Genomic DNA, 43863 nt, shown 5'->3' on the forward strand with positions numbered 1-43863 from the left:
ACTAATTAAAGTTTCACTTTATTTATCACAGCTTATAACTTAAAAATAGGACTGGACTCTCCATATGTAAAATAATAAAAAAAGATCTGCTTGGCAGACCTTTTCCATTTAGACAACAAAAAAAAGGAGCATGAAAGCTCCTTTTTTTATCGTCTACGACGGTTACGTAAGAATGCTGGAATATCGATGTCATCTGAATCTGTATGACGATCATGCACAACCGGCTCTTCACGTTTCATTTCACGCTTAACTTCACGTTGTTTTGAAGGTTGAGCTACTGGTTGTTGTTGTTGTTGCGTGTGATTCGCAGTCGGACGGATAATTGGTTTTGGTGGCTGCGTCGAAGCACTATCATCAAAACCAGTTGCAATTACAGTGACAACGATATCATCTTTTAATCCTTCATTAATAACAGAACCGAAGATCATATTTACTTCTGGATCCGAAGCTGAAGCTACAATGTCTGCTGCTTCTTGTACTTCATATAAACTTAAGTTTGCGCCACCCGTAATGTTCATAATAACACCTTGAGCTCCATCAATAGATGTTTCTAGTAATGGACTAGAAATCGCTTTTTTCGCAGCTTCAGCTGCACGATTTTCACCATTACCAGAACCGATACCCATTAAAGCAGAACCTCTATTAGACATAATTGTTTTTACGTCTGCAAAGTCTAAGTTGATTAGACCTGGTGTAGCAATTAAATCAGAAATACCTTGAACACCTTGACGTAATACGTTATCTGCTTCACGGAACGCTTCTAACATTGGCGTATTTTTATCAACAATCTCTAATAAGCGATCATTTGGAATTACAATAAGTGTATCTACATTTTCTTTAAATGACGCAATACCAGATGCAGCTTGCGTTGCACGTTTACGTCCTTCAAATGTAAATGGACGTGTTACAACACCAACTGTTAACGCACCTAGTTCTTTTGCAACTTGAGCAACAACTGGAGCTGCACCAGTTCCAGTTCCGCCGCCCATACCAGCAGTTACGAAGACCATATCCGCACCACGAAGTGCTTCCTGAATCTGTTCTTTACTTTCTTCTGCAGCTTTTTTCCCTACTTCAGGGTTTGCGCCTGCACCAAGTCCACGCGTTAATTTTCCACCAATTTGCATTTTCGTTTCAGCTTTTGATAGATTTAATGCTTGTGCATCAGTATTCACAGCGATAAAGTCTACACCTTGTACACCGTGTTCAATCATACGGTTTACAGCATTGTTTCCGCCACCGCCGACACCGATAACTTTTATATTCGCTAATTGATCTTGAGTAGTATCAAACTCTAACATGTCGAAATCCCCCTAGAACCTCATTTTTCGTGTCCAATTTTAATCCCATAAATAACGGAATACACGTTTTACTTTTGACATCATGCGGTCATCATTTTGATTAGTATTGTTTTGATTACGAGTTTTTTGTTTCGCAGGTTGCTGTTGTACCGGCATTGGTGCTGGTACTGGTTCAAAATGTTCTTGCTTTTCCTGCACATTTTTTCCACGTAATTTAGCTTTTTGATAAGAATGTTTAATTAATCCAACTCCACTTGTATATTGGGGCTCACGAACACCAATATAATCAGGAGTTGCTATACGAACATTTTCATGTAAAATATCATATGCAAGATCAAGAACACCTGGCATAGAAGCTATCCCACCAGTTAGTACATATCCAGAAGCTACTTGCTTTACTCCTAACTTACGCACTTCATCTTGAACAAACATTAAAATTTCCTCTACACGAGCCTCTATTATATCCGATAATTCCAACTGAGAATATTGTTCTGTTTGATCGCTTCCCATAATAGGAACCGTAAACATCTCTTCTTCAGATGCTGTATCATAAAAAGCATGTCCATATTTCAGCTTAATTTGATCTGCATTTTCTGTTGAAGTTTTCAGCCCAATCGCTATATCCTTCGTTATATGCTCTCCACCTAATGGCAATACGCTCGTTGCTTGCAACTCTCCATCTTTAAAAATAGATAAGGTTGTAGATCCTCCACCCATATCAACAAGGGCTACTCCTCTATTTCTTTCATCCGAAGATAACGCAACTGTTGCTGCCCCTAAAGGTTGCAGACAAATATCAACAATTTCAAGACCTGCTTTTTCTACACAACGAAGTAGGTTATGTAGTAAAGTTCTCGAGCCTGTAATAAGTGTACCTTCCATTTCTAATCTTACACCGATCATCCCGCGTGGATCGTTAATCTCGTCAAGACCGTCTACAATGAACTGTCGAGGTACCACATCAATAAATTCACGTTCAGGAGCAATTGACACAACTTGCGCTGCATCTAGAACGCGTAAGACATCTTCATTCCCGATTTCACGATCTTCATTTGAAACAGCGACTACTCCGTGACACGGGAGCAACTGTACCTGGTTTGCATTGACACCTACTACAACTTGCTCAATGTGGATACCCACCATGCGCTCAGCTTGTTCAATTGCTTTTTTAATTGATCGAACAGTTTCATCTATATCAACTATCGATCCCTTCTTCAAACCATTTGATTTTACGTTTCCAACACCAATAATGTTTAAGCTATCATTAACCATTTCACCAATGATGACTTTAACATTGGATGTACCGATGTCAAGACTAACATATATTTCATTGCTGTTCATTCTTTGGCACCTCCTTCTTTATTTATACCATACAACTCAATATATGGAACAACAATCGCAACTTTACTATTTATAAGAAAAATATTCAACGTCTTTATACGTTTCCCTTTTTTAACCCTATATTTTTCTTATTTTTATTTAACATTCATTTAAGAATATCGCAGTAACCTATGAATAACTGCTTTATCTTGAAATAATTATATTTCAAGTGTAAAGATTACCGCCAAGTATAAGTCTACACTAAGATGTACTTGTAGAAAAGTGAAACTTGTACCAATCCTAGTATGAATCTAAGAAAATTTACATTTTTTTCATCAAATTAAGCATTCTTGCAAATTAGCATCCATATAAAGGAACGTTTGTTTCATTTCATACGTAATAACGCAGTAAAAAACGATCATTCTATTCTTTCTTTTCTTCAGCACCTAGTTCCTTCGTATATGCGCCCACTTCTAAGTCAATTAAAACCTTCTTACCAGGTTCAATTGTTTTTAAAATAAGTGGATAAGCTTCCATTCGCTTTGCGAAATTTTGAATAGTGGTGCTCACTTCATATCCTTCATTCATATATAAAGTAAGATGATCTTCATTTGCGTTCGTTGGTGTATAACGAATTTCAGAAATAGACCTTAAAATAGTCGGCGTTAATTTTTCTAGTTCTGCAATTAATTCCTTCATTTTTTCCTCTTTAAACGGTTCAAAAATTGGTGCTGCAACTGGAAGTTTTCCATTCGGAAGTACATCGAGTGTTTTCCCATTTTCTAATAACGGTTGTAATTTCCCATCTTTGTTTATATAGCCAATTGTTAAATATTCTTCGATATGAACATCAATTTTGTTTGGGAAACGTTTCTTTACATTTACCGCTTTAATTTCTTTTCGTTTCGTTAAGTTTTCTTCTGCTTTATGTGCCGTTACTCGGAAATAACTCGTATCATATGTCACACCTGATTCCTTCATAACTTGTTCATCTGTCATATAATGATTTCCAAACACACTTATCTTTTTTATATTACTAAGCGGAGACCGAAAATAAATTAAAAAGAGTACTAATAAAAATAAAATCGATATGTATAAAATTAACCGATGATTAACCGGTTTCTTATTCTTTTTCTTTTGATTCTTTAATTTTGGTACACGATCTTGTAGTTTAATCACTTTACTATTTTTCATGTACGATCCCCCTATGTAACATAAAGAACGGCATGTTCCTCATGCCGTTCTTATCTTCTTATTATAACATAAATGATAATGAGCGGAACGAATAACCGTTATCTTCCAATGATTTCTACTTCTGTATGCATATCAATACCAAATTTATCCTTAATTGTACGCTTTATCAATGCGATCAAGTCTAATACATCTTGCGCTGAAGCCACACCAGTATTAACAATAAAATTTCCATGCATTTCAGAAATTTGAGCTCCACCTATTTTATAGCCACGAAGCCCTGCTTTTTCTATTAAATTCCCTGCAAAATATGGGACTGGATTTCGAAATATACTTCCTGCACAAGGGTGATTCCAAGGCTGCGTTTCACGGCGATACTCTTTATTCTTTTGCATGCTTCTTACAATTTCCTCGCGTTCGCCTACCTCCAATTGGAATTCAGCTTCTAAAACAATACCAGGGCGTTTCATTTGCAATACAGATGTGCGATAAGAAAACCCCATTTCGGTATTCGTCAACCAATTAATTGTTCCATTTTCAAACAAAATAAGAGCTTTCGTTAATACACTCGATATGTCGGACTTATGAGCGCCTGCATTCATATACACTGCACCGCCAACACTTCCTGGAATACCACTTGCAAATTCCAAGCCAGCTAATCCCTGTCGACTAAGTAAAGTTGACAATTTAATGAGGGGATATCCAGCACCAACTCTTACTCTATGTTTTTCGACTTCTAAGTGGTCTAATCCTTCTCCTAAACGAATAACCACACCTTCTATACCTTGATCAGATACGAGAAGATTTGAACCACGACCAATTGCAGTCCACCCTGTCTTATGCTTCTTTACTAACTCTAGCGTCTTCTCAATACCAGCAACATGATTTGGCACAATTAAAATATCAGCTGGTCCGCCTATTTTCATAGTCGTGTAACGCGCTAACGGTTCATTAACTAACACACGGCCAACATTTGCTTCTAAAAGCTCTTTTACTAATTGTTCCATAGACAATCTCCCCCATATTAAGTCTCCTTATTACAGTAATATGCAGGGCGTTCACCTAATGTTATTTTTTAATAAGCTTGTTCATTACTTCATATAGCTTATTTGCTGCATCTGGAATACCAAGTTGCTTAGTAGCCAGTTTCATATTTTGTAATGTTTGTGTATCCAATAAAATCTCATCAATGTCACGAATAAGCGTTTCAGATGTTAAATCTTTTTCAAGTAGCATTTTAGCTGCGCCTTTATCAACAACTGATCGTGCATTTTTTTCTTGATGGTTATTTGTTACATACGGACTTGGAATTAATACACTTGGCTTTCCTAACGCTGTTAATTCTGCAAGCGTTGTAGCCCCTGCTCTTGAAACAACAAGATCTACGCCAGTCAGTACCTCTGGCATATTATGAATAAAAGGTTTAATAATAACATTATTCGGATTCCCTTTTTGTTTCACGGCTTCCATAACTTTATCATAATGTACTTCGCCTGTTACATATAATACTTCGTAACTTTTATTCCCAAATTGTTCAATCGCTTCTACAAAAGCATCGTTAATCGGTCTAGCCCCACGACTCCCACCAAAAATAAGCACGGATTTTTTAGAAAGGGATAGTCCTACCGAACGTTTTCCTTTCATGCCATTTTGGTCCATTACTTCTGATGCACGTGGATTACCTGTCATAACCACTTTTGACTGTGGGAAATGTTCTGCAGCTGCTTCAAAGCAAACTGCGACTTTATCGACATAACGACTTAAAAATTTATTCGTTACACCAGGTACACTATTTTGTTCATGTACAATAGTCGGAATACCTAATTTAGCTGCAGCATATACAACTGGCCCACATACGTATCCACCCGTACCAATCACAATATCAGGGTTAAAACGACGAATATATCGTTTACTATCTTGAACACCTTTTAGGAAACGCATCACTGTTTTTACATTATCAAGAGATATTTTTCGTTTAAATCCACTTATAACAATAGATTGGAACGGAATACCCGCTTTCGGTACGATGGTACTCTCTAATCCATTCTCTGTACCAATGTATAAAAACCTTGCTTCCGGATTTAGTTTTTTTATTTCTCTAATTAAAGCAAGAGCTGGATAAATATGTCCTCCAGTACCCCCACCACTTACTAATACTCGCACTACTGATTCCTCCACTTCCCTGTTCTTATTCAATCGTATTTATTTCTATATACATATTGTATTTTCACACACACACGAAAAACCCTGTCTTTTAAACAGGGTTTAATAGCGAGAATGGCGACTTATATTCAATAATACACCTACTGCCATTAACATTAAGGTCAAACTTGATCCACCATAACTTAAAAACGGCAAAGTAATACCCGTAACAGGCATCAGTCCTGTTACAACACCAACATTAATCATTACTTGAATCGCAATCATCGCCACAATACCTACTGCTAAAAACGTACCATATAAATCTGGCGCTCCTAATGCTATACGAATCCCACGCCATAATAATAGACTAAATAATAATAACACAAATGAACCACCAATAAAACCTAATTCCTCGGATAAGATTGCAAATATAAAGTCTGTTTGTGGTTCAGGTAAATAAAGAAATTTTTGTCTACTTTGTCCAAGTCCAAGCCCAAATAAACCACCAGGTCCAATTGCGAGTAACGATTGGATAATTTGAAATCCACTTCCGAGCGGATCCGACCACGGATCTAAATATGATGTGATGCGTTTCATTCGATATGGTGCTGATGCAATTAACCCTACAAATCCCGCTGCACCAAGCAAACCAAACATTGCAAAGTGAAAAACCCTTGCTCCCGAAATGAATATCATAATAATACATGTCCCAACCATTACCGTTCCCGTACCAAGATCTGGTTGTAACATAATCATCCCAAAAGCAAGAAATACAAAACTAAGAGCCGGTAGTAAACCTCGTTTAAACGATGTAATTAATTTTTGTCGTTCCGCTAAAAATTTTGCTAAGAAAATAATCATCGCGAATTTCATAAACTCTGACGGTTGGATAGAAAATGCTCCGATTCCAATCCAACTTCGCGCTCCCCCACGAACGAGACCTACTCCAGGAATAAGAACGAGAATAAGAAGAACGAAACAGACTAGTAAAATTACTTTTGAATACGTACGCCACACCCAATAATCAATTTTCATGAGAAAAAACATAGCTACTACCCCAAGACTTGCAAATAACAATTGTCTTTTTGCAAAAAAGAATGAATCCCCCATTTTATAAGAGGCCCAAACCGCACTCGCACTATAAACCATAATCATTCCGATTGTTAACAACGCAAGTGTAACGATGATGAGAATAAAATCAGGCGTTTTCTTCATTACCCATGAACACCACCTCTTTGGGCAGAACCTTTTGCCCTATGTAACAAAACATCAGTAGGTGTTAGCCTACTGATGTTTTGATTTACTTTATATAAGTTTATGCACAGCTTGTATAAAAATGTCTCCTCTTTCTTCAAATGTTTTAAATTGATCCCAGCTTGCACATGCTGGTGAAAGAAGAATAACATCACCATCGGTAGAATGAGCATAAGCCTTCACTACTGCATCATCTAAAGTATCGACACGTTCAATTACATCTAATCCTGCTTTTTCTGCCGCTCTTACTAATTTCGGTGCAGTTTGTCCAAATGTTACAATCGCTTTGACATGTTTAAAATATGGAATTAAATCATCAAATTCATTACCACGATCAAGTCCACCAGCCAATAATACAATCGGTTGTGTAAATGCAGATAATGCTTTTTCTGTCGCTAGCATATTCGTCGCTTTTGAATCATTATAAAATTTACGATTATTAATCGTTGTTACATATTCTAAGCGATGTTTTACACCTGTAAAACTTTTTAATACAGTAGTAATTGCTTCATTAGAAACACCTAGTAATTTAGCAATACTCATTGCTGCTAAAATATTTTCTAAATTGTGCTTACCAGGTAAAACAATATCGCTTACTTTAACTACTTTTTCGCCTTTAAAATAAAGAGCGTTATCTTTTATATACGCACCATCTTCAATTTCTTTCGTCGTCGAAAATAATACTTTCTGTCCTTTACTATATGCCGATAATGCCATTACATCTGCATCATCTGCGTTAATTACACTATAATCTGTTTCAGTTTGGTTTTTGAAAATATTCGCTTTCGCCAAACCATACTCTTTCTTCGTCCCGTGATAATCTAAATGCGCTTCAAATAAATTTAAAAAGGCTGCAATTTTTGGTTGGAACGATTCCACTCCCATCAATTGAAACGATGAAAGTTCCGTAACGACAACTTCATTTTCTTTCGCCAATTGTGCAACTTCACAAGCTACAGTACCTATATTCCCCGCAATAACTGGGTGCTTTTGTCCTTCTTTTAACATTTCAAACGTTAACATTGTCGTTGTTGTTTTGCCGTTAGATCCCGTAATCCCAACAAACGGTGCTGCTGAAATGCGATATGCTAATTCAACCTCAGTTACAATTGGAATTTGCTTTTCTTTCGCCGCCACTAAGAGTGGATTAGAATATGGAATTCCTGGGTTTTTTACGACAAGTGAAATGTTTCTCTCCAGTAATTCTAACGGATGCCCACCACATATAACATCCATTCCTTCCGCTTGTAACTCAGCCGCAAGCACATTACCCACTAATGGTTTCCCATCATTTACAATGACGTTTGCCCCTAATTTTTTTAATAAAGTAGCTGCTGCATAACCACTTTTAGCAATACCTAATACAAGAACATTTTTATTTTGATATTCAATTACAGTTTTCAATTACATCCACACCCCGATATAAATTCCTAGCACAGCTAATAAAAATCCTACAGACCAAAACGTTACAACAACGCGCCACTCTGACCAACCACATAATTCATAATGATGATGTAATGGACTCATTTTAAAGACACGCTTTCCTGTTGTTTTGAACGAAATAACTTGGATAATAACAGATAAAGTTTCTGCTACGAATACACCACCAATAATAACGAGTAACAATTCTTGTTTTAACAAAATCGCTACAGCTGCGATAGCACCACCTAAAGCTAGAGAACCTGTATCCCCCATAAATACTTTCGCTGGATTCGCATTGAATACTAAAAAGCCAAGTACAGCTCCTACAACTGCCATACAGAAAATCGCTACCCCAAATTGTTCTTGAGCTACAGCAATAATACTAAACGCTCCGAATGCAATAGCTGCTGTTCCAGATAATAAACCATCTAAACCATCTGTTAAATTAACCGCATTTGATCCACCAATAAGCATAAATAATACAAGAATAAAATATGCCCAGCCTAATTCAAATTTAACATCAGTTCCCGGAATCATGATATAAGTGTGAAATGCTTGCCCTTTTCCAATTAAAAAGAACGCAATAGCAATTACAAGCTGACCAATCAATTTTTGTTTTGATGTTAAACCAAGATTTCTTTTCTTTACTACTTTTATGTAGTCATCTAAAAATCCGATTAATCCGTATCCAAATGTAACTAATAATAGCAATGATACTTCTGCACCTAAATGGTTAAATTTAATCGCCATAATAAGCGTAGTCACCATCATAGATACATATATGACAATACCACCCATCGTTGGTGTTCCTGATTTCTTTTGGTGTGACTTCGGTCCTTCGTCACGAATACTCTGTCCGAACTTTAACTTTCGTAAAAATGGAATAAATAATGGCGAAAGGGCAACAGAAATTAAGAATGCTACCCCAGCCGTTACTAATAAACCTTGTTCAAGCACATGTAGTCCTCCTCTCATGCTGTTACACTTCGTTGTTTAAACGCTCCGTGATTGCTTCTTTAGCGACTTCACGATCATCAAAATGATGAACTTCTTTACCAATAATTTGATACGTTTCATGCCCTTTACCAGCAATAATAATAATATCTTCTGCTTTCACTTTCGAGATAGCGGAACGTATCGCTTCTTTTCGATCAACAATTACTTCATAATTATTCCCATTTGCATCATTTACCATATCATCTAAAATAGCCTTCGGATCTTCACTTCTTGGATTATCTGATGTATAAATTGCATGAGTTGCATATTCGGTTGCAACACTTGCCATTATTGGTCTTTTCGTTCTATCTCTATCACCGCCGCAACCAACGATACAATATACATCACCTTTTGCAAACTGTTTTGCTGTTTTTAGAACGTTCTCTAAGCTATCAGGTGTATGTGCATAGTCAACAATAACTGTGTAATTTTGTCCACCATCAACAACTTCAAAACGTCCAGGAACGCCAGCAAGTTCTTTAATTACATCAATAATTGTTTGTAAGCTCACTCCTGAAACAAGACCTGCTGCTGTAGCAGCTAACACGTTGTATACATTAAACTTACCAATTAATTTCATCGTAACATTTACAGTTTCATACGGTGTTACAAGTGTAAATGTTGTACCGCCACTCGTCATTACGATATCTCGTGCCATAATGTCGCTTGCAACATCTATACCGTATGTTACAACAGTAGCTGCTGTACTTCTCATATACTCTTCTGCTACTGGATCATCACTGTTTAATATAGCGTATTTTTCACGATTATGATGATAACTATTGCCAAGCTGTGCAAAAAGCAACCCTTTCGCATGTTTATATTCTTCCATCGTTTTATGATAGTCTAAATGATCTTGTGTTAAATTCGTAAATACTGCAACATCATAATCGCACCCGTGTACACGGCCAAGATCTAAAGCATGAGACGAAACTTCCATTACTGTACTATCCACACCTTGTTCAACCATTTTTGAAAATGTCTGTTGAAGTGTTAGTGCATCTGGTGTTGTATTTTTCACCTCAAATGTTTCATCACCGATTTTCATATTAATCGTTCCAATTAGCCCTGTTTTATGACCATGTGCGCGCATAATTTCATCCATAATATGCGATGTTGTTGTCTTTCCATTTGTACCTGTAATACCGATTAAATGTAACTTGTGTGTTGGTTGGCCATAAAAATAATCAGCTAAAACCGCTAGCGAACGAAAAGTATTTTTCACAAGTACAACTGGAACGTCAACATCAATTGGTCTTTCCGCAACAATAGCAGCCGCTCCTTGTGCGGCTGCTTGCTTAGCAAAGTCATGGCTATCAACCGTATATCCTTTCATACATATAAATAAGCTTCCCTCTTTCACTTTACGTGAATCCGCTTCAATAGATGTTATTTCTGGATTTTCTGTTGGAACAACTGGAAAATCATGCAAACATGATACAAGTGTATGCAACTTCATTTCACTAAACCCTCTCTACATTGTTTATTTATCTCTTATTTTAGCAAGTAACACGTTACCTCCTAGTTATATAAAAATAGGAGGTAAGTGCTACTAAAGTCTAATCAATAGATTTATTTATTAATGAGACACTTATCGTCTCAAATAAAGCAATTTTTCTATAAAGAACTCACTTCCACCAATTGTACCATAAAACACAATCAGTTACCTTTAATTCCCGAAGTAAATTCTAACTTTTGAACCCTCTTTCACTTTAGCTCCTGCTTCTGGTGATTGTTTAATTACTTTCCCACCATCACCACTTATATCAAGCTTCAAGTCTACAAGTTGCGTTTGTAAATCTTTCTTTTTCATACCAATTAAATTCGGAACTTCCACAGTTGGTGTATCGCCCCATTTATATTCTTTCTCAACTTGCTCTTTTCTCGGTTCCACTCCCATTACAGGAAGTGCGTCACGAAGAATATTCCCAACAATAGGTGCTGCTACAACTCCACCAAATTGAGTAACTCCTTTTGGATTATCCACTGCTACATAAACAACAATTTGCGGATCGTCAGCTGGAGCAAAACCGATAAATGATACAATATAGTTATTATCTAAATATTTTCCATCTTTCACCTTTTGAGCAGTTCCAGTTTTTCCACCTACACGATATCCATCAATATAAGCCCCTTTACCAGAACCTTTCGCTACAACATTCTCTAATGCGTAACGAACTTTCTCTGAAGTTTCCTTGGAAATAACTTCCCTTTTCGCAACAGGTGTCTTTTTGCTGACAACTTGATTATTCTTCGGATCAATAAATTCCTTCGCTATATATGGCTGATACAAAGTTCCACCATTTACAGCGGCCGCTACAGCTGCTACTTGTTGAATCGGTGTAACAGAAACACCTTGCCCAAACGAAGTCGTCGCTTGCTCGACTGGACCAACTTTATCTAAATTAAATAAAATCCCGCTACCTTCACCTTGTAAGTCAATTCCGGTCTTCTGTCCAAACCCGAAATTGCGAATGTATTTAAACAATCGATCTTTACCAAGACGATCACCGAGTTCAATAAATCCTGGGTTACAAGAGTTTTGAACTACCTCTAAAAACGTTTGGCTACCATGACCTCCCGCTTTCCAACACCGCAATCTAGCTCCACCAACTTCAGCTGCCCCATCATCATAAAATGTATCTTTCTCTAAGTCTACCAAATTTTCATTCAAGGCTGCAGCTAATGTAATAATCTTAAATGTTGACCCCGGCTCATACGTACTCCATACAGGTAAGTTTCTGTTATATACTTCCGGAGAAACACTTTGGAAATCTGCTGGATCAAAACTTGGCCGACTTGACATACCTAAAATCTCACCATTTTTCGGATTCATTGCAATTGCGATCATGCCATCTGGATTATACGTTGACTCCGCAATATTCATTTCTCTTTCCATAATTCTCGTAATGCGTGCATCAATCGTTAGTCCCAAATTCAAACCAGCTTCTGGCTTTTTGAAATCATCTCCAACGTTAGGCATTCTCTGTCCTTTAGCATCTGCAAAAAATCGCACATGACCTTTATCACCATTTAGCTCTTTATCATAATATTTCTCTAGTCCCATAAGCCCTTGATTATCACTGCCCGCAAATCCTAATACGTGTGATAAAAAATTACCGAATGGATAGTACCTGATAGAATCCTCAGCGATATACACACCCTTTAAACTTAATCCGCGTACTTCTTTCGCTTTGTCATGCGATATTTTCCTTCCGCCTTTATCAAGCCTTACAATCGACTCTTTTTTTGTAATCCGCGTATAAATATCATCTTTTTCCACACCTAATACTGCAGCTAACTTCTCTGCAGTCTCTGCTGGTTTTTCAATTTGCCTCGGCACAACAAAGACGGTCGGTGCACTTTTATTCGTAGCAAGCTCCACACCATTTCGATCTAAAATTTTCCCTCGCTCTGGTTCAAAAGTAATATTACGACTCCATGAATCCTTCGCACGATCTGTTAACATATTTCCAAGAAAAAATTGCACATATCCAAGACGAATATCGATGATGGTGAAAATGAGTATACCCGATATAAGTATAAAAATAAGTCGTTTCCTAACTGTTACATTTGATACACGCATATTGGAACAAGCCTCCCTTACGCCTAGCTTGTTCCAATATATGCTTGTACTTATTTAATTAGAACTTCTTCCCTATTACCATTATGGCTTTTCTGCTTCTTGCTGTGGCTCAAGTGGTGGTACGAGTGTTACACCTAGTTCTGTACCAGGTTGCAACAAGGTTCCTTCCGCCACACTTTGTTCCGTTACATATCCTGTACCAGAAGGTTTTAAGTTAAGCTTTAATGTTTTTGCTAAATTCATAACATCACGCAGTGCCCATCCCTGTATATTTGGCATTGTAGGCTTATCTCCTACTAAGAAGACTCGATCACCTTTTAATGTTTGTTCAGTTGCTTTTGGCACTTGCTGCTGTACTTTCCCTTCACCTAATACGATTGGACGAAGTTTTGCTTTATCAATTGCTTTTTTCGCTTCATCCATCGTTTTTCCGGTTACATCTGGAACGACAGTTTGTTGCTCTTTCACATATTTCTTCGGATCCTTTATTTCATTTGGTTTAATCTTTAAATACTCTAAACTATTTTTCGTTACATATTTAAAGATATCAGCTAAAGGTTTAGCCCCGTTTTCATCATCTTTTAATTTCGGCTGTTTAACGGCCACATACACAACAAGTTGTGGATCGTCCATCGGTGCCATACCTAAGAATGAGAATATATAATTCTCTCTTCCTGTCATATAGCCACCTTTCCCGTCAGGAATTTGTGCTGTACCTGTTTTACCCCCGACTGAATAGCCATCAATTTTATATGCAGTTCCTGTTCCTTTCGGTGATGTAACAACACGTTCTAGTAATTGTCTTACTTGCGCGGCTGTCTCTTTGGTAACAGGTTTTCCTACTTCTTCTGGTTTATGCTCTAGCTGTACTTTACCTGTTATTGGATCCACAATTTTATCAATTGTATAAGGTTTCATCATTTTCCCATCATTTGCAATCGCTGTTGCAGCTTGTACAAGTTGAATTGGTGTAACTGTAGAACCTTGTCCAAATGCTGTTGTTACTTGTTGTATTTGTTGATCAAATAAAATTGTATTTGACCCTTCACCAGTTAAATCAATGTTTGTTTTTTCATCTAATCCAAAATTATGAATATATTTTCGGAAACGCTCTGGACCAAGCTTTTGATCGCCTAAAATTGCAAACGCTACGTTTGAAGATCGCTCTACCCCTTCATCAAAAGTAATAGAACCCCATCCAGCCCCGCCGTTATGATCTTTTATTTTGCGATTACCAACTTGATATGTACCAGACTGATAAAAGTCTTGCCCATTGTATACACCTTCATTAATGGCCGCCGCTAATGTGAAAATCTTCATTGTCGATCCCGGTTCAAATGCATTTGCAATTGCGTCGTTATAAAAGTACTTCATCTGCCCCTGGTTCGGATCATAACTAGGTTTACTAGACATCGCTAATATTTTCCCTGTTTTTGGATCTGCGACAATTCCTATTAAACTTTCTGGTTCATAATGTTTACTCGCTTCTTTCATTGCGTCTTCTAAATAACTTTGAATACGTTGGTCAAGCGTTAAATATACGTTATCTCCATTTTTAGGTGCCTTTACATTCACTTTCCCACCGTCAAGTGATACACCTTTACGGTCCCCTGTATAAGCTACCTCTCCATTAGAAGCACCTAAGTATTTATCCAAACTCTTTTCTAAGCCAAATTGACCTACTGCGATTCCATCTTCATTCGGTTTCGCGTACCCAATAACGTAAGATGCGAAATCACCGTTTGGATAAACTCTCGCATTTTCAGTAATGAAAGAAATTCCCGGCAATTTCAATGCTTCTATTTGTTCTTTCTTTTCTTTCGTCAAGCCCTTACCTAACGTTCCAAATTCCACTTGACTTCTGCCTTCTTTATTTAAAGTAGCTAAAATTTCATCTTCATCTTTTTCGAGTACTCCTGCGATTTTTTTTGCAGTATCCTCTTTATCCTTAACAGCATTGGCTCCTTTTAACTCGGCTACAAGTTTATAAGAATTTGCATCTTGCGCTAGGACATGACCATTTTGGTCATAAATTGTTCCTCGATTCGCTTCGAGAACTCCTTTTTTACTATGTTTCTGTTCAGCAAGTTTTTTCAAATCATGATTGTCCACTGTTCCTGTTACTTGTATGTAAAAAAATCGGGCTAATAACAGCAAAAAGAGCAGGAGGAAAAATATCATAAAATAACCTGCTCCCTTATTGGTATGAAATTTGGTCATAGTTCTCTTCATCTTTTCTTCACACCTATTTGCCTTACTTTAGGCCTTTCACATTATTCGCATTAATTTCTAGCCCGTGTTTTTTTGCAACTTCAGCGATACGTTCATAACGACTTAACTTCTCTACTTCAGCCTGCAATTCTTGATTTTCCTTTTGTTTTTTCACAATTTGTTCTTCTATCGTCGCTGCTTCTACATTAACTTGATATAGACCCGCTTTATTCCCAATAAAAGCTACACAGGCATATAATAAAAATCCAATAAACGTTACGTACAATAGCTTTTCAATTCTTGTAATTTTCGTTTTAACTTTTGGCTTAACCATCTGCTGCGGCGGCGCTTGAATTTGTACCTCTTCTTGCGCCTGTTGTTTATACTTTACAGCTAAATTAGTCATACCTCTCTCTCCTTTTTATCGTTTTTCAGCGATTCTCAACTTCGCAGAACGCGCTCGATTATTTTCTTCTAATTCAATGTCAGAAGGTAAAATCGGTTTCCTTGTAATAAGCTTTAATTTCGGCTTAAATTCATCAGGAATAATCGGTAGTCCCTGTGGTAATTGCGGTGTTGTGCTATTTCGCTTAAACGTCGTTTTACAAATACGATCTTCTAAAGAATGGAATGTTATAACACTAACTCTTCCACCAGGCTTGACCATATCAATTGCAGATTCCAACGCTTCTTCAAATACTTTTAATTCATCATTTACAGCAATACGAATCGCTTGGAATACTCGCTTCGCAGGATGTCCACCTGTTCTACGTGCCGGAGCTGGAATACCTTCTTTAATTAATTCCACTAATTCTCCTGTCGTTTCAATAGCCTTATTCTCGCGATAAGCTTCAATTTTCCTTGTTATTTGCTTTGAAAATTTTTCTTCTCCGTATTGGAAGAAAATTCTTACGAGTTGTTCATATGACCAGCTGTTCACAACATCATATGCTGTTAATGGGGCATCTTGATCCATCCGCATATCTAACGGTGCATCATGATGATAACTAAAGCCACGCTCTGGTGTATCTAATTGTGGGGATGAAACACCTAAATCGAATAAAATCCCGTCTACTTCTGTAATACCTAATTCATGTAGTTTTTCAGATAAATAACGGAAGTTGCTCTTCACTGTTACAAATTGTTCACCATAAGAAGAAAATTTTTCCTTCGCATTTTGAATCGCTATTTCATCTTGATCAAATGCTATTAATTTTCCACCATCTGTTAGCTGAGATAATAAATAAGAACTATGTCCTCCTCCACCCAGTGTACAATCTACATATGTACCACTCGGCTTTATATCTAAGCCATCTACTGTTTCTTTTAAAAGTACTGTTACGTGTTTGAACATTGCTGCACCTACTCTTTTTCCAATTAATTATGTTAAATACATTTCTCACTCTACAAACAAAATTTACTACCAGAGGATGAAATGCTACTAAAGAACGACTCATTTAACTTCCAACAAGGTAGCACGCTATACAAATCGCTATTTTATTTTATTATATACTAAATTTTATCATTTTTTGCGGGAATTTAAACAAAAACCTGTCGAAAAAGATAATAATCCGTTTACATTTTGTGCTATTTTGTCATATATATATACCTGATACATAGCGATTCATTACATTAACATAAGATGGATAATTCAGAAAAATTTCACTTCACAGTTAATTCGACAGAATAAAAATAAAATCCTGCTCAGAAGAGCAAGATTCTATAGTTTTATTACATGATGTTTTCCGTCCCACGAAAAAGATTGTTCCATTACCCGGTCAATAAAATCAAGACCGAACCGATTTAAATAATAACACACATTCCACACACGTTCTTGCGGTGCCCCTAATGGACGAAGCGCAAATTGTAAACGGCGGAATTTATTCAGTTGAACTTCATGTTTCTTCTCAACATTTCTTTTCAACATTCTTTCTAACAGTTCAATTTGCTCATTAATTTTCAGTTCATTTTTCCCAGCAAACTCATTTAACCCTGGATCTATCTTTTTCACGAATTGTTGTAATGATGTATGAATATCCATTATTTCTTTTTTCGCTTCTATAAATCGCTCGTCTATCGGTTCCTCTATTTGATTAGAAAGCCAATTGTCACGCAGATTATCTATATTATTTAGAAATGGATCAATTTCTTGCAAATCTAAATCATATAAATCTGTCGCTATATCTCGCTCCATATAAGTAATCGTAAGACGCGGAACAACAGGTGGCATTTGGAAACCAGCCGTATGAAACACTTGTTGCAATTCACTCCAATAAGCTAACTCCCCCGGACCGCCAATAAACGCTAGCGTAGGAAACACATATTCTTGCATAAGAGGGCGCGTTACAACATTATTACTAAAACGTTCTGGACTTCTTTCCATCTCTTCCATCAATTCTTCATACGAAAATGAATGTACTCCATCTTTCCCAATAAACTTCCCTTGATTCTCTTCAAGCAATACTCGCTCATTATCAATTTCCATAAATATATGCACTGCATTTGTCTTCGTTTCAATAATCGGTTTAAATCCTAATCCCTTAATTACTTCCTGTTGATTACGAAGCCCTACTTGAATTTCTTTATATTTACTTATAATTTGTTGTAAAAACGGTACTTCTAATTTTCTTAATGCAGGATGATGTGAATCTACAAGAATTAAGCCAGAATTTGCGAACATTTTCGTAATAAGGCGAGCAAAGAAATCTACATATGTATGCGATTTACCTAAAGCATCATCAACAAATTGTAATACATCCTTTGTAAAATTCGTTTCCGGATATGTTTTAAAAATCTCTTCGACCCATTTTCTACAGTCTTCAATAGAAAGCTCAGACTCAGAAGCACTCGCCTTTTTCGGATAACGATCATGAAAAATGGTCTTTTTTATTTTTTTATTTTTCGTTACAAATGTATGATTAATTTCATCCATATCATGGTCTTCACCAGCAATCCAAAAGACAGGAACAACCCGAACCCCTAAGCTCTCTTCTTTTTCTTTTGCAAGCTGTAAAATTGAAATGATTTTATGCACTGTATAAAGCGGACCAGTTAATAACCCAGCTTGTTGTCCAGCTATAACAACATATGTATTTTCATCTTCAAGCGCTTTTATATTTTGAATTGTAACTTCTCCCGCTTGCAATTGTGTATTATATTCTAATAAATGCGTTACTAAATCTTGACGGAAAAACTCTCTCTCACGCAAATCATGTAAACGCTGTTTAAAAGCATCCTCTGTTAACAGATAATCAAAACATGACTGTATCTCTTTACCGTTCATATAGTCCGCTACAACACCTTGTAGTGGAACAGAGATTTCTTTTATCTCCATATAATTCTTCCTTTCGTATCCTGTTCTCTCACCAACCCACATTGTAGTCAATGTTTCACGTAAAAGCAAAGAAAAACACTTATAATTCCATTCCTTTTATTGCATTGAACAAAAATCGAAGTGTCGGAACAGATTGTCGTTGTTCCTTAGCTTCTTCTAGTACATATCCAACAATCGCATTAACTTCCGTTTGTCTATTCGCTCTTACGTCAGCTAACATAGATGAAGTATTATGCGATGTTTTTTCACATACTTGGCATACCATTTGCCATACCATTTCCTTATCTTCTTCTTTAACAAGAAATGCAATTTCCTGAAATACTTGCTCCATCATTTGATAAAAAAACGGGTTTGAAATTAACTCCCCGTTCTCAACCCGCAATAATGCCGTCAACGGATTAATACATACATTGACTACTAATTTATTACGCATAATCCCCTTCCAATCATCTTCTATCTGAATCGGAAAATAATCAAAAGGAAAACAATTAAATACCTTTTTAAAACAACTAGATTGACCACGCACTACACCAAACTTTGTAACACCTATTCCAGTATGACGAACTGTATGTCCATCCTCTTTTTTTGCACCATGCTCCACAATCCCGACTGCTATACGTTCATTTCCTAGTTTTTGCATAATGTGAAGATGGGACATTCCATTTTGCAAAAAGATTAATGACGATTCTCCCTGCACAAAAGGTAATATGTCAGTTATATGATATTGCTTTACAGCAATAAATGTATAATCTAACTGTTTATCCGGCATACTTTCTATCGGTAAAATAGACGGAAATACTGTTTCACGTTCTCCATTCCTAATACAAGTTACACCCGTTAAGTTTAATTCTTCTGCTTGCTTAGCGTTTCTTGTAAACAACGTAACATCTTGATTGCTTTTTTGTAAATAAAATGCATATAGGAGACCAATAGCTCCCGGTCCAACAATTCCAATTTTCATCTTCACACAAAGAACTCATATTAACAAGTGATATAAGTTCCCTTGCCCTTCCCCCTTTACATCTTATTAAATTACAATTACATAGTTAAGGATTCAATTATCTTTTACCAAATGCAACCTCTTCTTTCACTATGTATATACTACCTATATACATAGTTCTATTCTTAGTTTAGCAAATCCTCAAAAAAATAATGAAAGAAATATTCTATCTTCTTCATAAAAATTAAAAAATGAGTTATAATATTATTATAAATATTTTAACTTTTCTGCATTCAACAAGATAAGAAAAGGATGTGATGTAATGGGATTCCCAAAAGTTGAACGCTTGCTCATCAATTATAAAACATTAGATGAATTTAAAAAATTTAAAGGGTGCGGAGCTCAAGAACTATCCATGTTGGAAGAATTACAAGCAAACATTATTGAAAATGATAGTGAGTCTCCATTTTACGGTATTTATTATGGAGGATCGCTAATCGCACGTATGAGTCTATATATGAAAAGGAACGGTGGAGAACCATTTGAAATTACTGGTACTTACCTAGAACTTTATAAACTTGAAGTGTTGCCGACTTTTCAAAAACAAGGATTCGGACAAATGCTTGTTAATTATGCGAAACAACTACAATTCCCAATTAAAACGATAGCACGTATCCAGTCAGCTGGTTTTTGGGATAAATTAAGTTTCCAGCCAGTATCAGTAACTAATGGCGATTTTTATATTTGGCACCCAGAAACAAATTTGAATGCGATTACAAACGAAGAATCTGCATAAAAAATAAAAAAAACAGCTGTTACGCAGCTGTTTTTTATTTCTTTATTTTCTCTAATTCTCCATTCGAACGAGTACCATTTCTTTCTGCTACCATTACACTTCTTTTTTGATCGATATAATCAAGTAATGTTCTATATTCTTCCTCATATACTGATAATCGCTCCAAAAGACATTCTTTCTCTGTTTGTAACGATTCAATTTGTTGTTGCAACACCATTAAAGAGCTTTCATCTTTATAATTTCGCAAGAATTCAATAACATCATTCAACGTAATAGTTTTTGGCTCTAATACCTTTGTCTCTTTCACTTCATAATTTTCTACCTTACGAAGTTGCTTTGCTTCTTCAATACGTTCTTTATACTGCTTTCTAACGTAAGAATTCCACCTAAATCCACAAGCTGCAGGTGTACGAGACAAATGCCTCCCCACTTCTTTAAAAGCGGAAAGTTGCGTTCCACCTTCACGAATATGCCGGAGTACTACTTCTGCCAGAAGCAAATCTTCATCATCAGTCCAAGCATCTTGTCTTGTTGTCGCCATCTCTCTAGTCCTCCCTATGCATTTTTTATTAAGCATATGCAGTTACTAGAAAAGATAGAATACAACAAATAAAGAATAAGGCAAAAAAAAAAAATAAACGTAGAAGATATCTTCTACGTTTATTTTTCGCAATTACTTGCTGATTACTTCTTTACCTTTGTAAGTACCGCATGCTTTACATACACGGTGAGCTAATTTCGCTTCACCACAGCTTGGGCACTCTACCATACCAGGTACTGATAATTTGAAATGCGTACGACGCTTTCTTTTTACTGTTTTAGAAGTTCTTCTAAAAGGTACAGCCATTCTTCCCACCTCCTTAAAAGAAATAGTTATTTTCATATGAAGGCCTAAACCAGTCTTCCGATTATTTGTCAAAAAACTTTGCAAGTCCTGCCAATCTTGGATCAACAGGCTTTTCTTTGTTTTCTTCCGAAATCACTTGCCAGTCTTGACCTTGCATCGGTGCTCCACCAGAAACATCATCACTGAAAATTTGCATTGGAATCTCCAAAAGTATATTTTCCTTGATTACGGGCAGTAAGTCAAGTACTTCTCCTTCTAAACAATGAAATTCAGCTTCTGTTTCAAATTCTTCTTCTTCTGAAGTTTGGAACACCTCAGTTGTTTTAATGTCAAATGGTAATGTCACATCTACTAAAGAGCGAGAACATGGTAAAACCATGCTTCCAGTTATATGTAGATGAAACGTAAACTTACCGGAGCCAAAATCAACTCTTCCTGTTACATGAACAGGATTAATTTCACGAATATCTTTCTCGACCTCTTTTAGCTCACTTACATCTACCATTTCATTTAATGTCAATCCTTTATTTCTCAATTTATTCAATTGATGGATGGACCATTTCATATCATATCACCTCAAGGCAACAAACAAAATTATAGCTAGCCATTTTATATTTGTCAATGTTTTTTCTTTACACTATAATGAAGTCATCATAGGAAATAATATATAGATTATCACGTTTTCCAAAAAGATGCTACATCGAAAGGAGAGATTACCATAAAATCCAGTGGTATTGTTGTTGAATATAACCCTTTTCATAACGGTCATGCTTATCATGTGCAACAAACAAAAAAGTTAACACAGTCTGATATTATTATCGCCGTTATGAGTGGTCCTTTTTTGCAGCGTGGTGAGCCCGCACTCATCTCCAAATGGTATCGTACTAAAATGGCCTTAACAAACGGCGTAGACCTTGTTATAGAGCTTCCTTATGCATTCGCAACACAAAAGGCCGAAACTTTCGCAAATGGCGCAATTTCGATTTTAAACGCCCTTGGTGTTTCTGAAATTTGTTTCGGTAGTGAAGATGGACAAACTGAAAATTTCTACAATACCATCGCTATACAAAAAAATGAAGAAGAGACTTTTAATCGTCTTGTGAAACAATTTATGAATGCAGGTAATAGTTATGCAAAAGCTACATCTGAAGCCTTTCTACACATCTTACCAGCCGAAAAAAACGTAGATATGTCACAACCAAATAACATTTTAGGCTTACAGTACATTAAGGCAATTCTCTTACAAAATAGTTCCATGCAAGCACAAACTATAAAAAGATTCGCCTCTCATTATCATGATGAAACATTTCACGATCAACATATTGCAAGTGCAACAAGTATTCGCAAACAGCTATTTAATGAAAACGGTTCCTCTACAACTATTGAGCCTTTCATCCCGAAAATGACTGCTTCTCTTTTAGAAAACTACAAACAAAACTACGGGACGTTACATAACTGGGAAAAATACTTTTCATTTTTCAAATACAAACTTATGACGATGTCTTCAGAGGACTTACAACATATATATGAAATGGAAGAAGGTTTAGAGCATCGTATTTTATCAAAAATACAAAACAGTTCATCTTTCTATTCATTCATGGAAGCATTAAAAACAAAACGTTATACATGGACTAGATTACAAAGAGCTTGTACACATATTTTAACAAATACAACGAAGGAAGAAATATATAAAGCAAATATAGAGCAACACGCGCCGTATATCCGTCTTCTCGGAATGTCACAAAAGGGACAAACTTATCTTTCTAAAAACAAGAAAAAAATAGAACTCCCAATCCTTACTCATACGAAAACATTCGAACATCCAACTTTAGACATAGAGCGAAAATCAAATGCTGTATATTTCTCCATAATGCAAGAACCTTTGCGGACACAACTGCTAAAACAAGACGCAACGCATCATCCAATTCGTTATGATGAAACAACTAAAAAATTCCTATAAAAAAAACCTCTCTTTTTCAGAGAGGTTTACTTTGTTTTACCCATTTTTTCCAAATACGTTAATGCATCATCCAGTGTGTCCACCGGTACAATTTTCATCTTTGTTTTAATATCTTTCGCAGCTTCAAGAGCATCTTTATAATTCGATTTCTCTACACCTTTTTCATTTGGCGCAAAAAACACTTCAGCTCCTGCATCACTAGCAGCTACTACTTTTTGCTGAATACCACCAATTGGACCAATTTCTCCTTTATCATTGATTGTACCTGTTCCAGCTATTTCATGTCCGTTTGTTAAATCTTCTTCAACGAGCTGATTATAAATTTCTAGTGTAAACATTAACCCTGCTGATGGCCCTCCTATTTCATGGGAATCAATTTTCACTTTCGGATCTACTACTAACTCTCTTTCCGTAACGATAGAGACCCCTATACCGACGCGTCCATTCCCATTAGGGATTGTCTTTACATTTAAATTTTCTTTAAACTGTTTTCCGCCCCGCTTATATTCAATATTTACTGCATCCCCTTCTTTTTTCCCTGTCATATACTCAATAAATTGTTCCGTCTTGTCGAATGTTTTTCCATCGACAGCTACTATAACATCTCCAAGCTTAAGCTTTCCTTCTGACGGCATGCCCTTTGCTACACCAGCCACTAGTACACCTTTATTTTCAAAAGAAACAGAGCGATTTGCACGTTTATATGCATTATAAATTGCAGCGTTTTGTGAATCTTTCATTGCATAATTTTGGCGAAATTGATATTCTTCATCACTCTCACCTTTTTGCAATATTTCTTCCGCCTTCGAAACGTGTGTATATTTATTAAATTGTGCGGCTATTAAGTTCACCACATTTGCAGGCCCCATTGAGACAGTGACAAGCATGAAATCACCAGACTCTTTCGTTCCACCGTCAACTTGCACGTACGGCGCTAATTTCGCCGCCATACCTGGTTTTGTCACATAATACGGCAAACGCACATAAACAAGTAGCATCGCCAATATAACCCCTATTAAAATTGCATATATAAACCGAAAACGCTTAAACATTATGTTTCTCCTTCCACTGCTCAATTAGTAAATAAATGTTTGAAATGTGTTTTTCTGCTTCCACTTCTCCGACCCGAATGATGTCTTCAATATGTGTAAAAGCACGCGAACTAAATTGTTCTACGGCTGGCCGCATCATTAAATCTGATGCTATTTGCCGATTCATCACAAGTTCATGTTGCATGATTTCAATACTTTGCATAATCACATCATAAATCGATGTAACCTCTCCATTCACCTTAATTGGAGATACATCAACAGCAATAACAATATCAGCCCCTAAATCTTTTACAACCGATACGGGAATACGGTCAATTACCCCTCCATCCACTAATAAGCGGCCATCTATTTTCTCTGGAACAAACACCCCTGGCACAGATATACTAGCTCGAACCGCCTCCGCAATCGGACCGCTTGTAAAAACAACTTTTTCCCCCTTCAAAATGTCAGTAGCCACAACAGCCGTCGGGATATCTAACTCTTCTAAATTTTTATTATATGTAAACATTTTAATCATATCTTTAATACGTTTTCCAGTAATAAATCCCATTTTAGGAACTGTAAAATCCAAATAATATTTCCTTTTAAAAACAGCTGCCAATTTATACAGTCTTTCAACATTACAACTCGCTGCATAAAATGTACCAATTAATGCTCCTATACTACTACCTGCTATCATATGGATAGGGATACCAGCTTCCCTTAACACTTTTATTACCCCTATGTGAGCAAAACCTTTTGCACCTCCGGATCCAAGCGCTAAACCGATTTTTGGTTCCTTCATTTTTCTCACCCTTTAATTTTTTTCATTCCTTTTTCATACTTATGGTCTAAATTCACCACATATCCACGTATACTGAAATGAACGTTTTTGGGACAAAGGGGGATTTTCTTACATGTACGAAAAATGGAAAACTGCTTTTCTTACCATATCAATGTTGTTTTTAACCTTTTCTCTTGTACTTCACCCCCAAGATGCTTTGCAAGCTTCAATTCGCGGGTTAAATATATGGTGGGAAGTTGTATTCCCTTCACTACTACCGTTTTTCATCATTGCGGAACTTCTAATCAGTATTGGTGTTGTAAAATTTATCGGTGTTATATTAGAACCACTAATGCGTCCACTGTTTCGTGTTCCAGGGGTAGGTGGGTTTGTTTGGGCAATGGGAATGGCTTCAGGATTCCCCGCTGGCGCCAAATTAAGCGCTAGACTACGCAAGAGCAATCAACTAACACAAATTGAAGCGGAACGACTCGTATCTTTCACAAATTCTTCTAATCCACTTTTTATTTTCGGAGCGGTTTCTATTGGTTTTTTCAATAATCCGAAATTAGGGCTCGTATTAGCAGCAGCACATTATATAAGTAACCTTATCGTCGGATTACTTATGCGCTTTTATGGTAATAACGATACTTACATAAAAGACAAACATACGAATCAAAAGCGTGCCTTTCAAAACCCTTTTTCCATCCTCCACCAAACACGTATGCAAGAAAAAAGACCAATCGGAAAACTACTCGGTGACGCTATCGTTTCTTCTATTCAAACATTGCTCATGATTGGTGGGTTTATTATTTTATTCTCTGTTTTAAATAAAATGATTACTGTTTTCGAAATTACAGAAGCGCTTTCTTTTATTATGCAACATATTTTATCATTCTTCCAACTTACATCCCAATTTAGTATTCCGATATTATCCGGTATTTTTGAAATGACGCTTGGAAGCCAAATGATTAGTCAAATTAATGAAACAACACTTCTTCAACAAGCGATGGTAACAAGCTTCATTTTAGCATTTAGCGGCCTTTCTATTCAGGCACAAGTAGCAAGCATATTAGCGGAGACAGATATCCGCTTTAAGCCATATTTTTTAGCTCGAATTATCCAAAGTATTCTCGCACCTATTTTCACTTTTATATTTTGGGGACCATTTTATGAAAAAGTTCATTCTTTCTCGCCTACGCAAGAAGATCTTCCCGTATTTTTATTGAATCATTCTTACACACTAACTGATATTTGGACATCATTTATACACTACGGACCAATTTTCACCTTATTTTGTTTATATTTATATGTTATCTTATTGTTTTTACGCATTTATAAAGAAAAACCCCGTTCACTTTAACGGGGTTTGAAACTTTTCTTTTAAAGCACGCTCTACCATCGGAGGAACAAGGTCTACTACACTTCCCCCATATCTCGCAACTTCTTTTACAATACTTGAACTTAAAAATGAATATTGATTATTTGTCATAATAAAGAAGGTTTCGATATTTTCGTCTAATTTTCGATTCATTGAAGTAATTTGCATCTCATATTCAAAATCAGAAACCGCTCGCAAACCACGTAATATTGCGTTTGCATTACGCATTTTTGCATATTCCACCAATAATCCACTATGTGAATCAACTTTTACATTCGGAATATCCTTTGTCGCCTCTCGAATTAACTCTAGGCGTTCTTCTACCGAAAAGAATGGTTTTTTTGATGAATTGTTTAAAACAACTACATATACTTCATCAAATACTTTTGCTCCCCTTTTAATAATATCCAAATGTCCAAGGGTAATTGGATCAAAACTCCCTGAAGAAATAGCTATACTTGTCATTCTGTCCCCTCACCTTCATACTTATAAATCGAAATTGCTGTAATCCCATAGTTTTCTGCCCGTACTTTTACAAGTTCTCCTATAGAATCAGGTAAAACCACGTCATCCCCATGCTCTGCCATAATGATTCCATCTTTATTTAACAATCCATGTTGATCCATCACACTAATTAAAGACACAATTTTTTGACCTTTATATGGAGGGTCTATTAGTATAAGATCGAATGATATTTCACGCTTTATAAGCGCCTTTACCGCACGTTCCGCATCATTTCGGTACACTTCGGCTTGTTCTTGTATTCTACAGCTTTCTAAATTTTGATGAATGACTTTTATCGCTTTACTATCTCGGTCAACAAAAATCGCTTTATCAATCCCTCTACTTATGGCCTCAATTCCAAGACCACCACTACCACCAAATAAATCAAGAGCGATACCACCATCATAATAAGGACCTATCATATTAAAAATAGATTCTTTTACTTTATCTGTCGTTGGACGTGTTGTATTACCAGGTACCGCTTTAAGTGGGTGCCCTTTACATTTCCCTGAAACTACTCTCATCTGTTGTCACTACCTTTATTTCAATCTATCGAGCGATTACAGTAACTCCATCTCAAGTCGGTAACCGCTACCAAACCATACAATTCTTCACTAATTCGTTACTTAACCTATAGAGAACTTTAGTTAAAATAACCGTTCGCTATTTCTCGCATATTCATCTCACTATTTGCGAACAAAAACCCTTTATGTACATCAGTTCCACTTTACCTTTTTTATCCTATCATAAAATAAAAAAAAGAAAAATAAAAAGCCTAACATAAATTTTAATTTCATTATGTATATCTTCATTTAGATTGGACATAAATAAATATAACAACATCACATTCGATGTTGTTGCCAACCGCGGAGAAGACTTACGTTTCCCCATAAGTTCTTCCTCCGGTTTCTCCTCTCCCTTTGCCTTCTTACTAGTACATACTAGTATTAGAAGGGCCCTGCTTTGCAGGGTTTTTTTATTTGTCTACTTTTCATTTAAAAAGTGAGGTGGTACAGTAAAAGAAAGAGGAGGAAAAAATATGATTCAACGCTTTATAGAACTCGGAGAAGGCTACTCTGACTTATATGAATTACTTGAAATTGCCAAAACAAACCAAGAACGTGTAACACATATGTTACAATTCGAAACTGTAAAAAACGAAAAAAAAGTGTGTTCACTTGTTGTAATACTAAAACCGACAACTACTGGTGATTTCCAACCATTATACATATGTCGTGAAGGCATTCCTGTACTTGAAAATAAAAAAAGTAAACGTGTCGTTTTATTTGAAGAAATGGCGGAACAAATAGGGAAAAAAGTTACTCCCTTTACTGTAAAACCATCAACAACTTTCCCTGAAAAAGAACTATTTTTTAATCATCTAATTGGTATTTTACGAATGAACAATTTCATTCCTCCAATGAAATAACACGTTATTTCAAGTAAAAAAAATCCCCAGCTAAATTTAGCAGGGGATTTTTTTACTTAGCTATAATCGTATTCTTTTGCCCGATCAGGACGCGAATTTTCGAATTCCGTTTTTAAAAATGGGCGATACGACTGTTCTACTTTTTTTACAAAAGGAAGCTTATTCAATTTTTGCATCATATGCTCAATTTGTTCCATATCACAATAAACAACGGCATATTTCAATCGTTTTGATATGTAATGAATGTTACCATATTTCCTTAAAATCTTGGCATGTTTCAATGAATGTAAATAAACAATCATACTTTGTCGTTGCCCGAACATAATCTTCTCCATCTTCTCCTTTTAAAAACTTATATTCTTATATTTTATGAAAACCAATCAAAAATTTATGACATTAAAGGACAAACTCTGTATACGTTTTCTTCTATATTCTAAAAAACAGGGTAAATTACCCCGTTTTTTTACAACCACAACCGCCTCCGGTACCACAACCACCGCCACAGCCACCCGCATCAAAAAACGGATTTCCTGTTGGAACTTTAACGGAAGAAGACACCTCAGAACCAATTGCTACACTAACTTCATCTAATAACTTTTGTAAAGTAGTTTCTGCTCTTTTAAAGGCTGCAACCTTATCATGCATATCTACAGAACGCTTTAATTCCCTCATTTTCGTCGAAACGAAAGTATAATCAGGATGATATTTACCAAAACGTTGCACTTCTTCATATCGCTCTTTCATCGCTGTAAATTGCTGAATTAGCGTCTGTACTTCTATATCTTCTTGTAAATCCTTATAATACTTACGATAATCTTCTGCTATATCTGAACAGATAATCGCTTTTGCAAGCTGCTCTGCCTTATCTAAAATCAATACGCTTTCCAGCGTCGCTACAATCATGAGAGACACCTCCGAGTATTCATCATAACACATTTGGAACAGAACTACTAATTGAAGTGTCTCACCTAAAAGAAAGATATGATTCTAACTACTTTTCATACAATCCCCTTGCACCCTTATACACTAATATGCTCCGCAATATTATATTCAAGAACATCCCATTTCCCACAATTCTCTTTTACATAGCTAATACACGCGTTTTTTAACGGCGTTTTAAATGTAATTTCATCTGGTACAATTGCATGTAAAATAGCTTTTATTGCATGTGAATGCGCAACAATGATAATACGTTTATCTCCATGTGCTGCTGCAACCTCTTGTAAAGCCGTAAAACAGCGCTCTACAATTTCTTCATCCTGCTCCATTCCTTCTACATTACCTTCTGCAATTAACTCTCTAACGGCCGCAACTGGTTTCCCAGAAGCTTCACCAAAATTACGTTCCATAAATCGCTCATCTAATAAAATAGATGGTAATCCAATAGCCCCAGCAATTTCCTTAGCTGTTTCTTGCGCTCTAATTAACGGGCTACTTATAATTATATCCCACGATTTCGCTTGCAAGGCAGCTGCACTTTGACTCGCTTGCTTCTTTCCAACTTCGTTGAGTGGAATATCTTCGCGCCCTTGAATAATCTCTTGAAAGTTCCAATCAGTTTGTCCATGTCGTACTAAACAAATTTCCGTCATGCTGCAACTCCTTTTTTAAATAATCCGATTCTATTGTAACAAAAGTTTTGCATAACGGACATAGTTTTCCCTTCCAATTACGTCGCATTTTGCTGCTTCATATACTGGAACATATCAATCATAATTGAAGCAACCGCCAATTGATTTTGAAATTTTTCCACTTTATCTGGTATCGTTTTTTTGAAATGCTGCATAGCAGCTAACTCAAAAGCTTCTTTTTCTTCTGGGTTACGCGTCAATTTCCGATACCAGTATGGCTGTTCCCTAATATAGCGAGCTAAATCCTCATCAGCTTTTATAAACTCCATAATTTCCGCTCTCATCCTCTTTCCCCCTAATCCTTTTGAAAGAAAAAAGGATTATTTTCAGAAGTACTTTGTTCTTGCTGCGCATGGTTCCCTTGAAATTGTTGGATAACTTGTTGCACGCTACCAATCGCACTCGTTACATTTGCTAAATGATGTTGCATTTGTTCTACGTCTAGCTTTTTAAAAAAAGAAAGCATTTGCCCCATCACATCAGCAGTTTTTTCCTCTTCTGTTCGTTTTTCTTTTTTTTCTTCTTTATTTTCTTTTACCGAAGAAAAAGCAGGTGCTCCATCAGGTCTATACGCTGTCCATATTTGATCTTGTTCACCAAGTAAGTACCATTCTTCATAAAATTGCTGCCAAGTTTTTTGACCACTTCTAACTTCATGAACCATTTTAGGGTGATGGTTTACAAACTCTTTAAACTGTTGAACCGATGGATGTAACGGCCCTTTTGTTGTTGGCATAGTCCTCACCTCTTCATGTATATCTACTATATTGTAAGAAAAAAAAGGCACATGGTTCGCCTATTTTTAGACGATTCATGCACCTTTTTATCTCCCTATTTGTGGACAGTAAGACTCCCACCTTAAACTTCTACGAATACGCAGAGGTTAGGTGGGAGTCTTACCGCCCGTTAAAGCCCGATTGATGAAGGCTAATAATCATGGAAGGATGCCCCCCACTGATTAAAGTTTCACTTTATTTCCGGATAAAGTTTTGAGTATAAAATTTATCATATACCCCAACACCTAATCCAGTAAATTGTTCATTTAATAAATTCTTTCTGTGACCCTCACTATTTAACCAACCTTGTACCGCCGCAATTCCATCACTATGTTGCGCCGCTATATTCTCACCAGCAAGTTGAAAAGCCACTTGCCCACGTTGCAAACGGTCTCCTAACGTACCAAAAGTAGGTGAATCGTGTGAAAAATAATTATTATCCTTCATATCTTTACTATGGCCAAATGCAACATCTGCAGTTTGTTGATCCCATGTTAACAACGGTAATTGATGACGACTTCGAATAACATTTGTTAAATCGAGAATTTGTTGCATATTTCCATTTTCTACTTGCTTCATTTTTTCTGGCGTCAGCGGCTGTTCCGCTATTAATTCACCTGAATAAACAAGTTGATATGGTCTTTGTCGTAATAACGTTTCATCATCCATATAACGAAGACCAACAAGCTCATGTGTAAAATGATCAAAATATAATTGTGCCCAGCCATCTTCTACAGGTACTAGCGGTTGTTCCATTACTTCCGTATCAGATAACTCAAATTGATAACTATTTTTTCCTCTTTTTAATGAAATCTCATGTGAAAGTGGATTCTTTTTATATACCTCTTCATACTTTTCGTTTATATAATAGGGAGCTATCTTAACTTGCTCACCAGCAACATACGCCGTTACAACTTTACGTTCAGCAACTCCAAATTGAACATACTGAGCTAAATCTTGATTATACACCCACCATTCATATCCATAAGCAGACGGCTCTATTCGAGACGGTTCTCCCCACTTCGCTAATAAATTCTCAGAGTCCCCACCAATCATATTTAAAACAGTATCTGTGGATTCTTCATTTACTTGCTTCTTCTTTTTCACAATTTTATTTTCTTGCTTAGAGTGAGATGGGGTTAATATATATTGTGACACGAGTAACTTCCCGTATAAATCAACAGCTAAAATTAAAAATGTAATCATTACGATACGCAATAATTTCTTCAAACGATATACCTCCTGAACAAAGCATAAAATCGAGATATACACAAATCCTTTTATTTCCTTTTTTGTGTGTACCGTACTCTTTTCACTATATCATATTTTCATGAAAAAAGTCTGGATTATCCCTTTTCTCGCAATATGAATTGCACTTTCTTATTATTCATACTATTATAAAAATAATGCACTAACATTAAAAGAAGGAGGTATTCTATGCAATTTACAAATACAAACTTTAATGATGCAGTCGTTGATTTAACTCTTTTAACTGAGATTATGGAAAACAATCATTTTGTACTTGCTGGACAATGGGATTACGAACGCGTTACATATGATTATAAATTTGAGATATTAAAGGATGTTTATTATTTACGTGTACAAGGATTTGCCGTTGAAGGTGACATCGGCGGCCGACATGCTCAAGTAAAATTATTGCCACCCTTATTAGGAAAACATTATTATCCTCATGGCGTTGAATATGGAGATGACGAGATTTTCCCAACAAATGTACTTCAAAAGAGCGAACAACTCCTACAAAATATTGAAAAAGAGTTGAAAGAATTTCAAATTATTGAATAACAAAAAAACTAGCGCATTAATACGATGCGCTAGTTTTTATTTCGTCTGCAAATAAGGAGGCAACTCTTGCAGCTGCTCTTTATCCTTTTCACGCTCTCTACGTGCCCATTTAAAGAACACATAACCGATAATCGTACCGTACACTATTTCCTGGACAATTTTCATAATGATACCACCTGTTTGCTGGTCTTGTACTACCGGCATCCAATGTAAAAATTCTGGTCCAGTTATATTTAAATCTGATAAAGTACCCGCCGGTACACAGAGTTCCATTGCCTTCATCCAAGCGGCCGAATCTGTATATGTTGCAAATAATGGTGCAGTCGCAAAAATTATTAACGCACAAGCTGGCGTTAATAAAATACCATTAGCAAACATGTAACCAAGCTTCTTAATATCACTTAAAGTTTGATATTCTGGCAGCGGATTTAACATCGGCCACCACATCATCATTGCTGCAAAAAACAATATAGCAAGGCAAATAGGATGCGCTATTTGACTTTGTTTTACTGCATCAAAAACAATTGGCAAATGATAAAAGGAAAACAGACCATTAAATACAAACAACGCAATAAGCGGCTTAGCAAAAAACTTTATCACAATTTGAACGAACTTAAAAGAAGTAATATAACGATATAACCAAACAGGTATACCAAGCAGTAATAATGGAGGCACCGCAATATACATTACTGCCATCTCAAACATATGTGCACTAAATATAATATGACCAATTAAATCAATAGGTCCTCCCTTTACAAAATACAAAAGAACAATTCCGGTCGTGAAATAAAAAATTTGCTTCTTACTTACCTTCGTCGCATTTTCAAATCGCGTTCTATATGGTCCAATAATTAAAAAATAACTAAGAAGAATCGAGGCCATAAATAATAGAAATACTGGACTCCATAAAGCCTGAAAACCAAATATCCACAAGTTACTCATTGTCACACCTACCTTTTCAAAGTCCTTACTTTTCATATGAAAAGGGAGCAATGATAAATCAAAGCCCCCTTTCTACTGCTGTTTAAATCCAAACAATTGTCATAAAGGCTAAAATTGTAATTAACCCTATTAGCAGACCAGAGTAAAGAAAGAAACTCGCCGCTTCATGTCCTTTATGACTCATATGCATGAAATAATATAACTGAAATATAACTTGAACAACTGCTAACAATAAAATAAATGGAACCGAAAAAATCGGGCTAAATGTCTTCGGATATGCTACTGCTGCAAATGCAACAAATGTCAAAAAAATCATTAGTGCAAACGTAATAACTTGGTGCTTCATTTCCTCCGCACTTTTTCTTTTCCGATAAACAAGATCAACCTTAGGATTATTCGTTTGATTAATTGCCATTGTTTATCCCACCATTCCCATCAAATATACTACAGTGAAAATAAACACCCAAACTACGTCAATAAAGTGCCAATAAATTGACGCAACGTAAAACTTTGGTGCATTGTATAAATTTAAGCCCCGCTTCGCATTTCTAAAGATTAATGTTAAAATCCAACACAATCCAAACAATACGTGGAGTCCATGTGTACCAACAAGAGCATAAAACGCAGAGCCAAACGCACTACTTCTCATAGTATGCTTAAATTCATGTGTATAATGATAAAACTCATATATCTCAAACCCTAAAAACCCTAAACCTAGCAATACAGTTACTAGTAACCAAAGTTGCATTTTCTTAAAGTTAAAGTTTTTCATATGATACATCGCATATACACTCGTTAAGCTACTCGTTAATAAAAGCATCGTCATAATGAAAACGAGCGGCATTTGGAACATCTCTTGAGATGTTGGTCCACCATTTGTAGAATTCTTTAGCGCTAAATATGTGCCAAACAAGGAAGCGAACAACACTGTTTCGCCTCCAAGAAATAACCAAAAACCGACAAACTTATTTTTCCCCTCAAGGGTTGCTTTTTCAGGCTCTGCTGGAAATGTTTCATTCGTTAATTTTTCATCTACATGCATTATGCCTTGCCCCCCTTATCCTCTAAATCTTCCTTATGAATATGATATCCATGATCATCGATTACTGAACGTAGGAACATTGTGCCAAATGTAATGATTAAACCAATAATTGCTACTAATAACCAAAATTTATCTTTGCCGCCCTGCATATACATCGCACCGAAAGCGGCTATAAATAGACCTAGAGAAATGATAAATGGTGAAAATGAAGCATTCGGCATATGAATATCACCGACTGGTTCCGCCGCTGTCATCTCTTTATTACCCTCACGTTTTTCAATCCAAAATGGATCTAACCCACGAACAAATGGTAATTGTTTGAAATTGTATTCCGGTGTAGGCGCTGGCATTGTCCACTCTAATGTACGCGCATCCCATGGATCACGACCAGCTTTTTCTTTTGATACTGTTGTTTTTATAACATTGAACAAAAGAACGATCGTTCCAAGAGCCATGAAAACTGCTCCAATTGAACTAACCATATTTCCAACCTCTAATCCTTGCCCCTCTAAATATGTGTAATAACGACGAGGCATACCGATTAAACCAAGGAAATGTTGGATAAAGAACGTTAAATGGAAACCGATAAAGAATAACCAAAACGTTATTTTCCCTAACGTTTCATTTAATACTTTATTGAACATAAGTGGCCAATAATAATGCGCACCTGCAAGTAAACCAAATACAACACCACCGACAATTACATAATGGAAGTGTGCTACTACGAAATAATTATCATGAAATTGATAATCGGCTGGTGCCGACGCAAGCATAACTCCAGTAACTCCACCCATAACGAATGATGGAATAAAAGCTACTGCCCACATCATAGGTGTTGTAAACCGAATACTTCCGCCCCACATTGTAAAGAGCCAGTTAAATATTTTAATACCTGTCGGAACTGCAATCGCCATTGTTGCAACTGAGAAGATGGCATTTGCAACAGGACCAAGACCGACGGTGAACATATGATGCGCCCATACCATAAAGCCTAAAAATCCAATTAATACAGTCGCGAACACCATCGATGAATAACCGAATAATCGTTTCTTCGAAAATGTAGCAAAGATTTCTGAGAATATTCCGAAAGCTGGGAGTATAAGAATGTATACTTCTGGATGACCGAAGATCCAGAATAAATGCTCCCATATAATCGTGTTCCCACCTAGTACCGGATTAAAGAAACTTGTGCCAAATAAACGATCTAACATTAAAAGTCCTAACCCTACAGTTAACGGTGGAAATGCAAATAATATAAGTGAAGATGTTACAAATGTTGTCCATGTAAACATCGGCATGCGCATATATGTCATTCCTGGTGCACGCATATTAATGATCGTAACAAGGAAGTTAATACCTCCAATCAATGTACCAATACCTGATATCTGCAAACCGAGTACATAAAAATCAACACCATGTCCTTTAGAGGCTAAAGCTAAAGATGCATAAGATGTCCAACCTGCATCTGGTGCTCCACCTAAAAACCAACTTAAATTTAAAAATACTCCACCAAAGAAAAATAACCAAAATCCAAGTGAATTCAAAAACGGGAACGCTACATCACGCGCACCAATTTGAAGCGGTACGGCGGCGTTCATAAATGCAAACACGAGTGGCATAGCTGCGAGGAAAATCATTGTTGTACCGTGCATCGTTAATACTTGATTATAAGCATCCCCAACAAGAAAGGCATTGTTAGGAATCGCTAATTGAAGGCGAATAAATAATGCTTCTAGTCCGCCTACTATAAAAAACAATCCACCTGCAATTAAATAGAGAATGGCAATCTTTTTATGGTCTACTGTCGTTAAATAATCCCATATGACAGCACCCATCCCCTGTTTTTTTGCTACAGAACTCACGTCTTCAACCTCCCCTTCGCGAATAATCCCTCTTTACTTTTCAACTTTTAACGTTTGTAAATATGCATTTAATGCATCAATTTGATCATCCGTTAAGTTGCCATATTTACCAGTCATTTTATTTCCTGGCTTCATATTTTCAGGATCTTTAAGCCATTTTTTCAAATTTTCTTCATTGTTTTCGGCAATACCGGCAACCATATCGCGATCAGCAAAGTTCGCTAAGTTTGGTGCGATACGAGCGGAAGGTGGTCTACTATCATTAGATCCAACTGCATGACAACCAATACAACTTTTATTAAATATTTCTTGGCCCTCTTGCGCTTTTGTTGAAGCTACTTCTTTTTTCCCATCAATCTTTTTCATATCAGCAAGCCATTTTTTGTACTCGCTTTCATCTAAAGCTTTCACTTTAAATTGCATTAAAGAATGTGATGGGCCGCAAAATTCTGTACAAAAACCATTATAAGTGCCTGATTTATCTGCCTTTAACCACATTTTGTTCACATTATCTGTGTTGGTATCCATTTTCCCAGCTAAAGATGGAACCCAAAATGAATGTTTAATATCGGCACCTTTCAAATTCAAATACACTTTCTTACCTGTGGGGATAACTAAATCTTGAGAAGTTACTATTTTTTCTGATTTATAAGAAAATTCCCACCAATAAAGATTCGCTGTTACATCAACAACGATAGTATCTTTATCAATATTCTTTTTCTCCATCGCACTTACATCAGCAAGCTTGAATGTATATGTAACAGTCGGAACAGCCAAGATTAACAAAAGAATAATCGGAATAACTGTCCATATAATTTCTAGTTTGTGATTTCCTTCAACTTGCTCTGGAATATAATCTTCCTCACCTTTTTTTTGTCGGAAACGCACAATTACATATAAGAAAATAATAGTAACTACAAGTACTACTCCTACCATGATTGCACTCGCTAGCAAGAGCAAATCATATTGCATTTTTGCTACTTCCCCTTGCGGAATTAAAGTAGACTGAAAAGCTTTACCGCATCCCCCTAACAGTAAAGCCAGCAGTGAAACGAACGAAAGCAGTCGCCACTGTTTCTTCATACAAACAACCCCCACTTTCTTTGTGAATTAGATTGTACTCTATAGTTAAGTAAAGTAAATCTCCACGTAAAGAAATCCAATCATGTCGTTGTCTTAGAAGAATGTAACTACAATCATTGACACAAATAAGATTGTTAAGTAATTCAGGGAATAAACAAACATTTTTACGGACCATTTGATGTCATCTTGCTTACGGAAGCCATAAAACCCTAATGCGATCCATCCGATGTTAAGCAATGTTGCAATTACCATGAATGTTATTCCAAGCCCACTCATATAAAATGGTAGTGGTAATAAACATACTGTCCAAATCATAATCTGACGTTTCGTAATATCAAATCCCTGTACAACAGGAAGCATTGGGATTCCTGCATTTCGATATTCATCAACACGCTTCATCGCTAATGCGAGGAAATGTGGGATTTGCCAAATAAACATAATTAAAAATAACATCCAAGCAATCGGATGGCTTAAAGAAGGATCAATTGCCGCCCATCCAATTAAAGGTGGAACTGCTCCTGATATACTACCCACAACAGTATTTAACGTATATTTTCTCTTCGTCCATAATGTATATAAAACTACATATGTGAAGGCACCAATAAATGCGATTAACACTGCCATCGGTGTCGTAAGTAATAAAAATACAAAGCCAAGAAGTAAAATTACAAGTCCAAATGCAAGTGCAAAGCCAGGTTTATATTTACCTGTTACCGTTGGACGGTTTTTTGTTCTTTCCATTAATGGATCGATATCTCGGTCAATGTAGTTATTTAAACAACATACCCCAGCCATAATTAATGCAGAACCAACGATTGTGAAAAACAACTTATCCAGATTGTCCATAACACTCAATCCATTAAAATATAAAGCCAACCAAAATCCTGTAAATACAGTAAGTGTATTTGAGTTTACAATACCCATTTTAACGAGCGCTGATAAATCTTGTAACCGAGTTGTTTCCGGTACACTTGAAACAGCTGACTCATCATGCAGCTCACTTGTTGCATGGTTCATCACTTTAACCCCCTCTTAAACCTATCATCTTTCTAAGCATATATTTCATGTGAAATATTTCGCTTCTATATAGCAATATTATTACAGTAGAAATATTGTTAACCCATTCTACTACTAATCTACGCCCATACTCCAATATATTAAATCACATTTCCCGAACATTTTGTGAAGAAAACATGAACTTTTTGTGTCGAACATTAAAAAACTTTATTCTAATTTATCCTTATCATACCATGATGTTATCTTCTATAATAAACTATTTTGTCATATTTAGCATGTATTCTCCCCATTTCTTTTCAAAACAGCCTGATTTTCACCTAAAATATGTATTTAAAATCCCATTTTTTTCTTTATACTACGTACGTTGTCCTCGCCCTCCATTTCTTTGCTATTTTATTATTTTTTATATATCATAGGACTGTAGCACGTTTTATTCTATATATAATGGAATGAAAATATTTCTCAATAACTTCATAGCAGAAAGATGGTGAAAGAGATTGCAACGCTTTATTAAATGGTTAGCAGTCATTACAAGTCTCGATTTATTAGTAGTTTTACTAGGAGGCGCTTTAGTTACAAAAACAGGTTCAGGCCAAGGATGCGGTAAATCATGGCCACTTTGTAACGGTGAATGGTTTCCATCTAATTTATCAATGGAAACTATTATTGAGCTAAGTCACCGCTTAACATCGGGATCAGCAGGAATCCTTGTTACTCTTCTTTGTATCTTGTCCTGGAAATATTATAAACATGTGCGCGAAACAAAAACGTTAGCAATTTTATCCTTCGTATTTTTAGTTGCACAAGCATTAATGGGGGCGGCAGCGGTTGTTTGGGGTCAAATGCCTGCTGTATTAGCTATTCATTTTGGTATTTCCTTAATTTCATTTGCTTCTGTCATCTTGTTAACGTGTCTTATTTTTGAAATTGATCAGAAATTTGATGCACGTTCACTTATTATGGACAAAAAAATGAAATTTCATATTTATGGTGTAACAATTTACAGTTATATCGTTGTCTACACAGGAGCTTTAGTACGTCACGAACGCGCTACCTTAGCCTGTCCAGACTTCCCTTTATGCAGTAAAAACAGACCTATGCCAACTCAACTACATGAGTGGGTCCAAATGGGGCATAGAGTTGCAGCTATGTTAATATTCGTTTGGATACTATACGCGATGTTTATAGCTATTCGTCATTACAAGCAGCAGCGTGTAGTATACTGGGGATGGATTATTTCATTTATCCTTGTTACACTTCAAGCTGTAGTAGGAATTTTAGTTGTATTTACAAACGCTAGTTTAGCAATGGCATTGTTACATTCACTCTTCATTTCTTGCCTGTTTGCTGTACTATGCTATTTAGTTATGATAGGTACAAGAAGTACAGTCAATGCAAAAGAAACTGAATCAACTTCTAAGCAAAATAAAATAAAGTAAAACTTTAATACCTTGCCAATTCGGCAAGGTATTATTTACACACAAAAAAGAGCTGCTTTCGCACAGCTCTTTTTCTTTATTTTAATGATCTAATTCAATGAGTAAATCTCCCGTTTGAATTGCATCCCCATCATTTACATATACTTTTTTCACTTTACCATTAAATGGCGCTTGAACCGTCGTTTCCATTTTCATCGCTTCTGTAATTGCCATGGAATCACCTTTTTTCACTTCATCGCCTTCTTTTACAACTACTTTAATAACGGTTCCTGGCATCGTTGCGCTAATATGATTTGGATTTTCACGATTCCCCTTCACACGCTGTGCAACAGTTGCTTTCACACTTTCATCTTTCACTACGATTTCACGCGGTTGTCCATTAAATTCCAAGTAAAGCACACGATTTCCATCTGGCTGTGGCTCCCCAATGGAAACTAGTTTAACCATCAATGTTTTACCTTGTTCGATTTCTACATCAATTTCTTCACCAAGTCTCATTCCATAGAAGAAAGTAGGTGTATCAAGCACAGATACATTCCCATAAAGTCCAACAACTTTTTCGTAGTCCATAAACACTTTTGGATACAATGCATATGCGACTACATCAAAAATTGTTACTTCGCGTCCAAGTTTGTGGAATAACTCTTCTTTTAAAGCGTCAAAATCTACTGGCTCTAATAATTCACCTGGTCTTACTGTCAAAGGCTCTTTCCCTTTTAAAATAATATTTTGTAATTCTTTCGGGAAACCACCATATGGTTGACCTAAATCTCCAGAGAACATTTCAACAACAGATCCTGGGAAGTCCATAGCATGTCCACGTTCTAAAATATCTTGCTCTGTCAGATGATTTTGAACCATAAATAATGCCATATCACCGACAACTTTAGATGATGGTGTTACTTTTACAATATCGCCAAACATATCATTAACACGGCGATACATCACTTTAACTTCATCAAAGCGATCCCCTAAGCCAACCGCTTTCGCTTGTTGTTGAAGATTACTATACTGTCCGCCTGGCATTTCGTGCATATATACCTCTGTATGAGGAGCGTTCATACCACTTTCAAATGGAGCATAGTATTTTCGTACATCTTCCCAATAATGAGATAGTTTTTCTAATGAATCTATATTAACATCTGGCTGTCTTTCGTTTCCACCTAACGCATAGTATAGTGTGTTCGCACTTGGCTGTGACGTTTGACCGGCCATAGAACTCACCGCTACATCGACAATATCAACACCTGCTTCAATTGCCTTCGTATACGTTAAAATACCATTTCCGCTCGTATCATGTGTATGCAGGTGAATTGGAATCGAAACCGTCTCTTTTAGTGCTGAAACTAAATCATATGCTGCGTTTGGCTTTAATAAGCCCGCCATATCTTTAATTCCTAAAATGTGAGCTCCTGATGCTTCCAACTCTTTTGCTAAGTTTTTATAATAATTTAAATCGTATTTACTACGTAACGGGTCATGAATGTCTCCTGTGTAACACATTGTCGCTTCTGCAATTTTACCAGTATCTCGTACAGCATCAATTGCAACTCTCATACCTTCTACCCAGTTTAAGCTATCAAAAATACGGAACACATCAATTCCAGCTTGCGCGGAACATTCTACAAATTTTTGAATTAAATTATCTGGATAGTTTTTGTATCCAACTGCGTTTGAAGAACGAAGTAACATTTGGAATAAAACATTCGGCATTTTTTCACGAAGATCTAGTAATCGTTCCCACGGATCTTCTTTTAAGAAACGATACGCAACATCAAACGTTGCACCGCCCCACATTTCCGCTGAGAATAGGTTTGGTAACATTCTCGCTGTTGGCTCTGCAATTTGATGTAAATCTTTTGTACGAATACGAGTTGCAAGTAATGACTGATGTCCATCACGGAATGTTGTATCCGTTAAAAGTACACGTTTTTGATCTTGTACCCACTTTACTAATCCATCCGCTCCACGCTCATCCAAAATTTGTTTCGTTCCATTTTGGATTGGCTCTGAGTGTTTTACACTTGGTATACGAGCATCAGGGAAAATTGGCTTCTCTTTTTTCCCTACTCCTGGGAAACCATTTACTGTTACTGAACCAATATAATTTAACATTTTCGTTCCACGGTCTTTACGTTTCGGGAACAAGAATAGTTCAGGTGACACATCAATAAACGAAGTATCATATTCTCCTGATAAAAAGTTTTTATGTTTTACTACATTCTCTAGGAATGGAATATTTGTTTTAATACCACGAATACGGAATTCTTTTAAGTTACGTTCCATTTTTGCAGCAGCTTGTTCAAAAGTAAGCGCCCAAGTTGTAACTTTTACAAGTAAAGAGTCGTAGTACGGTGTAATAACTGCACCTTGGAAACTATTACCTGTATCAAGACGCACACCAAAACCACCACCTGATCGGTACGCCATTATTTTTCCTGTATCCGGCATGAAATTATTTAGTGGATCCTCAGTCGTTACACGAGATTGGATTGCAAATCCATGTACAACCACTTCCTCTTGCTTAGGAACACCTACCATTTTACTATGTAATGCATGTCCATCAGCTATTAAAATTTGCGATTGAACGATATCGACTCCTGTAATCATCTCTGTAATCGTATGTTCAACTTGAACACGTGGGTTTACTTCAATGAAGTAAAACTCATCACCTTTTACAAGGAATTCTACCGTTCCTGCATTTAAATAGTTTACATTTTTCGTTAACTTAACAGCAGCATCACAAATACGCTGACGCAGATCATCTGAAAGCGACACGCTCGGTGCAATTTCAACTACTTTTTGATGGCGTCGTTGTACAGAGCAATCACGCTCATATAAATGTACAACATTACCTTCTTCATCTGCTAAAATTTGTACTTCTATATGTTTAGGTTTTTCAACGAATTTTTCAACGTACACTTCATCATTACCAAAGGCTGCTTTTGCTTCTGATTTCGCGCGATTATACGATTCTCTTAATTCTTCACTAGCACGTACAATACGCATACCGCGACCGCCGCCACCAAGGGATGCTTTAATAATAATCGGGTAATCATACTTTTCAGCAAATTCCGCAACTTCTTCTAGTGAATTTACTGGACCATCACTACCAGGAATAACTGGAATTTGTGCTAACTGCGCTTGTGTTCTTGCTTTAACTTTATCTCCAAACATGTCTAAATGCTTACTTTTTGGACCGATAAAGATAATCCCTTCTTCTTCACAACGTTTTGCAAATTGAATATTTTCTGACAAGAAACCATATCCAGGGTGGATTGCATCTACATGATTACTTTTCGCAATCTCAATAATGCCTTCAATATCTAGATAAGCATCAATTGGCTTTTTCCCTTCCCCAACTAAATAGGACTCATCGGCTTTATAGCGATGATAAGAACCGCTATCCTCTTTAGAATAGATCGCAACTGTGTTTAATCCAAGTTCTGAACATGCTCGGAACACACGAATTGCTATCTCTCCACGGTTAGCTACCAATACTTTTTGAATACGTTGCAGCTTTGTCATGATTTTCCCCCTCTATTTTCCTACCACTCTAGAGATAAAATACATACACACTCTAAAGAGCGTGAAGTTCTTCACTTTCTACATTATATTATACTTAGAAAGCTTCACTTTATTTTTATCCATCATACCTTATTTTTCAACAAATGATAAGTTTTCTGATCAATTTGTTTCACAAAAATAGTATAGCATACCTCTTCCTTTTCTAACAACAATATTGTATATCACATTCATTTAAATGTAATATACCTTTCGTTTTAAAAGAATCAATATTGTATCACATTTAAAACTTAACAAAATAAAAAAACACATTG

The 43863-nt window shown here is 36.3% G+C and carries 41 protein-coding genes; 6 read left to right on the top strand and 35 right to left on the bottom strand.

Annotation, left to right across the window (positions count from 1 at the left end):
- Positions 1 to 146 precede the first annotated feature (146 nt).
- From ftsZ to panE, 15 genes are all read right to left on the bottom strand, one after another.
- Positions 147 to 1301, bottom strand: coding sequence for a cell division protein FtsZ (gene ftsZ, locus KI356_RS04110; protein WP_002014730.1), 1155 nt, complete (start codon positions 1299 to 1301; stop codon positions 147 to 149).
- A 39-nt stretch (positions 1302 to 1340) separates the two neighbouring features.
- Positions 1341 to 2642, bottom strand: coding sequence for a cell division protein FtsA (ftsA, locus tag KI356_RS04115; protein ID WP_002121894.1), 1302 nt, complete (start codon positions 2640 to 2642; stop codon positions 1341 to 1343).
- 402 nt (positions 2643 to 3044) lie between these two features.
- Positions 3045 to 3815 carry a cell division protein DivIB gene (divIB, locus tag KI356_RS04120; protein WP_002111435.1) on the bottom strand — a complete coding sequence of 257 codons (771 nt, stop codon included), beginning with the start codon at positions 3813 to 3815 and terminating at the stop codon, positions 3045 to 3047.
- 98 nt (positions 3816 to 3913) lie between these two features.
- On the bottom strand, positions 3914 to 4819 hold the full coding sequence (murB, locus tag KI356_RS04125) for a UDP-N-acetylmuramate dehydrogenase (RefSeq protein WP_128281163.1): 906 nt from the start codon (positions 4817 to 4819) through the stop codon (positions 3914 to 3916).
- Between the two features lie 61 nt (positions 4820 to 4880).
- Positions 4881 to 5975 (bottom strand): undecaprenyldiphospho-muramoylpentapeptide beta-N-acetylglucosaminyltransferase, encoded by a 1095-nt coding sequence (murG, locus tag KI356_RS04130; protein ID WP_002088269.1) that lies wholly within the window; start codon positions 5973 to 5975, stop codon positions 4881 to 4883.
- 102 nt (positions 5976 to 6077) lie between these two features.
- Entirely contained in the window at positions 6078 to 7169 is a 1092-nt protein-coding gene (gene spoVE, locus KI356_RS04135; protein ID WP_002121901.1) for a stage V sporulation protein E, read from the bottom strand.
- Between the two features lie 90 nt (positions 7170 to 7259).
- Positions 7260 to 8612 carry a UDP-N-acetylmuramoyl-L-alanine--D-glutamate ligase gene (murD, locus tag KI356_RS04140; protein WP_128281161.1) on the bottom strand — a complete coding sequence of 451 codons (1353 nt, stop codon included), beginning with the start codon at positions 8610 to 8612 and terminating at the stop codon, positions 7260 to 7262.
- Complete coding sequence (gene mraY, locus KI356_RS04145; protein ID WP_128281160.1) at positions 8613 to 9587, bottom strand: phospho-N-acetylmuramoyl-pentapeptide-transferase; 975 nt, start codon at positions 9585 to 9587, stop codon at positions 8613 to 8615.
- Positions 9588 to 9609: 22 nt separating this feature from the next.
- Complete coding sequence (gene murE, locus KI356_RS04150) at positions 9610 to 11085, bottom strand: UDP-N-acetylmuramoyl-L-alanyl-D-glutamate--2,6-diaminopimelate ligase (protein WP_002111441.1); 1476 nt, start codon at positions 11083 to 11085, stop codon at positions 9610 to 9612.
- 210 nt (positions 11086 to 11295) lie between these two features.
- Entirely contained in the window at positions 11296 to 13212 is a 1917-nt protein-coding gene (locus KI356_RS04155; RefSeq protein WP_002121911.1) for a stage V sporulation protein D, read from the bottom strand.
- Positions 13213 to 13293: 81 nt separating this feature from the next.
- Complete coding sequence (locus tag KI356_RS04160) at positions 13294 to 15444, bottom strand: penicillin-binding protein (protein WP_438820836.1); 2151 nt, start codon at positions 15442 to 15444, stop codon at positions 13294 to 13296.
- Between the two features lie 22 nt (positions 15445 to 15466).
- Complete coding sequence (gene ftsL, locus KI356_RS04165) at positions 15467 to 15829, bottom strand: cell division protein FtsL (protein WP_002014745.1); 363 nt, start codon at positions 15827 to 15829, stop codon at positions 15467 to 15469.
- Between the two features lie 15 nt (positions 15830 to 15844).
- Positions 15845 to 16777, bottom strand: a complete 933-nt coding sequence (gene rsmH / locus KI356_RS04170; protein ID WP_002014746.1) for a 16S rRNA (cytosine(1402)-N(4))-methyltransferase RsmH — start codon at positions 16775 to 16777, stop codon at positions 15845 to 15847.
- Positions 16778 to 17143: 366 nt separating this feature from the next.
- Positions 17144 to 18757, bottom strand: coding sequence for a bacillithiol biosynthesis cysteine-adding enzyme BshC (gene bshC, locus KI356_RS04175; protein WP_128281158.1), 1614 nt, complete (start codon positions 18755 to 18757; stop codon positions 17144 to 17146).
- A 79-nt stretch (positions 18758 to 18836) separates the two neighbouring features.
- Complete coding sequence (panE, locus tag KI356_RS04180) at positions 18837 to 19724, bottom strand: 2-dehydropantoate 2-reductase (protein WP_128281157.1); 888 nt, start codon at positions 19722 to 19724, stop codon at positions 18837 to 18839.
- A gap of 295 nt (positions 19725 to 20019) precedes the next feature.
- Between panE and KI356_RS04185 the strand changes: the two genes are divergently transcribed.
- Positions 20020 to 20493 (top strand): N-acetyltransferase, encoded by a 474-nt coding sequence (locus KI356_RS04185; protein ID WP_002121924.1) that lies wholly within the window; start codon positions 20020 to 20022, stop codon positions 20491 to 20493.
- 34 nt (positions 20494 to 20527) lie between these two features.
- On the opposite strand, the gene KI356_RS04190 is transcribed toward KI356_RS04185, so the two are convergent.
- The 3 genes from KI356_RS04190 to KI356_RS04200 form a co-directional block, all read right to left on the bottom strand.
- The gene (locus KI356_RS04190) at positions 20528 to 21034 is read right to left on the bottom strand and encodes an RsfA family transcriptional regulator (RefSeq protein ID WP_212934841.1); all 507 of its coding nucleotides are present in this window, start codon (positions 21032 to 21034) and stop codon (positions 20528 to 20530) included.
- A 132-nt stretch (positions 21035 to 21166) separates the two neighbouring features.
- Positions 21167 to 21340: a 50S ribosomal protein L32 gene (gene rpmF / locus KI356_RS04195; protein ID WP_001984764.1), complete on the bottom strand. Its 174-nt coding sequence runs from the start codon at positions 21338 to 21340 to the stop codon at positions 21167 to 21169.
- Positions 21341 to 21401: 61 nt separating this feature from the next.
- Positions 21402 to 21905: a YceD family protein gene (locus KI356_RS04200; RefSeq protein WP_212934842.1), complete on the bottom strand. Its 504-nt coding sequence runs from the start codon at positions 21903 to 21905 to the stop codon at positions 21402 to 21404.
- Positions 21906 to 22058: 153 nt separating this feature from the next.
- Here KI356_RS04200 and KI356_RS04205 point away from each other — a divergent pair, with 153 nt between their 5' ends.
- Positions 22059 to 23300: a nucleotidyltransferase gene (locus KI356_RS04205; protein WP_212934850.1), complete on the top strand. Its 1242-nt coding sequence runs from the start codon at positions 22059 to 22061 to the stop codon at positions 23298 to 23300.
- A 26-nt stretch (positions 23301 to 23326) separates the two neighbouring features.
- On the opposite strand, the gene KI356_RS04210 is transcribed toward KI356_RS04205, so the two are convergent.
- Together KI356_RS04210 and KI356_RS04215 are read right to left on the bottom strand one after the other, a co-directional pair.
- The gene (locus KI356_RS04210) at positions 23327 to 24352 is read right to left on the bottom strand and encodes a SepM family pheromone-processing serine protease (protein ID WP_212934843.1); all 1026 of its coding nucleotides are present in this window, start codon (positions 24350 to 24352) and stop codon (positions 23327 to 23329) included.
- Entirely contained in the window at positions 24345 to 25136 is a 792-nt protein-coding gene (locus KI356_RS04215; protein ID WP_212934844.1) for a patatin-like phospholipase family protein, read from the bottom strand. The genes KI356_RS04210 and KI356_RS04215 overlap by 8 nt, the downstream gene beginning before the upstream one ends.
- Before the next feature lie 112 nt (positions 25137 to 25248).
- Here KI356_RS04215 and spoVV point away from each other — a divergent pair, with 112 nt between their 5' ends.
- A complete protein-coding gene (spoVV, locus tag KI356_RS04220; protein ID WP_212934845.1) occupies positions 25249 to 26478 on the top strand; it encodes a dipicolinic acid transporter SpoVV in 1230 nt (409 codons plus the stop codon).
- Here spoVV and coaD read toward each other — a convergent pair.
- Complete coding sequence (gene coaD / locus KI356_RS04225) at positions 26470 to 26961, bottom strand: pantetheine-phosphate adenylyltransferase (RefSeq protein ID WP_002121935.1); 492 nt, start codon at positions 26959 to 26961, stop codon at positions 26470 to 26472. The genes spoVV and coaD overlap by 9 nt on opposite strands.
- A complete protein-coding gene (rsmD, locus tag KI356_RS04230; protein ID WP_002121937.1) occupies positions 26958 to 27524 on the bottom strand; it encodes a 16S rRNA (guanine(966)-N(2))-methyltransferase RsmD in 567 nt (188 codons plus the stop codon). The genes coaD and rsmD overlap by 4 nt, the downstream gene beginning before the upstream one ends.
- Before the next feature lie 515 nt (positions 27525 to 28039).
- Between rsmD and KI356_RS04235 the strand changes: the two genes are divergently transcribed.
- Positions 28040 to 28429, top strand: coding sequence for a DUF7147 family protein (locus KI356_RS04235; RefSeq protein WP_002014762.1), 390 nt, complete (start codon positions 28040 to 28042; stop codon positions 28427 to 28429).
- 56 nt (positions 28430 to 28485) lie between these two features.
- Here KI356_RS04235 and KI356_RS04240 read toward each other — a convergent pair whose 3' ends face one another.
- The 6 genes from KI356_RS04240 to KI356_RS04265 form a co-directional block, all read right to left on the bottom strand.
- Positions 28486 to 28752: a YlbG family protein gene (locus tag KI356_RS04240; protein ID WP_002088292.1), complete on the bottom strand. Its 267-nt coding sequence runs from the start codon at positions 28750 to 28752 to the stop codon at positions 28486 to 28488.
- A gap of 127 nt (positions 28753 to 28879) precedes the next feature.
- Complete coding sequence (locus KI356_RS04245; RefSeq protein ID WP_128281152.1) at positions 28880 to 29332, bottom strand: YlbF/YmcA family competence regulator; 453 nt, start codon at positions 29330 to 29332, stop codon at positions 28880 to 28882.
- A 116-nt stretch (positions 29333 to 29448) separates the two neighbouring features.
- Complete coding sequence (locus KI356_RS04250) at positions 29449 to 30021, bottom strand: histidine phosphatase family protein (RefSeq protein ID WP_128281151.1); 573 nt, start codon at positions 30019 to 30021, stop codon at positions 29449 to 29451.
- A gap of 77 nt (positions 30022 to 30098) precedes the next feature.
- Complete coding sequence (locus KI356_RS04255) at positions 30099 to 30344, bottom strand: YlbE-like family protein (protein WP_212934846.1); 246 nt, start codon at positions 30342 to 30344, stop codon at positions 30099 to 30101.
- 11 nt (positions 30345 to 30355) lie between these two features.
- Complete coding sequence (locus tag KI356_RS04260) at positions 30356 to 30796, bottom strand: YlbD family protein (protein WP_128281149.1); 441 nt, start codon at positions 30794 to 30796, stop codon at positions 30356 to 30358.
- Positions 30797 to 31031: 235 nt separating this feature from the next.
- Positions 31032 to 32066 (bottom strand): CAP domain-containing protein, encoded by a 1035-nt coding sequence (locus tag KI356_RS04265; RefSeq protein ID WP_128281148.1) that lies wholly within the window; start codon positions 32064 to 32066, stop codon positions 31032 to 31034.
- 207 nt (positions 32067 to 32273) lie between these two features.
- Here KI356_RS04265 and KI356_RS04270 point away from each other — a divergent pair, with 207 nt between their 5' ends.
- Positions 32274 to 32639: a YugN family protein gene (locus KI356_RS04270; protein ID WP_128281147.1), complete on the top strand. Its 366-nt coding sequence runs from the start codon at positions 32274 to 32276 to the stop codon at positions 32637 to 32639.
- Between the two features lie 36 nt (positions 32640 to 32675).
- Here KI356_RS04270 and ctaG read toward each other — a convergent pair whose 3' ends face one another.
- From ctaG to ctaB, 6 genes are all read right to left on the bottom strand, one after another.
- Entirely contained in the window at positions 32676 to 33581 is a 906-nt protein-coding gene (gene ctaG, locus KI356_RS04275; RefSeq protein WP_212934847.1) for a cytochrome c oxidase assembly factor CtaG, read from the bottom strand.
- An 82-nt stretch (positions 33582 to 33663) separates the two neighbouring features.
- Positions 33664 to 33996: a cytochrome c oxidase subunit IVB gene (gene ctaF, locus KI356_RS04280; RefSeq protein WP_128281145.1), complete on the bottom strand. Its 333-nt coding sequence runs from the start codon at positions 33994 to 33996 to the stop codon at positions 33664 to 33666.
- A gap of 3 nt (positions 33997 to 33999) precedes the next feature.
- Positions 34000 to 34623, bottom strand: coding sequence for a cytochrome c oxidase subunit III (gene ctaE, locus KI356_RS04285; protein WP_000557861.1), 624 nt, complete (start codon positions 34621 to 34623; stop codon positions 34000 to 34002).
- A complete protein-coding gene (gene ctaD / locus KI356_RS04290; RefSeq protein WP_205685966.1) occupies positions 34623 to 36458 on the bottom strand; it encodes a cytochrome c oxidase subunit I in 1836 nt (611 codons plus the stop codon). The genes ctaE and ctaD overlap by 1 nt, the downstream gene beginning before the upstream one ends.
- 60 nt (positions 36459 to 36518) lie before the next feature.
- On the bottom strand, positions 36519 to 37568 hold the full coding sequence (coxB, locus tag KI356_RS04295; protein WP_128281143.1) for a cytochrome c oxidase subunit II: 1050 nt from the start codon (positions 37566 to 37568) through the stop codon (positions 36519 to 36521).
- Positions 37569 to 37661: 93 nt separating this feature from the next.
- Entirely contained in the window at positions 37662 to 38585 is a 924-nt protein-coding gene (gene ctaB / locus KI356_RS04300) for a protoheme IX farnesyltransferase (protein ID WP_212934848.1), read from the bottom strand.
- 497 nt (positions 38586 to 39082) lie between these two features.
- Between ctaB and ctaA the strand changes: the two genes are divergently transcribed.
- Positions 39083 to 40024 carry a heme A synthase gene (ctaA, locus tag KI356_RS04305; protein ID WP_212934849.1) on the top strand — a complete coding sequence of 314 codons (942 nt, stop codon included), beginning with the start codon at positions 39083 to 39085 and terminating at the stop codon, positions 40022 to 40024.
- An 81-nt stretch (positions 40025 to 40105) separates the two neighbouring features.
- Here the strand turns inward: ctaA and pyc are convergent, their stop codons facing one another.
- Positions 40106 to 43552 carry a pyruvate carboxylase gene (gene pyc / locus KI356_RS04310; protein WP_128281140.1) on the bottom strand — a complete coding sequence of 1149 codons (3447 nt, stop codon included), beginning with the start codon at positions 43550 to 43552 and terminating at the stop codon, positions 40106 to 40108.
- Positions 43553 to 43863: the final 311 nt, after the last annotated feature.

The organism is Bacillus hominis (assembly GCF_018332515.1).
GTDB lineage: Bacteria > Bacillota > Bacilli > Bacillales > Bacillaceae_G > Bacillus_A > Bacillus_A hominis.

Excerpts from the sequence above, each read along its gene's own strand:
- ftsZ (WP_002014730.1), bottom strand. The coding sequence starts at position 1,301 with ATGTTAGAGTTTGATACTACTCAAGATCAATTAGCGAATATAAAAGTT.
- KI356_RS04240 (WP_002088292.1), bottom strand. The coding sequence starts at position 28,752 with ATGTTCGGGCAACGACAAAGTATGATTGTTTATTTACATTCATTGAAA.
- KI356_RS04190 (WP_212934841.1), bottom strand. The coding sequence starts at position 21,034 with ATGGCGACAACAAGACAAGATGCTTGGACTGATGATGAAGATTTGCTT.
- ctaG (WP_212934847.1), bottom strand. The coding sequence starts at position 33,581 with ATGAGTAACTTGTGGATATTTGGTTTTCAGGCTTTATGGAGTCCAGTA.
- pyc (WP_128281140.1), bottom strand. The coding sequence starts at position 43,552 with ATGACAAAGCTGCAACGTATTCAAAAAGTATTGGTAGCTAACCGTGGA.
- KI356_RS04215 (WP_212934844.1), bottom strand. The coding sequence starts at position 25,136 with ATGAAGGAACCAAAAATCGGTTTAGCGCTTGGATCCGGAGGTGCAAAA.
- KI356_RS04160 (WP_438820836.1), bottom strand. The coding sequence starts at position 15,444 with ATGAAGAGAACTATGACCAAATTTCATACCAATAAGGGAGCAGGTTAT.
- coxB (WP_128281143.1), bottom strand. The coding sequence starts at position 37,568 with ATGAAGAAACAGTGGCGACTGCTTTCGTTCGTTTCACTGCTGGCTTTA.
- KI356_RS04210 (WP_212934843.1), bottom strand. The coding sequence starts at position 24,352 with ATGTTTAAGCGTTTTCGGTTTATATATGCAATTTTAATAGGGGTTATA.
- spoVV (WP_212934845.1), top strand. The coding sequence starts at position 25,249 with ATGTACGAAAAATGGAAAACTGCTTTTCTTACCATATCAATGTTGTTT.
- ctaE (WP_000557861.1), bottom strand. The coding sequence starts at position 34,623 with ATGCATGTAGATGAAAAATTAACGAATGAAACATTTCCAGCAGAGCCT.
- rpmF (WP_001984764.1), bottom strand. The coding sequence starts at position 21,340 with ATGGCTGTACCTTTTAGAAGAACTTCTAAAACAGTAAAAAGAAAGCGT.
- murB (WP_128281163.1), bottom strand. The coding sequence starts at position 4,819 with ATGGAACAATTAGTAAAAGAGCTTTTAGAAGCAAATGTTGGCCGTGTG.
- ftsA (WP_002121894.1), bottom strand. The coding sequence starts at position 2,642 with ATGAACAGCAATGAAATATATGTTAGTCTTGACATCGGTACATCCAAT.
- rsmD (WP_002121937.1), bottom strand. The coding sequence starts at position 27,524 with ATGAGAGTAGTTTCAGGGAAATGTAAAGGGCACCCACTTAAAGCGGTA.
- coaD (WP_002121935.1), bottom strand. The coding sequence starts at position 26,961 with ATGACAAGTATAGCTATTTCTTCAGGGAGTTTTGATCCAATTACCCTT.
- KI356_RS04185 (WP_002121924.1), top strand. The coding sequence starts at position 20,020 with ATGGGATTCCCAAAAGTTGAACGCTTGCTCATCAATTATAAAACATTA.
- KI356_RS04235 (WP_002014762.1), top strand. The coding sequence starts at position 28,040 with ATGATTCAACGCTTTATAGAACTCGGAGAAGGCTACTCTGACTTATAT.
- divIB (WP_002111435.1), bottom strand. The coding sequence starts at position 3,815 with ATGAAAAATAGTAAAGTGATTAAACTACAAGATCGTGTACCAAAATTA.
- ftsL (WP_002014745.1), bottom strand. The coding sequence starts at position 15,829 with ATGACTAATTTAGCTGTAAAGTATAAACAACAGGCGCAAGAAGAGGTA.
- ctaF (WP_128281145.1), bottom strand. The coding sequence starts at position 33,996 with ATGGCAATTAATCAAACGAATAATCCTAAGGTTGATCTTGTTTATCGG.
- KI356_RS04155 (WP_002121911.1), bottom strand. The coding sequence starts at position 13,212 with ATGCGTGTATCAAATGTAACAGTTAGGAAACGACTTATTTTTATACTT.
- KI356_RS04250 (WP_128281151.1), bottom strand. The coding sequence starts at position 30,021 with ATGACGGAAATTTGTTTAGTACGACATGGACAAACTGATTGGAACTTT.
- rsmH (WP_002014746.1), bottom strand. The coding sequence starts at position 16,777 with ATGTTCAAACACGTAACAGTACTTTTAAAAGAAACAGTAGATGGCTTA.
- KI356_RS04200 (WP_212934842.1), bottom strand. The coding sequence starts at position 21,905 with ATGAAATGGTCCATCCATCAATTGAATAAATTGAGAAATAAAGGATTG.
- KI356_RS04270 (WP_128281147.1), top strand. The coding sequence starts at position 32,274 with ATGCAATTTACAAATACAAACTTTAATGATGCAGTCGTTGATTTAACT.
- ctaD (WP_205685966.1), bottom strand. The coding sequence starts at position 36,458 with ATGGGTGCTGTCATATGGGATTATTTAACGACAGTAGACCATAAAAAG.
- ctaB (WP_212934848.1), bottom strand. The coding sequence starts at position 38,585 with ATGAACCATGCAACAAGTGAGCTGCATGATGAGTCAGCTGTTTCAAGT.
- KI356_RS04260 (WP_128281149.1), bottom strand. The coding sequence starts at position 30,796 with ATGCCAACAACAAAAGGGCCGTTACATCCATCGGTTCAACAGTTTAAA.
- murE (WP_002111441.1), bottom strand. The coding sequence starts at position 11,085 with ATGAAGTTGCATACACTTGTATCATGTTTGCATGATTTTCCAGTTGTT.
- KI356_RS04245 (WP_128281152.1), bottom strand. The coding sequence starts at position 29,332 with ATGATTGTAGCGACGCTGGAAAGCGTATTGATTTTAGATAAGGCAGAG.
- KI356_RS04255 (WP_212934846.1), bottom strand. The coding sequence starts at position 30,344 with ATGAGAGCGGAAATTATGGAGTTTATAAAAGCTGATGAGGATTTAGCT.
- spoVE (WP_002121901.1), bottom strand. The coding sequence starts at position 7,169 with ATGAAGAAAACGCCTGATTTTATTCTCATCATCGTTACACTTGCGTTG.
- bshC (WP_128281158.1), bottom strand. The coding sequence starts at position 18,757 with ATGGAGATAAAAGAAATCTCTGTTCCACTACAAGGTGTTGTAGCGGAC.